Genomic DNA, 55,458 nt, shown 5'->3' with positions numbered 1-55,458 from the left:
TCCGGTTCTCTAGACCACCGGACGATGGGTCGGACGCCGGGGAGGAACGGTCGGGCGGGGCCGTCACCGCGGCGCGAGGATCGGAGAGTGACGACGACTGCACCCCTTCCCACGACTCCGACGGCCTCGACGAGGTACGGCGGGCTCATCATCGTGGTGCTGCCGAGCTTCCTGTTGGTGACCGCCGAGTTTCTGCCGAACGGGGTGCTCACCGAGGTGGCGCCGTCGCTCCGGATCACTCCGGGGCCGGCGGGACAGACGGTCACCGTCACCGCTCTCGCCGGACTTCTGTTCGCGCTGACCGTCGGCCTCCTGCTGCCCCGCCTCGATCGTCGCTCAATTCATCCGGGTGAAATTTCGCTCAAATAACATGTTTACATGAGCATTTTCATACGCTCTTCCTGCGGTCTTCGCTCTCCCGCCGCCCATGCGGTCGGACTCGTCGCGCTCTCCCTGGCCGCAGTGAGGTGGAAAAATGAGAATGTCTTCCGCTCGTCGTTGGGCCAAGCTTCTACGACCCGTGACCATCGCGGCGATCGCGTGCTGCGTCGTCGCGTCCTCCGTCTCGCCCGCGTCCGCGAGTTCGGCCGTAGACACGTCCGATCCCGCGGATGTCGCCGCTCTTGTGGCCAAGGCCGCACCCGACGAGGCGCGTCCGGTCGACACCGCCGCGACCGACGGAGCCTTCCAGACGTCCGTCGCCGGAGCAGACGCCTCTATCCCGGTCGACCCGAACAGCCCCATCGAGATCAGCACGAACGTCGGCGGGCGCGAACTTTCCGCCAGCATCTCGCTGCCAGATGGACTAAGTCTTGCTGCCGGCGCTGCCGCTGCCGACGGAACGGTGGTCTTCGCGAGCGAGAACGACGCGACCGTCGCCGTGCAGACTCTGGAATCAGGGGACACCCGCATCCAGACCGTGATTCCCCACGAGGGGGCGCGGCACGACGCGGAGTTCGGCATGGACGGCTTCCGAGCCATCATCGACTCGTCCGGCAACGCAGGCTTCATCGAGGACGGGCGCGCGGGGGCGTTCATCCCCGTCGACGCCCCGTGGGCGACCGATGCGAGAGGGGCAGCGGTGTCCACGTACTACGAGGTGCGTGGGGACAAGCTTGCCCAAGTCGTCGTTCCCGCCGCTTCGACGGCATATCCCATCGTCGCCGACCCTACCTGGGGATGGAGGAACGCCGCGTGGGGTGTCACTCTGAGCCGATCCGAGACCGCGAACATCAAGGACTACACCGGTGCTTCCGCATTCTGCGCCGCCCTCGTGAGGAATCAACGCCTGACTCTGGCCTGTGGCTTATGGTCGGGCTACCTGCAGGTTCAGGCTGCGACCGCGAACAACCTCCGCCCCAAAGGCTGCTTGCACATCGTGGTCGCCCCGCTCCCCGGCGCCATTTCACACACGTCCTGCTGAACCGTGCACGAGATCCTCGAGATCCTCAGAGTCCCTGTCGTCATAACCATGCTCTCGATCATCTCTGGGGTATGTACAGGGCTGGCCGCCGAGTCGGGAAGTTCGCGCGCACTGTGGTGCTCCGCAAGTGCCGTGTGCCTCACCGGACTCAGTCTCGCGTCCCTCGCCCCAGACGCGACTCTCGCCCCGTCAGGTGTCGTTCTGGGTTTCGCTGTGACCGCGATCTTCAGACGTCGCCGTCGGCGACGGCCGGTGCCGGGTGGAGACGGCGAAAGGTGACGTAGGGAGCATCCCGCACCAGGCGGGGTGCTCCCTGTCCCTGTTCCGCAGGTCGATGATCCACCACCTCAGCTGACCGGCGAAGCTCTCACGAATCGGGACGGGAATCTTCGCGGCTCCCTCCCCGATACGGATCGGCCCCATCACGCAGGCCTATCGCGCCTGCACGTCAGAGACCACGGTTCTGAACCGCGTGCGACAGGTCACCGCATCCCTTCTCTCGATTCGGCCGATTCGAACTCCGAACTGCTCGACGGCGACCTCGGCGACGCCGTCCGCAGAGTGCAGCGAAACAGGGCCGTCTCGTAGCGTCCGCCCGCTACTCCGGAGTTTCGCCGTCGCGATCACTCGTCCGCGAGGTCGCGACGATGGCCACCCCCACGGCGAGCACGGCCGCGTTCGACCAGAAGATCGCCACGAGCCCGAACGGCCCGGCGACGAGGCCCACGCTCACCGGGATCAGCACCTGCAGCACGCGGTTGGCGGTCAGGCGAAGGCCGAGGGCGGCGCCGTGCACCGCGGGAGGGGTGATCGCGGTGGTCCACGCCATGGTGAGGGGCTGGGGGAGGCCGAGGGCGATGCCGAGAGCGATCATCACAGGGATCGCGCCCCACTGGTTCGCGAAGGGCAGGGCGACGAGACTCGCGACGCCCATGAGCATCGCGACGACGAGCAGGGTGCGGCGGCCGAATCGCGCAACGATGCGGGCGAGGCCGAGCCGGCTCACGACCGAGACGATCGCGCGCAGGGCGAGCAGAAGGCCGACGGTGACCGGGGCGATGCCCTTCTCGACCGCCCACAGTGGCACGAAGGTGTAGAGCAGGTCGACCGTCACGAGCACGGCTCCGCTGACGGCGAGCGCCCGCCACAGCTCGGGGGCCTTCATCACCGCCGAGAGCGGCGCGCGCGGGGCCTTCGCGGCGGTGGTGCGGCGGTGCGTGTCGCCGTGGCGAAGGAAGAGGATCAGCGGTGTGGCGAGCACCGTGAAGGCGAGGCAGACGGCGAAGCCCGCGGTCGTGTCGGGCTGATCGCGTGCGGCCAGGGTCGCGGCGATGGTGACGGCCGGGGGACCGATCAGCTGACCGATGGATGCCGCCGCGCTGAGGGTGCCGAAGCCGCTGTCCATCGAGCCCCCGCGGCTCGCGTGCGCGACGAAGGTCTGCTGGCCGATCATCACGCAGAGGTGGCCCAGGCCGATCGTGAGGGTCGCGGCGAACAGCAGCAGCACGGTCGACGGCAGGGCGAGCACGACGATCGCGCCGGCCGAGGCGATGAGAAGGCCGGCGAAGGCGACGGTGCTCCCACCGAAGCGGTCGCAGATCTGGCCCGCGGGAAGCGCCGCGACGATCGTCGGAACGGCGAAGGATGCCGCGAGCGCGGCGAGCAGCAGCGGATCCCCGCCCAGCTCGAGCGCCCGGTAGCCGACCATCAGCCGCACGCCGACCCACGAGGCCTGCGACAGCGCTGCCTGGGTGCTGAGCGCCGCCCGCCAGGCGGGGCCGGTCACGGCCGGAGGGGGATCTCGTCGGTGCCGCCGAGCATGCGGGTGAGGCCATCGATGTCTTCGCGCACGGCGTGGTACCGCTCGGAGTCGAGGTGGTAGACCGCGAGCTGAAGCGCGTAGCAGATGGCCATCGGCACGAAGAGGGTGCGGTACTCGCTGTCGGCACTGCGCAGGGCCGCGATCAGGTGGTCGGGAGCGGGCCGGAACTGCGCGCCGGGCACGTCGGTGATGAGCAGGCTGCGTCCGCGTCGGCGCTGTGCTTCGGCGATGAGGGCGGGGAGCATGCGCGGGGTCTCGCGCAGCGCGAAGCCGATCAGCATGCTGGTGGAGTCGAACGGTACGAAGCGTTCGGCCAGGTCTTTCGCCTGGGGCGAGAGGGTGACCACGACCATCCCCAGGCGCCGGAAGCGTCGGGCGAGCAGCTCCTGCAGGGAGCGGGCGTCGCCGTTGGCGAAGATGTAGACGACGCCGGCGCCGGCGATGTCGCGGGCGGCGGCGTCGATCGCGGACTGGGGAACGAACTCCGACAGGCGTTCGAGGCCGGCTCGCTCGTCGGCGACGAAGGATGCCAGGTCGGCCCCGGACTCCTGCCGCATCGGCGCACCCGAGAGCGCGGGGTTCACCTCGTCGGCGCGCAGGTCGCGGCGCAGGTCGGGATACCCGCGGTAGCCCAGCTTCTGCGCGAGGCGCACCACGGTCGACTCGTGCGTGCCGGCCTGGGCAGCCACGTCGGCCGCCGTCGTCGATGACGTCGCAGCGCTCAGCAGCACCGTCATGACCTTCTGCTCCGTAGCGCTCAGGGCGGCGGTGTTGCGAGTCGCGACGGCGCGAAAGCTCATGTTCTCTCCTTCGAGGGCACGACGCCGATCGAGCGGGTCGGTTGTTGACAAGTTTGGACCATCCTGCAATCCTGTGCAAGTGCGCAAGTTGCGTGGAACGCCTTGCACACACATAGCACGGAAACCCGCAGAGAGGCGGATGACGATGGCGTCTGATGTGGTGGAAACCTCGTCCCCGACGAGGGCACGGCAGTACCTGGAGTGGTCTGTCGTGGCGATCGGTGCCGTCGCGGGCATCGCGGTCATGGTGTCGGGCTTCGGCTACGGCCTGACGAACGTGACCGGGGTCGGCGCGGGGTTCTTCCCGGTCGTCGCGGGCGCCACGATCGCGCTCGGCGCTGTCCTCTGGGCGCTCCAGCTGCTCGGCGCGGCTACGGCGCGGCGCCGCGAGGCGAGCCGGGCGGACACACGGCCCCCGTTCGAGGCCAACCGCGTCGACCCGCCCACCGACACGGCGATCGGCGTGCTCGTCGTCGACGGGATCGACGAGGAAGACGACGACATCGCCCTTCCCGACCGGCGCGGAGTGCTGCGCGTCGCCATCGTGGCGGGGGCGCTCGTGCTCTCCGCGATCCTGCTTCCGGCGCTCGGCTACCTCCTCACCATGACGCTGCTGCTCTTCAGCGTCATGACGCTCGTGAGCGCTCGCCGCTGGTGGGTCGCCCTTCTCATCGCCGTCGGTGTCGCCGTCATCAGCCGGTTCGTCTTCGCCGACCTGCTCGGCACCGCCCTCCCGCACTCGAGCATCACCGTGCTCCGCATGATCGGCCTCTGACATGGAATTCGGCGCTCTCTTCCAGGGACTCCTCACCGTCCTGACCCCCGAGAACCTTCTCTTCGCCCTTCTCGGCTGCGTGCTCGGCATGCTCGTCGGCGTGCTGCCCGGCTTCGGGCCCGCCGCAGCCGTCTCGCTGCTCATCCCGGTAACCTTCGGGCTCTCGCCCACCACGGCGATCATCATGCTCGCCGCCATCCTCTACGGCGCGGCCTTCGGCGGCACGATCACCGCCGTCCTGCTGCGGATCCCCGGCGAAGCCTCGTCGGTGGCGACGACCCTCGACGGGTACGAGCTCGCCAAGCGCGGGCGCGGCGGCCCGGCGCTCGTGATCGCGGCGGTGGGGTCGTTCATCGGCGGGCTGGTCGGAGTCGTCGGGTTCGTGCTCGTCGCCCCCTTCGCGCGGATCGCGCTGGAGTTCGGCGCCCCCGAGCTGTTCCTCGTGTCGTTCCTCGGGCTGCTGCTCATCACGAGCTTCGCGGGCAGCAACCCCGCCAAGGCGCTCATCAGCGCCGGCGTGGGCCTCGCGATCGCCACGGTGGGCCTCGACCCGGGAGTCGGCATCGTGCGCTTCGGATTCGACATGCCGCAGCTGTTCGACGGCATCGGCCTGGTCGCGATCGTGATGGGCGCCTTCGGGCTCAGCGAGATCCTCGCCCAGGCCCAGCGTGGACCCGGCGGCATCGCCAAGCCCCTCTCGATCGGACGGCTCTACCCCACCCGCGACGACTTCCGGCGCTCGTGGAAGCCCTTCTTCCGCGGCTCGATCATCGGCTTCTTCATGGGTCTGCTCCCCGGCTCTCCCGGGGCCGCGACCTCGCTGGCCTCGTACGCCGCCGAGAAGCGCTTCTCGAAGAAGCACCGCTCCGAGTTCGGCCGCGGCGCCATGGAGGGCGTCGCCGGACCCGAGTCCGCCAACAACGCCCTCGCGGTGTCGTCGATGATCCCGCTGTTCACCCTCGGCATCCCGACGTCGGCCACGGTCGCGATCATGGCGGGGGCGTTCACCGTCAACGGCCTCATCCCCGGGCCGCTGCTGTTCCGCGACAACCCCGAGGTCGCCTGGGCCATCATCGCCAGCTTCCTGGTGGGCAACGTCATCCTGCTCATCCTCAACGTGCCCCTCGTGCGCGTCTGGATCGCGGTCCTCCGCCTGCCGTTCGCCTACCTGATGGCCGCGATCCTCGCGTTCATGTTCCTCGGCACGTACTCGATCAACGGCAGCACGTTCGAGATCTTCGTCATGGTCGCCGCGGGCGTGATCGGGTACGTCTTCCACCTGCTGCGCGTGCCGCTGACGCCTCTCGTGCTCGCGATCATCCTCGGCCCGATGCTCGAGGAGAACTTCCAGCGCTCGCTCGCCCTGTCGCGCGGCGACTGGGGAGTGTTCATCAGCAGCCCGATCGCCACCGGCCTGCTCCTCGTCTGCGCCCTCGCCGTCGCGCTCGGAGCGAGCCGCCCCGCCCTCGCCGCCTTCGTGCGGTCGCGGTCGCGGTCGCGGTCCCGCGCGCGGATCGACGCCTAGTCCTGTCCCTGCTCACCCGTCATCCCCACCAGAAGGAGAAATCAGCATGCGAACCCGCTCCCTGACCCTCACCGCCGTCGCAGCCTTCGCTGCCGTGGCCCTCGTCGGATGCTCGTCCGCCGCCGGCACCACCTCGAACGGCAACGGCGCCGACGAGGCCTGGCCCGCCGCCGGAACCGACATCGAATGGATCGTCCCCTCGGCAGCCGGTGCCGGCAACGACATCCTGGCCCGCATCGTCGCTCCGGCCATGCAGGAATCCCTCGATGCCAACATCCAGGTCGTGAACCTCGAGGGCGGCAGCCAGGTCGTCGGTCTCAGCAAGCTCGCCACCTCGGCACCCGACGGAACGACGTTCGGCTACACGAACATCCCGTCGATCCTCGGTCGCTACCTCGACCCCTCGAAGAACGCCACGTTCGATCGCGAGAGCTTCCTGCCGGTCGGCTCGTTCGCCACCAACTCGGTCGTGATCGGCGTGGCCGCGAACAGCCCGTACAAGACCATCGACGACCTGTTCGCCGCCGTCGAAGACGACCCCGGCACGATCACCGCGGGAACGGACTCGCGCGCCGGCGACGACCACGTCAACCTGCGCATCCTCGAGAACGAACTCGACCTGGGGTTCAACATCGTCCACTACAACAGTGGCGCCGACAAGGTGGCCGCCGTCATGTCGGGCGAGGTGAACTTCGCCCTCGGCGGGGTCTCGAGCTTCTACGGCCCGTACAAGTCCGGCGACATCCGCCTTCTCGCGATCATCGAAGACGAGCAGAGCGAGCTCATGCCCGACGTGCCCACCCTGACCGGCGCGGGCTACGAGGTGGCGCCGATGAACAGCCGCTTCACCCTGTCGGTGCCGGCCGAGACGCCCGAGAACATCCGCTCCTCGCTGGAGGCCGCGCTCAAGGTCGCCGCGGAGGACCCCGCGGTCGTCGAGAAGCTCACCAACGCGGCCACCGTCGCCTCGTGGATGCCGGGTGCCGAGGTCGAGACGCTGTGGGAAGAGCGCGAAGCCACGATCTCTCCCATCATCGACGAGCTGCTGCAGGTCTCGAAATGACCTCGGCCGTCGCGACAGCCGTCGCCGAGCGCGCGCCCCTCAGCGCCTCGGAGCGCGAACGTCTCGCGCCCCTGGCGGCCTCGGCGGTCGTGGACTCCATGCAGCGCCTCGGGTCTCCGGATGCCGGGATCTCGCCGACGTGGGTGGGTGCGCGCCTGGTCGGCCCGGCGCCCACCGTGCCCACGGCGGCGGGCGACAACCAGATTGTGCACGCCGCGCTCGACGTCGTCCAGCCGGGCGAAGTCATCGTGCTCAACGGCTTCGGCGACACCACGCGGGCCCTGATCGGCGACCTCATCGCCGAGCGGGCGCGGAGCCTCGGGGTGGCGGGCTTCGTCGTCGACGGCTGCGTGCGCGACGTCGACGCGATCCGCGAGCTGGGCCTCCCCGTCTTCGCTCGCGGAGTGACGCCGGCCGGTCCGTACAAGAACGGCCCCGGGGTGATCGGAGGCGCCGTCGCCATCGGGGGAGTGGCCGTGCTCACGGGCGACGTCGTGGTCGCCGACGCCGACGGCGTCGTGTTCATCCCCCGCGCGCAGCTGGACACGATCGTCGACCTGGCGGAGCAGAAGCTCGAGAGCGAGGCCCGGAAGCGGGCGAGCATCCGGGCGTCGGTGGGCTGAATCCGCACCGGCATCCGCATGCCCGGTCATGACGAAGGGCCTCACGCGAACGGCATCACCGTCCGTGCGAGGCCCTTCCTCGTGAGTCAGCCCTGAAGGAACGGGCAGTCCGTGTAGCCGAGCTCGTCGTTGCGGTTCAGTGGGCCAGTCCCAGACCGATCGAGACCGGTGATGCTCACACCGATCGCGCGGCGGAAGAAGACCCCGCCACGGGCTCGCTGCTCCCCGCTTTCCCCCTGTCCGCACGCGCCCTCACCGGAGGGGCGAGCAGAATCACACTCGTCGTCGCGAGCAACAGCGCGGTCCACAGGCCATTTCCGGGGACTCCATCGGCGCTTCCCCAGTGCACCCAGAAGGCCCCAGGATCGAGAAGCGGACATGCCATCGCCATCGTCGCGACAGCCGCGAGGCCGACGGGAACGCGAGATACTCCGCGGAAGATGACGAGGGCGGTGACGAGGGCTGTCAGAACGACCCAGAGATCGAAGACGGGAGCGGATGTGTACGACGACATCGCTTCGGCGCAGGACGGGTTCATGTTCTCCCTGTCAGCGCCGGCGCACCCCGCCCAGTGCGTCGCCGACTGCCAGGTCAGCCACAGCGAACTTCCCACCAGGAGCACCGCACAGACGATGACCGTGAACCGACGAACCCGTGGACGAAGCTCCATGTTCAGGATGCTAGACGCTTCAAGCACGGGACTATCAGCCTTTCGATCGGGTGAATTGGTCAGCACGAGCGCAGCGCTCGGATGTTCGCGCCGACGTTGTTGATCTTGTACCAGACGCCGTAAGAACGGGTGTTCCTGTAGTCGACAGTGCCCCCGAAGCCCGGACCGACCTTCATGTACAAGCACGACCTCGGCGGGACGTAGACCGCGTCCCAGTCGTAGAAGCGACCATTGGAGTCCTTGGAGATGTCCGAGACGCGGTTGCCGGGCAGAGTAGCTGTGACCCCGCTGGTTGTGCCGACAACGTCGCTGTAAGTCGGGTGGAAGTTTGTCGCGATCCGCACGTCGTTGCCCGACATGTTGTAAACGGTTCCGCAGCCGATGCGGGTGCTGGCCGTGCACCGCGCGTCCGTCGCATTTGCCGGTGCCGCTCCGAGGACCCCCCACTGAGCAGGCGAGGGTGAGGGCGATCGCCGCCGCCATCACCCTGCCTCGCGAACGTGGTGCCACTTCGACCGTGCCTTCAGTAGTCGTCATTTCCGTCTCCTCTCAGGCGTCACGGTGGCGCCCGACACAAACGCAGGGGATGCAGGAAATCGAGAGCCGACGAGACCTTGACGACTGGGCCGCACGGAGTGTCACTCACCCGGTGGTGTCGAAGAGCGGACTGACTTCGGCGCGCGAGGAGGACCGTAGATTCCGGGGGAGCTGTGAGGCGGAGTGGATCCGGGGGATCGAAGACGCGTGGACCAAATGTTGTGGAAACATCTCGAGGCAGTTGTTTCAAGCACGGAGCGCGACAGGTCGCTCCCAGGAGAACGTGGCTAACGAAGCCGACCTCGCCGTCCGTACGTATCGACGACTCGAGACAGGCGCCGGAAGATCGACAATCGATTCGCTGCTCCGTGCAATGGTCGCGCTAAAGCTGGACCACCTCGATCTGGGGCCCGTTACGACCAACGTCACGGGTTCGCCAGCCTCTGCCCCGCCCTCTTCAGGATGTCCCACCTGCCCGCTTCACTCCCCGGGTCGGCTCCCGACGGCTCCGGAAACACACACCGGCGAGAGGTGAGGGATAGCTGACCACACCCGGGGGGCACGGAAGAACTCGGCTGGAGGAGGCGCCCGTATTGCCATAGCCCGAGCTGGAGGCATCCATGACGGTTGCGGCGAAAGCGCAATGCAGGGGAAGGACCGGTTGCGCGGGCCACTACCGGTTTTGACCTCCATCCGCGCTCGACTCCTCTACGTACCGATGGCAGCGGCATCGTGGCCGCCCCACTCGGAACAGTGGCCCCACTGGATAAATGCCAGCGAGGTCGCCTTCTCGGAGGTGATGAATCAACACGGAATGCCGTGGCATCCAGCGCCTCTTGTGAACGGACTCGGGCTCGGAGTAGGCGAGGCGAGCGCGTTTGCTAGCGTGAGTGAATCTGAGAGCAATGGGAGGATGCAAGTGGCAGGTTACGACCTGGAGAAAATGCTCGTAGTCGGGGTTGCGTCAAGTGCACTATTCGATCTGTCTGCAGCGGATGCTGTCTTCAAGAAAGACGGAGAGGACCGTTACCGCGAGTACCAAGAGGAACACATCGCGGAGCCACTTAAACCGGGTGTGGCGTTCGCCTTCATTCAACGCCTTCTCTCTCTGAATGATCTCTCTGAAGACGGCCATCCTTTAGTTGAGGTAATCGTCTTGTCGCGAAATGATCCTGAAACTGGTCTTCGGGTCATGAGATCGATCGCGCATCACGGACTCGGCATCTCGCGAGCCATATTCATGCAGGGGCGGTCGCCGTACGCGTATATGGGCGCACTGAACATGTCGCTCTTTCTATCTCAAAATGAACGGGACGTACGAGTTGCGCTGGAGATGGGTTTCGCCGCAGGCCAGGTCGTCGGCACCCCGGCAGCCGACTCCAATGGTTCCGACTTGCGCATCGCGTTCGACTTCGACGGTGTGCTGGCGGACGACTCGTCGGAACGAGTCATGCAGTCAGACGGGCTGCCAGCGTTCCATGCGCACGAGACCGAGCACCTGGAAGAACCGCTGCCGGAAGGCAGGCTTTCGGAGTTCCTGCGCGGAGTCAACCGCATCCAGGACATAGAAGAGAGGCGGTCCGCTGCCGAGGCGTCTTACAATCGGCGAGTGCACGTGGCGATCGTTACTGCTCGTAACGCCCCATCGCACGAGCGAGTGATCCGAACACTTCAGTCGTGGGGAGTCCGAGTTAACGATGCTTTTTTCCTCGGCGGTATCGAGAAAGCGAAGGTCTTGCGTGTGCTCAAGCCCCACATCTTCTTCGATGACCAGCTGAAGCATTTGCAAGAAGCTGCGGACGAGGTCCCGAGTGTGCACGTCCCGTTCGGGGTTATCAACGAGGCAAAAGATACTTGACCGCAGGAGAGGCTGAGGCTGAAGAAAACTAACCCTAGACGTGCTGCGGGACATCCGGAACTTCGTCACGCGCGAGTTCGTAGAGTGGCAGCAGCCTCGCTCGGGCATGACCGTCAAGCGCGACCGCCCCGTCGCACAGGAAAGGGCCCCGCGCGATTAAATCGCGCGGGGCCCCAGCCTCTAAGACTCAGCCCTGGAGGTAGGGGTAGTCCGTGTAGCCGCGCTCGTCGCCGCCGTAGACCGACGCCTGGTCGACCTCGTTCTCGTCGGCGCCCTGCTCCCAGCGCGTGACGAGGTCGGGGTTGGCGATCGCGGGGCGACCGACGGCAACCAGGTCGGCGATGCCGTCGTCGACGGCCGAGACGGCCTCGTCGCGCGTGGTGACGCTCGAGAAGCCCGAGTTCACGATGAACGTGCCGCCGAAGGTGCGGCGCAGGTCCTGGATCAGGTCACCGGCGGGGTCGGCGTGCAGCACGCTCAGGTAGGCGAGGCCGAGGGGAGCCAGACCGGCGAGCAATGCCTCGTAGGTGGCGCGGGTTTCGGCTTCGTCCTGCTCCCACACGTCCTGGATGTTGTGGGCGGGCGAGATGCGGATGCCGACGCGACCGGCGCCGATCTCGGCCACGACGGCCTCGGCGACCTCGATGACGAAGCGGGCGCGGGCCTCGGGCGACCCGCCGTACTCGTCGGTGCGCTGGTTGGAGGCGGGGGAGAGGAACTCGTGCAGCAGGTATCCGTTGGCGCCGTGCAGCTCAACGCCGTCGAAGCCGGCATCCACCGCCTTACGGGCGGCGGCGACGAATTCGTCACGCACCGTGGCGAGTTCGGAGGTCTCGAGCGCGTGCGGCTCGGCGTAGGCGACCTTGGTGCCGTCGGCCAGGCGCGTGTCGCCCTGGATCGCGATCGCCGAGGGGGCGACGATGCGGTCGGTGCCGGTGATGTCGGGGTGCGTGACGCGTCCGCCGTTCATCAGCTGCATGAAGACGGTGCCGCCCTCGGCGTGTACGGCCTCTGCCACCTTGGCCCAGCCGGCGGCCTGGGCGTCGGTGACGATGCCGGGCTGTCCGGGGTAGGCCCGCGACTCGTCGCTCGGGAAGACGCCCTCGGTGACGAGGAGGCCGATGCCCGCGCGCTGTGCGTAGTACTTCGCCACGATCGGGCCGGGAACGCCGTCGGCCGACGCGCGCAGGCGGGTCATCGGGGCGAGCGACACGCGGTTTCGAACATCGACATCGCCGACGGTGGTGGGGTGGAACAGGCTCACGGGAGTCCTTTCGTGAGGGGAGGAGGTCACGCTTGCTCAACGGGAGGAGGCGGAGACCTATTCCACCGGGGGCGCACGGAGGAGCGGGGTGGGTTGACCCGGACGCGCACGGACGTTCGCTTCGCGGCGGGCACTCCTCCGCGGGCATCGAGCCGGGGCGGGCTGCTCCGCGCGACGGCATCGCGGGCTACCGACACGAACCCGCGGAACATTCATGAGACGCGCATGAGAACGCGGGTTCACCCCTGGTATCCGGGGATTCGACGGACTAGCGTCGTCTCCCGTTCTCGGCATCAGACTCGTCGACGACAGTCGGCACCACGCAGAAGACGAAGGGCGACGTGATCGTGACATTCGAAGCGACCATCCCCGCGTGGCCGGCGGTGCTCCAGTGATGGCGCGCGCCCCCTGGAACAGGCCGGGCGAATCCCCGCAGACGCGTCGTCTGCGCATCGCGCTGTTCTGGAGTGCGGTCGTGCTCGTCGTGGCGTTCGTCGGAATCCTCGTGTACTTCGTCGTGGGGTCGGCCCGCATCGCCGGCCTGTGAGCTCGGCGCTTCGGTGAGGCGAGGCCCGCGGCCGTTCTGTGCCGTCGGGCCCGCCTCGCCGTTGTGGCTGCGTACGATGGGCCTCCCTGCACACGCTCCGGAGGACTGCGCGATGACCGAGAACCCCCTCGCCCACCGCCTCGACTACGCCCTCGACGCGCTCGACGACGGCGCGTTGAGCGCCTCGCCCATGGAGCTCTTCGAGCGCTGGCTCGCCGACGCGGCCGATCTGCCTGAGCCGAACGCGATGGTGGTCTCGACGGTGGATGCCGAGGCCCGACCGACCTCGCGTACCGTGCTGCTGCGTGGCATCGACGACGACGGCGCGCTGTGGTTCTTCACCAACCGCCTGTCGCGCAAGGGCCGCGCGCTCCACGAGAACCCTTCGGTGTCGATCGTGTTCCCCTGGTACGCGTTGCAGCGCCAGGTCATCGTGCTCGGTACGGCGACGCCGCTGCCGCCCGAGCGTGACGACGCGTACTTCGCCTCGCGGCCCCGCGCTTCGCAACTGTCGGCCTGGGCGAGCCACCAGTCGGAGCAGGTGGCATCCCGAACCGCCCTCGAGGAGCAGATGGCCCGGATCGGCGCCCGATTCGCCGACGACGAGTCTGTGCCGCGCCCCCCGCACTGGGGTGGATACCGGGTCGAGCCGCGCGAGATCGAGTTCTGGCAGGGTCGTCCCTCGCGACTGCACGACCGCATCGTGTTCTCACGCGACGACCCGGCGGGGGAGTGGGCGGCGTACCGGCGGCAGCCGTGACGACGCCTTCATGAGCTGAGCGCGGGTCAGCCCTGAGCGCGAACATGCCCGGACACACGGCGCCCTTCCTGCTCGCCTGACCGTCACCGCCGATCACGTTCGTACTCGGGACACCGCGCGGCGCCGATGTCCATGGGCGGTCCCGGGGTCGCGTCGAATGCGACACTGACGAGACATGCACGAGCGAGGGGGCGCAATGGCGAAGAAAGACGCGAAGAAGCCCGCGATCGACGAGAAGGCGTTCGTCGACGCGTCGTCGGAGGCGCGGTCGCGCTACGGCCGGTTCAATCTCGCGATCGTCGGGACCTCCGGAGTGGGCAAGTCGTCGCTCGTCAACGCCGTGTTCGGGCGCGATTGGGCGAAGGTCGGACGAGGGCTCCCGGTCACGCGCGGGGTGCAGTTCTACAGCGACGACTCCCTCGGCATCTGGGACGTCGAGGGCTTCGAGATCGGATCGCCCATTCCGCCCGATCAGCAACTCCGAAACCACCTCGACGCGATCGCGGCGCACTCCGGCGACCACCAGATCTCGGTCGTCTGGTACTGCGTGAAGGCCAACGACGATCGCCTCACGCCCGCCGATATCGCCATGATCCGTGAACTCGACGCCCGTGGACTTCCCGTCATCCTGGTGCTCACCAAGGTCGATTGGATCAAGAACCCGATCACGGGGCATCAGAGCGTGGCCAAAGACGTGGAGGCCTTCGTCGACTGGCTGAACGACCCGACGGATGCCGCGACCGGCGAGCGCCTACGTGTGCCGTATCGGCGCGTCATCCTCACCTCTACGCGCGACCGGCACGGGAAGGGGAAGGGGCACGGCCTCGGTGACCTTGTCACCGAGACGCTCGCCCTCGCTCCCGAGCGTGACAAGGACGCCTTTCGCATCGCACAGCGCCTCAACCTCCCGTGGAAGCGCGAGATGGCTCGCCCCATTATCGCGGCGGCGGCCGCGGCAGCCGCGGGAGCGGCGACCGTTCCGCTTCCTGTCTCGGATGCTTTCACTCTTGCGCCGATCCAGCTCACGATGATGGGGCGGATCGCCGCGGTCTACGACCTCGAGGTCAAGACGATGCTCTCGGCCGGGGCCCTCGCCCAGTTCGGCGTGCAGGTGGCGGGTCGGGCTCTGGCGACGAGCTTCCTGAAGCTGATCCCCGGCGCCGGCGTCGTGGTGAACGCGGCGGTGGCGGGCGCCCTCACGGCGGCGACCGGGGAGAGCTGGCTGAGGATCTGCGAACTGCTGCACACGGGCAAGATCGACGTCCGCAAGCTCGACCAGGAGTGGGCCAAGTACGCGCCGAACTTCATGGACGTCGCTCGGAAGCTGATCGAGCGGCGGGTGCTGAAGAAGTAGCGCAGTCCGCGTCGGCGGCGCCGCGGGCGGCCCGGTGGTGGCCGCGCGGGTGACGTGTTGGGCGGAGGGCGAGGGGCGAGCGGAGGGCGGATGCCGTTGAGGCGTCCTCCCGTGGTCCCGTGCCCTCCGCTGGTCACGGTTTCCGCGGGCGGCCCGGTGGTGGCCGCGCGGGTGACGTGTTGGGCGGAGGGCGAGGGACGAGCGGAGGGCGGATGCCGCTGAGGCGCCCTCCCGCGGTCCCATGCCCTCCGCTGGTCACGGTTTCCGCGGTGCGGCCCGGCGGTGGCCGCGCGGGCGACGTGTCGGGCGGAGGGGCAGGGATGAGCGGAGGGTGGATGCCGCTGAGGCGCCCTCCCGTGGTCCCGTGCCCTCCGCTGGTCACGGTTTCCGCGGGCGGCCCGGTGGTGGCCGCGCGGGTGACGTGTTGGGCGGAGGGCGAGGGGCGAGCGGAGGGCGGATGCCGTTGAGGCGTCCTCCCGTGGTCCCGTGCCCTCCGCTGGTCACGGCTCCCCGCGCCGCAACCGGTGAAGCCTCACGACCCCTACGGCCCCGCCGCGTGAAACGCTGGGAGGCACCATGACCGACGAAACCCCCGCTGACCGCCTCCGCGCCGCCCTCGAACACTCCGATGCGTCCGCGCGACTGCAGGCCGCGCTCGCCGCGGGAACGCGGCCCGACGACAGCTACGTCGCCGAGCTGGTGGCGCGGTGCGCTGTCGAGCCCGACTTCTTCGTGCGCGACATGCTGACCTGGGCGCTCACGCGGCACGACCCGGCCCGCACCGTGCCGGCGCTGCTTCCCGAAGTGGCATCCGAGGTCCCCCAGGCGCGCAGCCAGGCGCTGCACACCCTGTCGAAGATCGGCGACCCCGCGGCGTTCACGGCGATCACCCCGGCGGTGCTGCGCGATCGGCACCCCGAGGTGGCGCGGGCGGCGTGGCGAACGGCATCCGGGCTCGTTCCCGACGGCGAGCACGAGAGCCTCGCCGACGAACTGTCGACCCAGTTCGGGCGCGGCGACCACGACACACAGCGCAGCCTCAGCCGCGCGTTCGCCGCCATCGGATTCCGGGCCGAGGCGGCCGTCGAGCGCGCGGCCGCGTCGCCCTACGACGTCGTGAGCGCCCACGCGCGGGCCACGGCGATCGTCATGGACGACCCCGACACCGAGTTCGCCGAGGCCGTCGTCGAAGCGCGGCGGGTGGTCGCGCAGCGGGCGCTCCCCGCGCAGGGGTGACGCCTCCAGGACTTACCGCCGCGCCGCCTTTGTCGACGGCGCGGTGAGCGAAGGGATCAGCACGGGCGTGCTGTCGCGGTACGCGCGGTAGTCGGCGCGCTCGCCCCAGCGCTCGTCGGCGCGCTTCTCGAGCAACGGGATGCCGCTGACCCGGGTGAGCAGAAGGATGACGAAGAGCGGCGAGAGGACCGCGATCCACTGCCACCCCTGCAGCACCGGCACCGCGACGAGGAAGACGCCGACCCACACGAGGATCTCGCCGAAGTAGTTGGGGTGGCGCGAACGCGACCACAGACCCGTGCGGATGAACTCGCCCTTGTTCGCCGGGTCGGCGCGGAACGCCTGCTTCTGCAGGTCGGCGACCACCTCGAGCACCATTCCGAGCAGCCAGACCACGATGCCCGCCGCGGCGAAACCGTCGAGGGGCGCCCGGTCGGTGGCATCCGCGCTCATCGCGATCCACGCGGCCGAGGCGGTGAGAGCGACCCACAGGCCCTGGATGCACCACACCTGGAAGAAGCGCAGCGGCTTCGTCTTGATCTCGTCGAACCGTCCGTCGGAGCCCGAGCGGTGCACGCGCGCGAAGAGGAATGACCCCAGGCGCGCGGCCCACAGCACCACCATGGCGGCGAGGATCCACCCGCGGGCATCCTGCGCGGGCGCGAGGAACGCCAGTGCGACCGACACCGAGATGAACGTCAGGCTGCCGGTGAGGTCGAAGAACCGCTCGGTGCGGCGGAGCGCCGAGGGCACGAAGACGAGGAACTGGATGACGAAGGCGGCGGCGACCGCGAGCGCGAACACCGGGATGCCACCGACCTGCGCGCCGCGATGGCTGCCGGCGACGGCGACCCCGGCGCCGATGGCGAGGGCCACGACGACGGCGACGATGGCCGTGCGGTTCTGCGTGTCGGCGGACCCGCTGGTGGTGGGGGGAACGGGTGCGGTCATGATGCGGCTCCTCGGTACAGGGTGTCGATCGTGTCGGCGGCGCGATGCAGCACCTCGCGGCGCTTGATCTTGAGCGTGGGGGTGACGAGCTCGCGGTCGTCGAGGTCGGCGAGCACGAGGGTGAACCGGCGCACCTGCTCGCTGCGCGCGACGAGGGCGTTGGCGGCGTCGACGGTGGACTGCAGGTGCGCGCACAGGAGCGGCTCGTCGATCGCGCGCAGCTCTCCCGGTGAGCCGGGCTCGAGCACCTCGCCGTTCGCAGCGGCCCACGCGGCGGACTGCTCGGGGTCGAGGATGAGCAGGGCCGAGAGGTAGGGCTTGCCCTCACCGACCATCACGGCGTGCTGCACGAGCGGACTCGCCTCGACGGCGCCCTCCCAGCGGGCGGGGACCACGGTCTTGCCGTTCGAGGTGACGATGACGTCTTTCAGGCGGCCTTCGAGGATCAGGCGCCCTCCGTCGTCGATGCGGCCCAGGTCTCCCGTGCGGAAGAAGCCGTCGACGAAGGCCTCGGCGTCGTGGCGGGGGTCGCGGTACCCGGCGAACACGCCCACCCCGCGAGCCAGCACCTCGCCCTCGGCACTGATGCGCACCGTCGAGCCGGGCAGCGGAAGCCCGACCGTGCCCGAGACGATGCGGCCGGGCAGGTTGCCGGTCAGCGGCGCGGTGGTCTCGGTGAGCCCGTAGCCCTCGATGACCGGAACCCCGATCCCGCGGAAGAACAGCGACAGGATGCCGTCGAGGGTCGCCCCGCCCGACAGGATGTAGCCGACTCGTCCGCCCATCACCGCGCGCAGCCGCGAGTAGAAGAGCGCGTCGAAGACGGCGGCGCGCACGCGGAGGCCGAGGGGAACGCGGCGGCGATGGCCGGCATCCTGCTTCTCGGCGAAGCGTCCGCGGGCGACGGCCGTCGACACGGCGCGCGCCCAGACCCGGTCCAGACCCTTCGCGGCCGCCTTGTCGGCGGCGGCGGCCTGGATCTTCTGCAGCACGCGCGGCACCACGACGAGGAACGTCGGGCGCAGCACCGCCAGGGCGGGCACGACCTTCGCCGGGTCGGAGAGGTGAGCGATGCGCATGCCGCTGGCGATGCAGATCAACTGCAGGCCGCGGGCGAGTACGTGCGCGAGCGGAAGGAAGATGATCGTGTTGCCCGTCGGGGTGACCACCTCGCGGTAGGCCGCGGCGATGTTGAGCACCTGCCCGAGGAAGTTCGCGTGCGTGAGCACGGCGCCTTTCGGCTCGCCCGTCGTGCCCGAGGTGTAGACGATCGTCGCGGGGTCGTCGTGCCCCGCGAGCGTGCGCCGGCTCTCGAGCTCGGCGTCGGAGACGTGCGCACCGAGCACTAGGAGGTCGTCGAGGGAGGGGATGCCATCGACTCCCCGCATCGCCCAGGTGCCGAGCGCGTCGGTCTCCGCCTGCGCGAGCGCCGCGTGCAGCAGGTCGGCGTGCGCGCGCGACCCGGCGACGGCCAGGCGCACGCCGGCATCGCGCACGATCGCATCGACTTGCGAGGCCGACGAGGAGTCGTAGACCGGAACGACGACGCCGCCGGCGAACCAGGTCGCGAGATCGGCGACGGCCCACTCGTAGCGTGTCGGAGCCATGATGGCGACCGTGTCGCCCGCGGCGAGGCCGGCGCCCATCATTCCCTTGGCGAGAGTGCGCACGTCGTCGAGGAACGCGGCGGTCGTCACCGGGCGCCACGACGAGGCGTCGTCGGTGGGCACCTCGAACGCGACGTGCTCCGGGGCTTCGGCCGCTCGAAGCGCGAGCAGGTCGGTCACGTTGGCGAACGCGTCCAGGCTCGCCAGCGCAGGCGTGGTCGTCTCGAGCATGTGTCCTCCGGTGCGAGTGCGCGGCCATAGGAGCGACAGGCCGCCGATCAGTGTTCGGAGGAGTGCGCGAATCGGATGGGTACTGCGTGCGAGGGAGGGGAGGAAGGGAGGGGCCCCCCGTCAAGCCCCGACCTTTTCAGGCATCTCCTCAACGCGGAGGAGTACCGTCTCATCCGGTCTGCGCGACTGCACGTGCTCAGGTCGACTCCTCTGGCGTCGTCGACGAGCACGGGGTCGCGCCCGAACACGAGACGGAGGCGATGACCATCAGCACGATGACCGCCTCCGCGCCGACCGTGCAGCGCTCCGCGGCCGAGGCCGCCCCCGGCCCCCTCTCGCACGTGCGCAACCTGCCGTCGCTCACGGGGCTGCGCTGGGCGACCGCGATGCTGATCTTCGGCCACCACATCATGGCGGTCGAGTACTTCGGCGGGAACGCCGGGGTCGTGTGGGGCGTGCTGTTCGAGGCCGGCAAGACCGGGGTGACGCTGTTCTTCATCCTCTCGGGCTTCGTGCTGGCGTGGGGCTACAAGCCGCAGCAGTCGGCGCGGTCGTTCTGGTGGCACCGTTTCGCCCGCGTCTATCCCCTGCACCTCGTCGGCGTCGGGCTCGCGCTGGTCGCCGCGGCGACACTGGTGCCCGAGATCCGCGCCGACGGCGCGGCGCCCGTCGTCGCCAACGTCCTCCTCGTCAACGGCTGGGTGCCCGACTGGTGGCAGGCGGGCAACCCCGCGAGCTGGTCGCTGGTGTGCGAGGCGTTCTTCTACCTGAGCTTCCCGTTCCTGATCCGCCCCCTCGTGCGCGCGTCGAACCGCACCCTGGTGGTGGTGGTCGTGGCATCCCTTGTTCTCGTGGCCCTCATGCCCCAGATCGCCGCGGTGTCGCCGGTGCCCCTGTCGGCCGCATCGACACCGCTGCTGCGCATGCCCGAGTTCGTCATCGGCGTGAGTCTGGCGCTGCTGATGAAGAACAGTGACTGGCGTCCGGTGCGCCTCGCGCTCGCGGTGCCGCTCGCCCTCGCCGGATACGCGCTGTCCGAGGCCCCGACCCTTCCCGGCACCGACGTGCACCCCGGCCTCGCCGCGACGGTGGGCTTCTTCGCCCTGCTCGTCGCCTCGCTCGCGGACGCCGACGCCCGGTCGAACTCGACGTTCCTGGCCCGGCCGCTCTGGCAGGAGCTCGGCCGTGTCTCGTTCGCGTTCTACCTGGTGCACCTGCTCGTGATCGCGTCGGTGTCGTCGGCCTGGCCCGACGGGCATCCGCAGCTGCCGTGGCGGCGCGCGGTCCTGCTCGCGCTCGCCGCGTTCGGCATCGCCCTGGCGATCGCCTGGGTGCTGCACAAAGCGGTCGAGGTCCCCGCGCAGCGGTGGCTGCTGCGCCGCGATCGGGCACGCGCGACGGCTCGCTCGACCGCGACGCTGGCGACGACCGACGCCCGCCGGTAGCATCGCCGGATGTTCTCGGCCGTCGGCGGTGCCCACCTGCTCATCCTGTTGCTCACCTGGGGCCTCGGTCTCGTGGTGGTCGGCGCAGCGCTGTACGTGGTGGTGCGCCTCGCCGTGCTCGCCGCGCTGAAGGCGCACACGCGGTGGATCGACGGCGGGAAGCCCTAGCCGCGTCACCGGAACGGGCGCGGCGTCCGGAACAGGCCGGTCCGAGCCGCCGCCGCGTCCGGCCCATTCGCCGTTCAGCAACGCCTCGGTACACTTCCCTGTGCCCGAAACGCCCCCGAACCCCGATCTCGACGCCCCTCACGACGTGCCGCGCGACGTGCCGCGCGACGTGGCGACCGACTCGGCCCTCGATGCCGGGGCCGCGGCATCCATCGATCCGACCGAGCTCGAGATCGCGCTGCGCGTCATCGACGCCGCCGCATCGCTCGACCCCGAAGACCCCGCATACATCGCCCTGCGCCGCCAGACCGGAAAGCTCTACAAAGACGTCAAGCGCCAGTCGCGCCGTGAGAAGCGGCAGCGCATCGCCGACGCCGACCGCGCGGTCGTGGCCGCCACCGCGACGGGGGCCGCCGACCGCATCGACGACGAGACCCGCGGCATTCCGCTGGCGACCCGCGCGACCACACCGTTCGCGGGCGAGCTGATCAAGGCGCGCGCCTGTTACATCTGCAAAGAGGACTACACCCTCGTCGACGCGTTCTACCACCAGCTCTGCCCCGACTGCGCGGCCATGAGCCATGCCAAGCGCGACGCCCGCACCGACCTCACCGGAAAGCGCGCGCTGCTCACCGGCGGTCGCGCCAAGATCGGCATGTACATCGCGCTGCGCCTGCTGCGCGACGGCGCGCACACCACCATCACCACGCGCTTCCCGCGCGATGCGGTGCGGCGCTTTTCGTCGCTGCCCGACAGCGCCGACTGGATCCACCGGCTCAAGGTCGTCGGCATCGACCTGCGCGACCCCGCCCAGGTGATCGGACTCGCCGAGTCCGTGGCATCCGCGGGCCCGCTCGACATCCTCATCAACAACGCCGCGCAAACCGTGCGGCGCTCGCCGGGGGCATACAAACCCCTGGTGGATGCCGAATTGGCACCGCTTCCCGACGGCCCGCTGCCCGAGTTGCTCACCTTCGGCCACACCAACGACGCCCACCCGCTCGCGCTCGCGCAGTCGGTGTCGTCGCATCCGATCCTCGCGGCCGCCGCCCGCACCGCCGACGAGCTCACCGCCGAGGCGATGGCTGCGGGCTCCTCGTCGCTCGACCGTCTGGCCGCGGGCACCGCGATCGACGCGGGCGGCCTCGTGCCCGACGAGGACCGCATCAACAGCTGGACGCAGCACGTCGACCAGGTCGAGCCGCTCGAGATGCTCGAGGTGCAGCTGGCCAACATGACCGCGCCGTTCCTGCTCGTCAGCCGCCTGCGCCCGGCCATGGCCGCCTCGACCGCCGAGCGCAAGTACATCGTCAACGTCTCGGCGATGGAGGGCGTGTTCGGCCGCGGATACAAGGGCCCCGGCCACCCGCACACCAACATGGCCAAGGCCGCGCTGAACATGCTCACCCGCACGAGCGCGCGCGAGATGTTCGAGAGCGACCGCATCCTCATGACGGCTGTCGACACCGGCTGGATCACCGACGAGCGCCCGCACTTCACCAAGGTGCGACTCGCCGAGGAGGGCTTCCACGCCCCGCTCGACCTCGTCGACGGCGCCGCCCGCGTGTACGACCCGATCGTGCGCGGCGAGGCCGGCGAAGACCTCTTCGGCATCTTCTTGAAGGACTACCGCAAGAGCTCGTGGTGAGGTCGGCCGCGGGTCGCGTGCCGCGCGGTTGAGTGTCCGTGACACGCCGCGCTGGCGGGTCGCGCGCCGCGCGCCCGGGTGTTGAGTGTCCGGAACACGCCGTGCGGCCGGGGGGCTTTGCGGCGTGTCTTGGACGCTGAATGGTGGTTGGACCGCCCGCGGGGGTGTGACGCTGTCGCGTCGCGCGCGTTGTTGGTGCGCCGCGCTGCCGCGCCGTGCCCCGGTGTTGAGTGTCCAGGACACGCCGTGCGAGCGGGGTGCTTTGCGGCGCGCCTTGGACACTCAACGGCGGTTGGACCGCGCGCGGGGTGTGGCGGTCGGCGGCGGTGCGTTGGTGAGCCGTCACGTCGGTGCGGTTCGCCGCGGCGCCGCGCTGGGCGTCGCTCGGTCGCTGCCGCGTCCCGCCCAGTGTTGAGTGTCCGGAACACGCCGTGCGGGTGGCGGGCTTTGCGGCGTGTCTTGGACACTGAACGGCGGTCGGACCGCCCGCGGGCGCTCAGGCGGGCAGGAAGAACTCGCGGGCGAGGGGGGCGATCTCGAGCCCGGATGCCGTTGCGGCGGTGACCCAGCGGAGTTCGGCGATCTCGGCATCCGGGATCGGCTGCTGGTCGCCGATGTCGACGCGGAACACCTCGGCCACGACCTCGAAGCCCGGCTCGTTCGCGGCGCTCGCGGTGAAGGATCCGAGCGGCTCGAGCGTGTCGGGCGAGACGCGCACGCCGATCTCTTCAGCCAGCTCGCGGGCGAGCGTCTCGGCTGGCGTCTCACCGGGGTCGGGCTTGCCGCCGGGCTGCATGAACGCGGTCGTGCCGGCCTTGCGCACGACCAGCAAGCGGCCTTCGGCGTCGGTGATGACCGCGGCCGAGACGTGGATACGGCGCGGGGGAGTGGCATCCGGGATCACTCCGGCACGGTAGCACTCACCCGGGCGCGGGAAGGATCGTCGAGTGTCCAGGACATGCCGCTGCGCGTGGGGTGGGTGCGGAGTGTCTTGGACACTCGACGGCGTGTGGGCGAGGTGCGAGGGAGCCGCTCGCGCCGATTCGCTCACGACCCACGCCGCCGCAGCCCCACCCGCGCGCCCCCGCAGCCGCGCCTCCGCAGCCCCGCCACTGCGCCGCCACGGCCGCGGCCCCGCTCCTGCCCCCGTCCCCGTCACGCCGCGCTGCGGCGGATCCCGTTCACGATCGGCCGCGTCGACGCCAGGGCGGCGGCGACCAGGGCAAACCCGGCGGCGAACGTGAGCACGATCGTCAGCACCGCGAGCGGGGCGACGAGCAGGCTGATCCCGACGACGGGCGCGGCGAGCATCAGGCCGAGGGCCGCGCCTCCGACGGCGGCCCAGCGCAGCGGCACCATCACCGTCAGGCGGCGGGCGCGGCGGAGTTCGGCATCGGGGATGCCGAGGCGGTCGAGCCCCACGATCAGCTCGCGCTCCTCGAGCACCGACGCCGCCTGGGTGACGCCGACCGCGCAGGCGAGCAGCACGAAGGCGATGCCGAGGGTGACGAGCACCCCGGTGCGGATGTCGGCCATGAGGGGCCCGGCCTCGGACGCGACGTCGGCGATCGCCAGACCGGAGCCCGCGACGACGGCGATGAACGACACGAGGGCCATGCCCGACACCCGGCGCCACGCGGGGCCGGCGTGCGCGGCGAGCTCGCGGCCCGCGACGAGCTGGGCGGCGGTGCGGGCGCGGCGGGCCATCGCGCGCCCGCGGGCGGCGATGATCGGGGCGCCGATGAGGTTGAGCAGACCCAGCGCTCCCGCGAACAGGGCGAGCAGCACGGCGACGCTCACGGCGGGACCGACCAGCTCGCCCACGACGCTGAAGTTCGACACCAGCGCCACGACGCCCGCGATCAGGATGCCGCCGGTCACGAACGCCGCAGTCTTCTTCGGCGGGGCCTCGCTGCGGGTGCGCACCCCCAACGGGGTCACGGTCACGCGGCGCAGGCTCGCCGCCGCGCTCACCGCGCCGATCAGCACGACCGCGGCGAGCACGGCGGCGCCGAGCAGCGGGTCGACGGCGACGGCGGCGATGCCCACGGGCCCGCCGAAGAACGGCAGCAGACCCACCAGCGGCAGAAGCGCACCGTAGAGGACGACACCGGCGACGGCTCCGGCCGCGGCGATGACCGTCGCCTCGAGCACCGTCAGCGACCACAGCTCACGTCCGCTCGCGCCGAGCAGTCGCAGGGTCGCGAGGCGGTCGTTGCGCCGGCGGCTGGTCAGGCGCGCGGCCGCGGCTCCCAGCGTGACGAGGGGGACGGCCAGCAGCACCAGGGCGAGCACGGCCAGGATGCCGTAGAAGCCGCCCTCGTCCGCCGTGCGCGGGTCGACGAGGAACATGCGGGCGCCCCCGGCGACCACCAGCAGCAACGCGGTGGTGACGGCAAACGCCACGACGGGCAGGGCGATCGCCGCGCGACCCTGCCGGGCGGGACGCGACAGCAGGCGGGTGAGGGGGACGACGGCGCTCATCGGTCGAGACCCGTCGAGAGCGATGCGGCACCCGGAAGCGTCGCGGTGGCGGAACCGGCGCCCGACGCCGTGGCATCCGCCGCCGAGTCCGCGACGATGCGCCCGTCGCGTACCTGCACGATCCGCGAGCAGCGGCGGGCCACGTCGGCGTCGTGCGTGACCATCACGAGCGTGCGCCCCTGCCCGGTCGTCGCGTGCAGCAGCGCGGTCAGCACCTCGGCCGAGGTCGTCGAGTCGAGGGCGCCGGTGGGCTCGTCGGCGAAGACCACCGGGGCACCCGTGACCTGGGCGCGGGCGATCGCCACGCGCTGCGCTTGGCCGCCCGAGAGCTGGCCGATGCGGCGGTCCTCCATTCCGGCGAGTCCCAGGGCGGCGAGCCAGCCGGCGGCGTGGCGTTCGGCATCCGGTCGGCGCACGCCCTTCAACAGCAGCGGCAGGGCGGCGTTCTCGACGGCGGTGAGCTCGGGAAGCAGCAGGTGCTGCTGGAAGACGAAGCCCAGCGACTCGCGGCGCACGCGGGCGCGCTCGCCCTCGCCGAGTCCGACGAGTTCGCGGGCTTCGACGCCGGGGGCGCTGAGTACGACGGAGCCGGAGTCGGGGGCGATCACGGCCGCGAGGCAGTGCAGCAGCGTCGTCTTGCCCGAGCCCGAAGCGCCCATGACGGCGACGGACTCGCCGCCGCGGATGGTCAGCGACACGTCGTCGAGGGCGCGCAGCTCTCCGTAGCGCTTGACGAGGCCGGTGGCGGTGAGGACGGGGGAGGAAGTCATGCCTCCATTCCAGCGAGAGGGGGCGGGTGGGTCGTCCGTCGGGGGAGGTATCCGGGTCGGCCGCGAGGACGATTCCCGGGCTCGGTCGCCTCATAGCGCTCGAAGACCGCGCCGAGACGAGGCTCCCGTCGGCGTCGACCGTCAACGCAACCCAGGGCCCCGGGCGTCTCGACGTCGAGCGGCCCCGAGGTCCGCACAGGTGCCGAGGAATAGACTGGATGCCATCGACTCCGCCTCTCCGGGACTCTCCGTGACCACTCCTTCCTCCGTGCGCTCGTTCGACCTGCGCCACGTGCAACTCGCGCGCGCCCTTTTCGCGGCGCTCGCCGCCGTCATGGTGACGTTCTCCCCGGATCACTCGGCGCCCCTCGGGCTCGGCGTGTTCAGCGGATTCGCGCTCGCCACGGGCCTCGTCTTCGCCCTGTCGGCCTGGCTCGTCTTCCCCCGCGCCGAGCGCGCGACTCCCGTACTGCTCGCGGTCGTCTCGATCCTCGCGGGCCTGGCGAGCAGCGTTCCCGCGTGGCGCACCACGGGCTTCTTCTTCGGCGTCATCATCGCGTGGGCTCTGCTCACCGGGCTCATCGAACTGCTGGGGGCACGGCGCGATCGCCGCGCCGGCCGCACCGACGGTGTGCGCGACGGGGTGCTCATCGGCATCCTGAGCCTGGTTCTCGGCGCCGCACTGCTGCTGCCGTTCCAGCAGTACACGCTCGACTACAGCATCGCCGGGGCGGGCTCGTTCACCCTCACCGGAATCACCATCGCCGTGGGACTCTTCGGCGGATACGCGGCGGTCGTCGCCGTGTTCCTGGCCATCGCGGGCTTCTCACCCCGCCGCCCCGAGGCCGCTCCGGCCCTACCTTCGGAAGAGGCCGCGTCATGACCGACAAGCCCACCCGCCGCGACCTGATGAAGCCCGTTCAGCTTCTGGGCCTCGCCTTCGTCGCCGCTCTGTTTGCAGGCTTCGTCACGCTCATGTCGATGGGGTTCTTCCAGACCCGGCCCGCCGAAGAGATCCAGCGCGCCCTCGTCGTGGCGGCGGTGGCCGCGGGAGCGACGTTCATCGTCACGCTCGTAAGCGTGGCGCTGATGCTGCTCATGGTCGACCCCTCGAAGGTCACCGCGACCATCGACCGTCCGCTGCTGCTGCCGACGGATGATCAGGATGCCGCTCCCACCGGCGCGGCGGCGGCCCCTGCGGCACCGAACCCGGCGGCGACCACCGACCCCACGGACGCGAAGCGACCGACCCGGAGCGCCGCAGACGGACCCGACGGCGACACCGCCGCCCCGAAGGCCTGACGTCTACCGCATCGCGCCCGCGCGGTGACGGGCGGAGGGCCTGGGACGAGTGGAGGACTCAGCGCCGAAATCGGTACTCCCTCGGCCACATCTCCTCCGCCGAGCACCGATCCCGGCCGGATTCCGCCCCCGGAGCGCGCCAGCCGTGCGTCGGCTTCTGCCCCGCACCGACCTCGGCGCGTACCGACCGTGACGCTGGGCGCGTGCCGCCCCCGCGCTCAGGCCCGACGCGGGTCGATCATCGTCATGCCCGCCGGTGACGCGGAGTCCATGCCCGGCAGCAGCGTCGCGGCTTCGCCGAGGCCGATGACGCGCTCGATGAGGTCGTGCGGGCGCAGGGCGCCGCTCTCGATGAGCGAGAGCATCTCAGGGTAGTCGACCGCGGCCATGCCGTGGCTGCCGAGCAGGTCGAGTTCCCACGCGATCACGCGGGCCATCGGCATCGACGTCATGCCGTCGGCCGTGGGCAGCAGGCCGATCTGCACGTGGCGTCCGCGGCGCCGCAGGCTCAGCACCGCGTCACGGGCCGTCTGCGCGCTGCCGACCGCGTCGACCGAGACGTGGCTTCCTCCGCCGGTGAGCTCGTGCACCGCCGCGGCGATGTCGGAGCCGTCGGCGACGAGGGCGTGCTCCGCGCCGAGGCGCCGCGCCGCGTCGAGGGCGGCGGGAGTGCGGTCGACGGCGATCACGCGCGCGCCGAGGGCGACGCCGATCATCACCGCGCTGAGTCCCACCCCGCCCGCGCCGACCACGGTGATCCACTCCCCGGCCGTCACGCGCGCGCGGCCGGTGAGGGCGCGGTACGCCGTGGCGAAGCGGCAGCCGAGGGCCGCGGCCGCCTCGAAGGAGACGTCGTCGGGGATGCGCACGACGTTGGTGTCGGCCGCGCGCAGCACCACCCGCTCCGCGAACGATCCCCACTGCGTGAAGCCGGGCTGCTGCTGGTCGGGGCACACCTGCGCGTGGCCGCCGAGGCACCACTCGCACGCGCCGCAGCCCATCACGAACGGCACGGTCACGCGGTCGCCGACGCTCCAGCGCTGGACGCCATCGCCCACCTCGACGATCAGACCGGCCAGCTCATGACCGGGAACGTGCGGCAGCGACACGTCGTCGTGGCCGACCCAGGCGTGCCAGTCGCTCTTGCACAGGCCGGTCGCGTGCACCTCGACCACGACGCCGCCCGCCGGGGCGGTCGGGGCCTCGACCTCGCGCACCTCGAGCGGCTCGGCCAGGGCATCCATGATCATCGCGCGCATGGCATCCATTGTCCCAGGGCGCGCGGGGCGCGACCGGTGCCGCGGGGCGGGGGTGATCGCGGGGGCTCAAGCATCGACCGCACCCGGATGCCGCGAGACACCGTGCGGGCGTGATCGACGCTCAGCAACAGACGCGCCCGCGCAGCGCGAAAAGCAACGGAGCGCCCGCGCCGCTCGATCGCGAGACGCGCCCGCGGAGCGCCCGCGACGCCTTAGAGCGCGTCGACCACCTTCGACGCCAGCCCCGCGTACGCGGCGGGCGTGAGCGCGAGCAGGCGCTCCTTCGCGGCGTCTCCGATGTCGAGGCCGCGCACGAACTCCGCCAACTCGGCGCCGCCCACGCGGCGACCGCGCGTGAGGTCTTTGAGCAGGGCGTAGGGGTCGGTGATGCGCGAGCGACCCGCGGCGATCTCGGCGCGCACCACGGTCTGGATGGCCTCGGCGAGTACCTCCCAGTTCACGTCGAGGTCGGCCAGCAGCACCTTCTCGGCGAGCGAGATCTCGGTGAGCCCGCGCTGCAGGTTGTCGAGCGCGAGCAGTGAGTGGCCGAAGGCGACCCCGATGTTGCGCTGGGTGGTCGAGTCGGTGAGGTCGCGCTGCAGGCGGCTGGTGACGAGGGTGGATGCCAGGGTGCCGAACAGTCCGCCGGCGATCTCGAGGTTCGCCTCGGCGTTCTCGAAGCGGATCGGGTTGATCTTGTGCGGCATGGTCGACGACCCCGTGGCGCCGGCAACCGGGATCTGCGTGAAGTAGCCGAGCGAGATGTAGGTCCAGATGTCGGTGGCGAGGTTGTGCAGGATGCCCCCCGCGTGCCGCGCGCGGTCGTACAGCTCGACCTGCCAGTCGTGCGATTCGATCTGCGTCGTGACCGGGTTGAAGCCCAGGCCGAGCGACTCGATGAACGTGCGCGTGAGCTCGGGCCAGTCGACGTCGGGCTCGGCGGCGACGTGCGCCGACCACGTGCCGGTGGCGCCCGAGAACTTGGCGAGGTACTCCCCGGCGTCGAGCTGGCGGATGACGCGCTCGAGGCGCCACGCGAAGACGCCGATCTCTTTGCCCATGGTGGTGGGCGTGGCGGGCTGGCCGTGGGTGCGCGAGAGCATGGCCGCGTCGCGGTGCTCGACGGCGAGCTCGGCGAGGGCGGCGGTGACCGAGCGGAGCTTCGGCAGCCACACGCGCTCGACCGCGCGCTGCACGGTGAGGGCGTAGGCGGTGGAGTTGATGTCCTCGCTGGTGCACGCGAAGTGCGTCAGCTCGGCGAGCGCCGTCAGCCCGAGGGTGTCGAGCCGGTCGCGCACGAGGTACTCGACGGCCTTCACGTCGTGGCGGGTGACGGCTTCTTTCTCTTTGAGCCAGGCGATCTCGTCGGCGCCGAACTCCTCGTACAGGGCCCGCAGACGCGTGCGGTCGGCGTCGGACACGGGCGAGGTGCCGAACAGCGAACGGTCGGTCAGGGCGAGCAGCCATTCGACCTCGACCTCGACGCGGGCGCGGTTCAGGCCCGCCTCCGACAGGTAGTCGCCGAGTTCTGCGACGGTGGCGAAGTAGCGGCCGTCGAGGGGGCTGAGGGGCTGCGGAGGCAGAGAGGACACGGGTCTCCCGGGGATCGCGCGAACGGGTCAGCCCGCGGTACGGATGGCGGGCTCGAGCTGTCGGAACAGGGCTCGGCTTGCGCGTTCGATCATACCGAGCACCTCGTCGAACATCGGGGCCCCGGCGTAGTACGGGTCGGGCACGTCGAGGGTGTCGGCATCGGGGAGGAACGACTGCAGCAGCGCGATCTTGTCGGCCGCGTCGTCGTCGTGCGCCCAGCCGCGCAGCACGCGCTCGTGGCTGCGGTCGAGCGCCACGACCAGGTCGTTGTGCTCGAAGTCGGCGTACTGGAACTGCCGCGCGCGGTGCGAGGAGCCGTCGTAGCCGTGGCGGTCGAGGACCGCGAGGGTGCGGTGGTCGGCGCGCTCGCCCACGTGCCAGTCACCGGTACCGGCCGAGCTCGAGGCCACGCGTGACGAGAGCCCCGAGATTTCCGCGAGACGGCGGAACACCACGTCGGCCATGGGGGAGCGGCAGATGTTGCCGCTGCACACGAACACGACGCGGAAGGGCGCGTCGGCACTCGCGGTCATCCCCCCATCATGGCGGGGAAGCGCTTTTCGCGCATCAGCGGCGTGAGCGCTCTTCTTTGCGCGGGCGCAGCAGCCCACCGAGGATGGCGTTGATGATGCCGATGAGCAGGGCCGCGACGGCGGTGAGCCAGAACTCGCCGGTGCGCAGGCCCCAGTCCCAGTTCTCGGTGATGACGGCCGTCAGCCACAGCAGGAATCCGTTGATGACGAGCGAAATGAGTCCGAGCGTGAGGATGTAGAGCGGGATCGCGACGAACTTCACCACCGTGCCGATGAGGGTGTTCACGAGCGCGAAGATGAGCCCGACCACCAGCACGGTGAGGGCGACCTGCAGGGCCTCGCCCGGCGCGAACGGAATGAGCCGCACCTGTAGGGCGGGCAGCAGGGTGACGATCCAGATGGCGAAGGCGTTGACGGCCACGCGAACGACGAAGCGCATGCCTCCACCTTGGCACGGACGGGGCGCTGCGCCCGGGACCGATCCCGCTCCGCGGGCTGTGGAGAAGCCGTCGAAAGAGGGGACTGACGCGCGCGGGGGCCTCGCGGTTAGGCTCGCGGGGTGAGTGACGAGCCGGTTCTGCCCCGTATCCGCCCCGAGATCGCCGCGCTGCCGGCGTACCGCCAGGGGCGTCAGGCCAGCCCCGACGCGTTCAAGCTGTCGAGCAACGAGAACCCGTTCGACCCGCTCCCCGGGGTGCTCGAGGCGATCCAGGGAGCGACGGGCATCAACCGGTATCCGGATGCCACGGCCGCCCGCCTGCGCGAACGTCTCGCCGCACGCCACGGCGTCTCGCCCGACGACGTGCACGTCGGCGCCGGCAGCGTGTCGCTGCTCGCGCAGCTGCTGCTGGCGACCTCGGGTCCCGGCGACGAGGTCGTGTACGCGTGGCGCTCGTTCGAGGCCTACCCGTCTCTGGTCGCCGTCGCCGGGGCGACGAGCGTGCCGGTGCCGCTCACCGCGGACTTCCGTCACGACCTGCCCGCGATGGCCGCCGCGGTCACCGATCGCACGCGCCTGATCATCGTGTGCAGCCCGAACAACCCGACGGGCCCCACCGTCACCCACGACGAGTTCGCCGTCTTCGTCGACTCCGTGCCGGCCGACGTGCTCATCGTGCTCGACGAGGCCTACGCCGAGTTCGTCACCGACCCCGCGTCGGTCGAGGGCGACCGCGTGCGCGCGATCATCGCCCGCCCCAACATCGTGGTGCTGCGCACCTTCAGCAAGGCCTACGGTCTGGCGGGCCTGCGCGTCGGATACGCCATCGGCCACACGCGCGTGCTCGACGCCGCGCGCAGCACGGCCATTCCCCTGTCGGTGACGGCCGCCGCCGAAGAGGCCGCGCTCGCGAGCCTGCGCGCCGAGTCGGAACTGCTCGAGCGCGTCACCGTCATCGCCCAGCGCCGCGACGGTCTCGTCGCGCGTCTGCGCGAGGCGGGCTGGCCGGTGCCCGACGCCCAGGGCAATTTCGTCTGGCTCCCCGCGGGGGAGCGGGCGGTCGAGGTCGCCGCGGCGTTCGAAGAGGCGGGCTTGGTCGTGCGTCCCTTCGCGGGCGACGGCGTGCGCATCTCGATCGGTGAAGAGGAGTCCCTCGACCGGATCGTCGAGGCGGCGGCCTCCGTCGCTCCGCGCTGACCGGGTGCGGCGTTTGTCGGTATCGAACCCCGAATCGCGGCATCCGTTGTGCACCTCATGCGGTCCTCGGCATAAGGCGAGCATTAGCGTGGGAGCATGACCCCGCTCGATGACCCCGTTCTCGTGCGCGTTCTCGCCGCCGACGGTTCGCTGGCCCCCACGCCCGCGGCCGAGCGCTATCTGCCGCTCATCGACGCGCTGACCGACGCCGAACTCGAGACGTTCTACCGCGACATGGTCTCGATCCGCGCCTTCGACGTGCAGGCGACCAACCTGCAGCGTCAAGGGCAGCTCGCCCTGTGGCCCCCCTCGTTCGGTCAAGAGGCCGCGCAGGTCGGCTCCGCCCGCGCCGCGCGGGCCCAGGACCACCTGTTCCCCTCGTACCGCGAGCACGTGGTCACCCGCATCCGCGGCGTCGACCCGCTCGACATCATCCGCCTCATGCGCGGACTCACCCACGGCGGGTGGGACCCGACCGACCCGAAGAACGGCAACACGCACATCTACACGCTCGTGCTCGGCGCGCAGACGCTGCACGCCACGGGCCTGGCGATGGGCCTGGTCTTCGACGGCAAGAGCGGCACCGGCGACCCCGAGCGCGACGAGGCCGTCATCGTCTACTACGGCGACGGTGCCTCCAGTCAGGGCGACGTGCACGAGGCGATGGTCTTTGCCGCGAGCTTCCAGACCCCCGAGGTCTTCTTCCTGCAGAACAACCAGTGGGCCATCTCGGTGCCCGTCGCCACCCAGTCGCGCTCGCCGCTGTACAAGCGCGGCGAGGGGTACGGCATCCCGAGCCTGCAGGTCGACGGCAACGACGTGCTCGCCAGCTACGCCGTGTCGAAGCTCGCCCTCGACGAGGCCCGGGCCGGTGGCGGACCCCGCGCGATCGAGGCGATGACCTACCGCATGGGCGCGCACACCACGAGCGACGACCCCACCAAGTACCGCACCTCCGACGAGGAACAGTCGTGGGGCCGGCGCGACCCGATCGTCCGCATGCGCGCTTTCCTCGAGGGCCGCGGCGCCTCGCAGCAGTTCTTCGACGACGCGGATGCCGAGGGCCGGGCGCTCGCCGACGACGTGCGCACCCGCACGAACGAGCTCGGCGGCCTGCCCCGGGTGCACATGTTCGAGAGCGTCTACTCCGAGGCGCACGCGCTCATCGAGTCGGAGCAGCGCTGGCTCGACGACTACGAGACGTCGATGGACGGGGGCGCGAAGTGACCGAGAACCTGCCGATCAGCCGGGCCCTGAACGCGGGCCTGCGCCGCGCGCTCGAAACCGACGACCGCGTACTGCTCATGGGCGAGGACATCGGGCCGCTCGGCGGCGTCTTCCGCGTCACCGAGGGGCTGCAGAAGGACTTCGGACCGCGCCGCGTCATCGACTCGCCCCTGGCCGAGTCGGGCATCGTCGGAACCGCGATCGGCCTCGCGATGGGCGGGTTCAAGCCCGTGCTCGAGATCCAGTTCGACGGCTTCGTCTTCCCCGCGTTCGACCAGATCACCTCGCAGTTGGCGAAGATCACGAACCGCCACGAGGGCGGCGTGCGCATGCCCGTCGTCATCCGCATCCCCTACGGCGGACACATCGGCGCGGTCGAGCACCACCAGGAGAGCCCCGAGGCGTACTTCACGCACACCCCGGGCCTGCGGGTCGTCAGCCCCTCGAACGCCAACGACGCGTACTGGATGATGCAGCAGGCCATCGCCTCGCCCGACCCCGTCATCTTCCTCGAGCCCAAGGCGAAGTACTGGCAGAAGGGCGAGGTCGACATCGAGGCCCCCGCGCTACCGCTCCACGCCAGCCGCATCGTGCGCCGCGGCACCGACGTCACCCTCGTCGGTCACGGCGCGATGGTCACGACCCTGCTGCAGGCCGCTGCGCTCGCCGAGAGCGAGGGCACGAGCTGCGAGGTCATCGACCTGCGTTCGCTCTCGCCGGTCGACTACGGCCCGTTGCTCGACTCGGTGCGCCGCACCGGACGCATGGTCTACGCGCAGGAGGCACCGGGTTTCACCTCGCTCGGTTCCGAGATCGCGGCCACCGTCATGGAGCGGGCGTTCTTCGCCCTCGAGGCCCCCGTGCTGCGGGTGTCGGGCTTCGACGTGCCGTTCCCTCCCGCGAAGCTCGAGGGCACGTACCTGCCCGACGCCGACCGCATCCTCGAGGCCGTCGACCGGTCTCTCGCCTACTGACCCGCTGCCCTCCCGCCCGCCGGAGCATTCCGTTGCGGCGTCGCCGGTGACAAGCTGGCTCCCGAGCAAAGGACACACCGTGACCGAGCAGACCTTCGTTCTCCCCGACGTCGGAGAAGGCCTCACCGAGGCCGAGATCGTGCAGTGGCGCGTCGCCCCCGGCGACACCGTCGAGGTCAACGACGTGATCGTCGAGATCGAGACCGCCAAGTCGCTCGTCGAACTGCCCTCGCCCTTCTCGGGCACGGTCGGAGAACTCCTCGCCGTCGAGGGCGCCACCGTCGAGGTGGGCGTTCCGATCATCACCATCGGCTCCGCGGATGCCGCGCCCCCGGCCCCCGCGGCCCCCACCACGGTGCCCGAGCCCGACGACGCCGGCGGTGCCGTGCTGGTGGGTTACGGCACGGGCGGAGCGGTGTCGTCGCGGCGTCGCGCGCCCGCGGAGCGTCCGGTCAAGGCATCGGTCGGTGTGGTCGCCAAGCCCCCGATCCGCAAGCTCGCGCGCGACCTCGGCGTCGACCTGTCGGCCGTCACGCCCAGCGGTCCCGCGGGTGAGGTGACCCGCGACGACGTCGTGAAGCACGCCGACCAGGCCAGCGTCTTCCGCAACATCGAGACGCCGGCGTGGGGCGAAGTGCGCGAAGAGACGATCCCCGTGCCCGCCCCCGCTGCCCCGGCGCCGGTCGCCGACGCCCGCGAGGAGTCGATCCCGGTGCGCGGAGTGCGCAAGGCCACGGCCAACGCGATGACCTCGAGCGCCTACTCCGCCCCGCACGTCTCGGTATGGGTCGACGTCGACGCCTCGCGCACCATGGAGTTCGTCAAGCGGCTCAAGGCCTCGGCCGACTTCGCCGACGTGAAGATCTCGCCGCTGCTGATCATGGCGCGCGCCGTGATCTGGGCCCTGCGCCGCACCCCGATGATCAACGCCGCCTGGGTCGACACCGAGGACGGCGCGCAGATCAGCGTGCGTCACTACGTCAACCTCGGCATCGCCGCCGCCACCCCGCGCGGCCTGCTCGTGCCGAACATCAAAGACGCGCAGGCGATGAACACGCGCGAGCTGGCCAAGGCGCTCGAGAACCTCACCCTCACCGCGCGCGAGGGCAAGACGAGCCCGGCCGACCAGACCGGCGGAACCTTCACGATCACGAACATCGGCGTCTTCGGGGTGGATGCCGGTACCCCGATCATCAACCCGGGTGAGGCCGGCATCATCGCCCTGGGCGCGATCCGCCAGAAGCCGTGGGTCGTCGACGGCGAGGTGCGCCCCCGCTGGGTGACCACCGTGTCGGGGTCGTTCGATCACCGCGTGGTCGACGGCGACGGGATCTCGCGGTTCATCGCCGACGTGGCATCCGTGCTCGAGGAGCCGGCGCTGCTGCTGGACTGAGCGGGGAGCGGTTCAGGTCGACGGGGTCACTCCGGGAGTGACGCCCGCTCCGGTGCCGGTGTACTCCGCTTCGGGATCAGCAGCGCCAGGACCAGCGCGATGACGGCCGCGCCGATGCCGAGCAGGAACGACACCTGGAAGGCGTCGGCCGTCGGCACACGGGTGTCCCCCTCACCGGTCGACAGCGTCGCGAGCACCACGCCGACGATCGCGGCGGAGGTGCTCGTGCCGAGGGAGCGGGCCAGGGCGTTGAGGCCGTTCGAGGCGCCCGTATCGCTCGGCGGGACCGCGCGCATGATGAGCATCGGCATCGCGGCGTAGCCGAAGCCGATCCCGAAGCCGATGAGGATGTTGGCGACGACGAAGTGCCAGACCTCGCTCGAGAACGTGAGGCTGAAACCGTAGGCCACGATGAGCGAGATCGCTCCGGCGACCAGCAGCACGCGCGGGCCGATCGTGCGCGCGAGGGCGCCGGAGATCGGCGAGAGCACCATCATCACGAGCCCCGAGGGCATGACGACCAGGCTCGCCGCGAGAAGCGACAGGCCGAGACCCACGCCGGTCGCGATCGGCAGCTCGAGCATCTGCGGGTAGGCGACGTTCGAGGTGAACAGGGCGAAGCCCATCGCGACCGAGGCGAGGTTCGTGAGCAGGACTGGGCGGCGGGCGGCGACGCGCAGGTCGAGCAGCGCGGAGTCGATGCGCAGCTCGTACCAGCCCCACAGCAGCAGCACCGCGACACCGCCGATCGCGAGGGCGAGGGTGACGGGCGAGGTCCAGCCCCACGTGTTCCCTCGCGACACGGCGACGAGCACGCCGATCAGGCCGACCGCGAGACCCGCGGCGCCCAGGTAGTCGAAGCGTCCGGCGGTGCGGAGCACGCTCACCGGCACGATCCAGAGCGTCAGCACGAAGACGACGGCGCCGAGGCCGCCGGCGATCCAGAACAACCAGTGCCAGTCGGTGTTCTCGGCCACCAGGGCGCTGATCGGCAGTCCGAGGGCGCCACCCACGCCGAGCGTGGCGCTCATGAGCGCGATCGCGCTGTCGACGCGGTTCTCGTGCAGCACGTCACGCAGGATCGAGATGCCCAGCGGCACCACGCCCACGACGGCCCCCTGCAGGGCGCGCCCGATGATCATGCCGATGATGCCGGTCGACAGGGCGGCGATCACCGAGCCCAGCATCATCACCGCCAGCAGCACGAGCACGATGCGCCGCTTGCCGTACATGTCGCCGAGGCGGCCGGCGATCGGGGTGGTGACGGCCGCGGCGAGCAGCGTCGAGGTCACGACCCAGGCGGTGTCGTCGCGCGACGCATCCAGCAGCTGGGGCAGCTGCGACTGGATGGGCACCACCAGGGTGAACATGAACGACGAGCACAGGCCCGCGAGGGCGAGGACGGCCACGACGACGCCCTGTCGTGGCATCCGGGACAGATTTCTTCGCGCGTTCTCATCCCGTGACATCACTCTCGAGGCTATCCGTCGGTCGTGGCACCCCGGGCCGCGCGATCATCGCCGAGCACTCGGCATCCGCCCAATCCGTTACCCCGCATGACACCCCGTGACCACGCGTAACGCCTCGACTTCGGCATCCCCGGCGCGCGTGATGACGTGGACCCATGACTTCACGCCGCACTGCACGCCTGGCCACGATCCTCGGCGCCTCCACCGCAGCCCTGCTCTTCGCCCTCACCGGGTGCGCCGGGGGTGCGGCATCCGGCGACGACTCCTCGCGCATCGTCCTCGGCGCCGATGACGGCACCGAAGCGCACTGGACGGTGCTGAAGCAGAAGCTCGCCGAAGAGGGCATCGACCTCGAGGTGCGCACGATCAACGACGGCGTGCAGCTCAACCAGGGCGTGCAAGACGGCGAGCTCGACGTGAACCTCTTCCAGCACCTCATCTACCTCTCGCAGTTCAACGTCGAGAACAACGGCACCCTCGTGCCGGTGGGGGCCACCGCGGTCTACCCGCTCGCGTTGTACTCCGAGCAGTACACCGATGTGAAGGACCTGCCCGAGGGCGCCAAGGTCGCGATCCCCAACAACCCCACCAACCTCGCCCGCGGTCTGCTCAACCTGCAGACGGCGGGGCTCCTCACCCTGAAGGACGGCGGCAGCGCCCTCTCGACGCCGGCCGACATCGTCACGACCAAGGTCGAGCTGCTGCCCGTCGACACGAACCAGACCGTCACGGCGCTCAAGGACGGCAGTGCGCAGGCCGCGATCGTGAACAACACGCAGGCGCAGAAGGGCGGGCTCGGCGACGAGCTCATCATCTTCAAGGAAGACCTGAACAACCCGCAGCTCGCGCCGTACATCAACGCCTTCGTCACGCGCGACGACAAGAAGGACGACCCCCGCTGGGAGAAGCTGGTCGCGGCGTACCACAGCACCGAGGTCGAGGCGGCGGTCACCGAGCTCAACCAGGGCAACCTGCAGTTCAAGGCGGACTGGACCGCCGCCCAGCTGCAGGACGAACTGACCACCCTCGAGGACGCACTCAAGGCCCAGAACGGATGACCGCGGTCATCGAGCTGCGGGGCGTCTCGAAGAGCTTCCGCACCGATCGCCGCTCCACCACCACGGCCGTCGACGACGTGTCGCTGCGCGTGGAGGAGGGGTCGATCGTCGGGGTGATCGGGTACTCCGGCGCCGGCAAGTCCACCCTCGTGCGACTGCTGAACGGACTCGAGCAGCCGACGTCGGGCACCGTGGAGGTGCTCGGCGTCGACGTGGGGGCGGCATCCGAGGCGAAGCTGCGCGACCTCCGGCGCCGCGTGGGCATGATCTTCCAGCAGTTCAACCTGTTCACCTCGCGCACCGTCGCGGCCAACGTCGCCTATCCGCTCAAGGTGGCCGGGTGGAAGAGAGCCGACCGCGACAAGCGGGTCGCCGAGCTGCTCGACTTCGTCGGAATCGGCGACAAGGCGAAGCAGTACCCCCGGCGCCTGTCGGGCGGGCAGAAGCAGCGCGTCGGCATCGCCCGGGCGATCGCCACCGACCCGCGCATCCTCCTCGCCGACGAGGCCACCAGCGCCCTCGACCCGCAGACCACGGCCGAGGTGCTCGACCTGCTGCGCGAGATCAACCGGCGCCTCGGCATCACGATCGTCGTCATCACCCACCAGATCTCGATCGTGCACGAGCTGTGCGACCAGGTGATCGTCATGGACGGCGGTCGCGTCGTCGACAGCGGCGACACGTACCGCGTGTTCGCGCACCCGCGCGCCGAGTTGACGAAGCGGTTCGTCGCCGCGGTGACGCAGGGCGTGCCCTCGGGTGAGGCACTGGCCGCGCTCGCCGCGGGTGGGGGAGACCTGGTCAGCGTCGAGGTGAACGAGTTCTCGAGCGAAGACGTCTCGAACGTGTTCCACCGCCACGACGCCCGTCACTCGGTCGTCTACGGCGGGGTGACCGACGTGCTCGGCCGGCAGCTGGGCACGCTCACCTACCGTGTGCACAGCGACGATCTCGACGCCGTGGTGGCGGAGCTGCGCGCGCACACCGACGTCGTCCTGCCCGCGCGGGAGGTGCGCTCGTGAAATGGGAGACCCTTACCCCGGTTCTGCTGCAGTCGATCGGCGAGACGGTCTACATGGTCGCCGTGTCGCTGCTCATCGCGGGCATCGCGGGGCTGGTCATCGGCGCACTGCTGTACGCCACGCGTCCGGGCAACCTGTTCGCCAACCGCGTGGTCTTCGCGATCGCGAACCTCGTGATCAATCTGATCCGCCCCATTCCGTTCATCATCTTCCTCACCGCGGTGGCCCCGGTCACGCGTGCGGTGACGGGAACGACCCTGGGGACGGATGCCGCGATCGTGCCCATCACGATCATGGCGACGGTCGTGATCGCCCGCGTGGTGGAGCAGAACCTCGTCGCCGTCGACCCCGGCACCGTGGAGGCTGCCCGCGCGGTCGGCGCCCGGCGGATCGGGGTGCTGTTCGGCGTCGTGATCCCCGAGGCGCTCGCGCCGCTGATCCTCGGGTACACGTTCATGTTCATCGCGGTCGTCGACATGTCGGCGATGGCGGGCTACATCGGCGGCGGCGGGCTCGGAAACTTCGCCATCATCTACGGCTACCAGCAGTTCAACGCGCAGGCGACCTGGGTGACGGTCGCGATCATCGTCGTGATCGTGCAGGCGGGGCAGCTGATCGGCAACGCGCTCGCGCAGAGGATCCTGCGGCGCTGACTCCTCCTCGGGCGCCGGCGGCCGTCGCAACGCGCAGCCGCGCGTCGAGCTCCTCGAGTGTCCAAGACACGCCGGTGGTGGGCCCCTGCGCACGGCGTGTCTTGGACACTCGACGGAGGGCGACGACCCCGGGACGACGGGTCATGACGGCGATCCCGCCTACCCTCGGAGGATGAGCCTCCCCCGCACCCTCGCCCGCTGGCTGCTCGGTGCCGCGCTCGTGTTCACCGGCACCGCGCACCTCTCGTTCGCGCGCGACGAGTTCGTCGCTCAGGTTCCGTCGTGGCTTCCGCTCCCGATCGACGTCACGGTGGTGGCATCCGGGGTCGTCGAAATCGCGCTCGGACTCGCTCTCCTCGTCCTCCGCCGTCGGCGCGTGGCAGTCGGCTGGATCGTCGCGGCCTTCTTCGTCGCGATCTTCCCCGGCAATATCGAGCAGTTCGTCCGGGGCACCGACGCGTTCGGCCTCGACACCGACCTGGCGCGCGGCATCCGTCTGCTCTTCCAGCCTCTGCTGGTGATCTGGGCCCTGTGGTCGACCGGAGCGTGGAAGGCCTGGCGAACGGGGCGACGAGCCCGCGGGCTCTGAGTCGCGGTCGGGCGCGCTGGCCTCCGCGTTGCTCGACGCGCCGCGTGGTCGCGGCATCCCCCACCCTGTTGAGCGTCCAAGACACGCCGCTTCGGCCTTGTGAGTGCGGCGTGTTCTGGACAGTCAACGTGAGGTGGGCGCGGCGCGGTGACGCGGCGGTGCGGAGGCGTTGAGCGTCCAAGACACGCCGCTTCGGCCTTGCGCGTGCGGCGTGTTCTGGACACTCAACGTGAGGTGGGCGCGGCGCGGCGCGAGCGGCGCGGAGGCGTTGAGTGTCCAAGACACGCCGTGCCGGACCGGGCGACCGCGGCGTGTCCTGGACACTCAACGCCGAGGGGCGCGGCGTCAGCCTCGCGCGCCCTCGGCCTTCAGCACCTCGGCCAGCACGTCAAGGCCGCGGTGGGCGTCGGCATCGCCGATGACGGCGGGGGGAACGACGTGCACGCGGTTCTCGGCGAAGAAGCCGAGCACGCCCTTCTCGAGCATCGCGGCCTTGATCGCGCCGATGCGCGCGGCGGCGAGCGGCTCGCGGGTGGCCCGGTCGGCGACGAGCTCGACGGCCCAGAACACTCCGAGACCACGGACCTCGCCGACCAGCGGCGACTCCTCGGCCAGGGTGCGCAGGCGCGGGCCGATGACCTCGTCGCCGATGCGCCGCGCGTTCTCGATCACGCCCTCGTCGGCCATGGCCTGCTGGGCCGCGACGATGGACGCTGCCGCCAGCGGGTGTCCGGAGTACGTCAGCCCGCCGGGGAAGACGCGGTCCTCGAAGGTCTGGGCCACGGCATCCGAGATGACGACGCCGCCCACCGGCACGTAGCCGGAGTTCACGCCCTTGGCGAAGGTGATCAGGTCGGGTCGCACGTCGAAGGTGTCGAAGGCGAACCACTCGCCCGCCCGTGCGAAGCCGGCCATGACCTCGTCGAGGATGAGCAGGATGCCGTAGCGATCGGCGATCTCGCGGACCCCGGCGAGGTAGCCGGGCGGGGGAACCAGGATGCCGGCGGTGCCGGGGATCGTCTCGAACAGGAACGCCGCGATGGTGTCGGGCCCCTCGGCCTGGACCGTGCGCTCGAGGTGGCGCAGTGCCCGCTCGCACTCCTGCTCGGGCGTCTCGGCCCAGAACTCGGAGCGGTAGAGGTAGGGACCGAAGACGTGCACGTGGCCGCGGGAGTACTCGTTCGGCATCCGTCGCCAGTCGCCGGTGGCGACGATGGCCGCCCCGGTGTTGCCGTGGTACGAGCGGTAGTGCGACACGATCTTGTCGCGGCCGGTGGTCAGCCGCGCCATGCGGATGGCGTTCTCGTTGGCGTCGGCACCGCCGTTGGTGAAGAACACCTTCGAGAAACCCTCGGGGGCACGCTCGAGCACGAGCTCGGCGGCGTGCGCGCGCATCTCGTTCGCGTGCGCGGGGGCGACGGTGGTCAGCTGCGCCGCCTGCTCCTGGATCGCCGCGACGACGCGGGGGTGCTGATGGCCGATGTTGACGTTGACCAGCATGCTCGAGAAGTCGAGGTAGCTCCGGCCGTCGGCATCCCACACCTCGACGCCCGAGCCTCCGGCGAGGGGGAGCGGAGCGAGGGTGCGCTGAGCGGACCACGAATGGAAGACGCTCGAGCGGTCGCGCTCGCTGATCTCGGCGTTTCGGGTCGTCGTGAGGGGAGTGGCCATGCCCCCAGTGTGCGACGCCGGGGGCACGCGTCGGCAGCGCCGTTTTGTCGGTAATGTCGGGGAACGATCGACAGTTTGGCCCCCCATGCCCGCCACCCTTCGCGTCCTCCTCGACGACGGCTCGTTCCCCGTGCGCTCCCTGACGGGGCTCGACGACGACGCGCTCGATCTGCCTCTGTCGTGGGTGCACAGCTCCGACCTGCTCGACCCCACCCCGTGGCTCGAGTCGGGGAACCTGCTGCTGACCAACGGCGCCCAGTTCTCGGATGATCCGGATGCCGAGACGGTGGCCGCGTACTGTCGCCGCCTGCGCGCGCACGGGGTCGTGGGGGTCGGTTTCGCGACCGACGTCATCCACGCGCGCGTTCCCGATGCCGTCGTGCGTGCCGGAGAGGCGGCGGGGCTTCCGATCGTGGAGATCGCCGGGCGGGCGCCCTTCATCGGCATCATCCGCTTCGTCGCCGACATCCTCGCCGCCGAGCGTGCGGCCCGCTTCTCGTGGCTGCTCGACGCGCAGCGCGCCGTTGCACGGGCGGCGGTGCGCGACGACGGTCTGCGCGAGATCCTGCACACGCTGTCGCGCCTGCTCGGTGCATGGGTCGACCTGTACGACGCGGTCGGCGGGCGTCTGGTGCTCCCCGGGCTGCGGTCGGCCCCCGACGACGTCGAGGGCGAGGTCGGGCGCGAAGTGCGGCGATTGCTCGAACGGCGCACGGCGGCGAGCCTCGTCATCCCGTCGGCGAACGGTGCGCTGCTGCAGACGATCGGGCAGAGCTCCCGCCTGCGCGGGGTGCTCGCCGTCGGCGGTCCGGAGCCCCTCGATCCGGCCGGTCGCGACCTGGTGGCCACGGTCGTCGCCCTGGCGAGCATCGCGCTCGAGCAGCAGCGGAACCTGCAGACCTCGATGAGGGGGGTGCGCGCGGGCGTGGTCGACATGCTCGTCGCGGGGCAGGAAGACACGGCGCGCCGCGTCGCCGCGTCGTCGCTCGGGGGCCTTCCCGCGGCTCCCCACCTGGTCGGGGTGGTCCGCGGCGCGGCCGCGGTCCCCGGGCTGCTCGACGAGCTCGATCTGGTCTCGAGCGACCCGCAGCGACTGTTCTCGGCCGAGCGCGGCGACGACGTGATCGTGCTGCTCGCCGAGGGGGCGGGCGACGCGCTCGCGGCGCTGGCCGAGCGGCGCGGCCTCGCGGTCGGCACCGCGCGACACGGCGCGGGCGACGCGCTCGCGTCGACCCTGCGCCACGCGGAACAAGCCGCGCGCGACGCCGCCCCCGGACACCTGCGGGCGTACGCGGAGCTCGCCGGTCGGGGGCTGGTCGAGGCGCTCCGCGAGCGAGGGGGCTCCGTGCTCGCGCGCACCGTGCTGCAACCGCTGGAGGCGCTGCCGGTCGAGGAGCGCGAGCGGCTGCGGGCGTCGGCGCGGGCGTGGCTGGAGGCCAATGGCGCCTGGGATCCCGCGGCGCGGGGGCTCGGCATCCACCGTCACACGCTGCGCGCGCGCATGGCCCACCTCGAGCAGCTCCTCCAGCTCGACCTGTCGTCGTTCGCGGCGCGGGCCGAGCTGTGGGCCGCTCTGGAGTTCGCCGACCCCGAGTGAGACCCGCGTGAGGTGCCGGATCTCGTCGCCCCCACCGAGTGTGAAGCGACGAAAATCGGCACCTCGGGGGGAGAGGCCGGCGGCGTCAGGTGTTCTGCGGGAAGCCCAGGTCGATGCCGCCGTGGGTGGCGGGGTCGAGCCAGCGGCTGGTGACGGCCTTCTCGCGCGTGAAGAAGTCGAAGCCGTGCACGCCGTAGGCCTTGGCGTCGCCGAAGAGCGACTTCTTCCAGCCGCCGAACGAGTGGTAGGCCACGGGCACGGGGATGGGCACGTTGATGCCGATCATGCCCACCTGCACCTCGCTCTGGAAGCGACGGGCCGCTCCTCCGTCGTTGGTGAAGATGGCCGTGCCGTTGCCGAACTCGCCGCTGTTGATGAGCGCGAGCCCCTCGTCATAGGTCTGCACGCGCACGACCGACAGCACGGGGCCGAAGATCTCCTCGGTGTAGGCGCGTGAGCTGGTGGGCACGGCGTCGAGCAGCGTCGGACCGAAGAAGAAGCCGTCCTCGTGGCCGTCGACCACGTAGCCGCGGCCGTCGACGACGACCCTCGCCCCGTCCGCCTCGGCGATGTCGACGTACGACGACACCTTGTCGCGGTGGGCCTCACTGATGAGGGGGCCCATGTCGGGCTCGTCGGCGGCGGCGCCGTTTCCGATGCGGAGCTTCGCGATGCGCTCGGTGACCTTGGCGATCAGCGCGTCGGCGACGGGCTCGACGGCCAGCACGACCGAGATGGCCATGCAGCGTTCTCCGGCCGCCCCGAACCCGGCATTCACGGCCTGGTCGGCGACGAGGTCGAGATCGGCGTCGGGAAGCACGAGCATGTGGTTCTTCGCGCCGCCCAGGGCCTGCACGCGCTTGCCGTTGCGCGAGGCGGTCTCGTAGATGTACTGCGCGATGGGGGTCGACCCCACGAACGAGATGGACTGCACCTCGGGTGCGTTCAGCAGTCCGTCGACGGCGACCTTGTCGCCCTGCAGCACGGTGAAGGCGCCCTCGGGCAGTCCCGCCTCTCTCCACAGCTGTGCGAGCCAGAGGGATGCCGAGGGGTCCTTCTCGCTGGGCTTGACGATCACGGCGTTCCCGGCGGCGAGGGCGATCGGGAAGAACCACATCGGCACCATCGCCGGGAAGTTGAAGGGGCTGATGACGCCCACCACCCCGAGCGGCTGCTTCAGCGAGTACACGTCGATGCCGTTCGAGGCGTTCTCGGAGTACGCCCCCTTGAGCAGGTGGGGGAAGCCGGTGGCCAGTTCCACGACCTCCTGGCCGCGGAGGATCTCGCCCATGGCATCGGAGTGCACCTTGCCGTGCTCGGCGGTGATGATCTCGGCCAGCTCGCCCTTGCGGGCGTTGAGCAGCTCGCGGAAGGCGAACAGCACGCTCTGACGCTTGGCGATCGAGAACGCGCTCCACGCGACGAATCCGCGTCCGGCCGAGGCGACGGCGGCGGCGACGTCGGCCTCGTCGGCGAGGGCGACGTGGGCCCGCACCGCGCCGGTGGCCGGGTTGTAGACGGGGGCGGTGCGTCCGCCGGCGGATGCGGCGGCGGCGCCGTCGATCCAGTGCGTGATGACGGGGAGATCGGTGTCGGTCATGCCCCCAGTAAAGGCCGCGCACGCGTCTCGCGCCGCTGACAAAGCGGCGAGCTCGTGGCCGACTGCGGGACAGATCGGCACGGGATGTCTGAGGGTCGCTCCCTGGGAGAGTCGTATGCGACGCGGACTGAGTTTGAGAACGATTATCACGAGCGATACGGTGTCGGTATGACCCGTCGCATCCTCGCCCCCGTCGCCCTCGGGGCCGTCTCCGTTCTCGCGCTCGCCGGTTGCGCCGGCGGTTCCCCCGCGGCCTCCTCGGCTGATTCAGTCGGAAAGGTCAGCGTCGTGGCATCCACCGACGTGTACGGCTCGATCGCCGAGGCGATCGGCGGCGACTTCGTCGACGTGACCTCGATCATCACCTCGCCCACGCAGGACCCGCACGAGTACGAGGCGAGCGCGCAAGACCAGCTGACGCTGAAGAACGCCGGCCTCGTCATCGAGAACGGTGCGGGCTACGACGCCTTCATGGAGGGGCTCGTGCAGGCCAGCGGCTCGACCGCCCCGGTCATCACGGCCGTCGAGTACAACCACGACTACCCGGGGGCGGCGTCGCACGACGAGGCCCACGCCGACGAGGCGAGCCCGGCTCCGAGCGAGAGCGCCGACGACCACGACCACGCCGACGACGACGGCCACGACCACATCGAGGGCTTCAACGAGCACGTCTGGTACGACCCGCACACGGTCGAAGACCTCACCGCGGCGATCGCCACCGAGCTCGGCCAGCTCGCGCCCGACCACGCCGCCGCCTTCACGGCCAACGCGGAAGCGTTCACGAAGGAGATCGCCGGTCTCGAGGACTCCCTCGGCCAGATCGAGGCGACGGATGCCGGAGCGAAGATCTTCGTGACCGAGCCGGTCCCGCTGTACCTGACGACCGCCGCGGGCCTGACCAACGCCACCCCGAACGAGTTCAGCGAGTCGGTCGAAGAGGGCCAGGACGTGCCGCCCGCGACCCTGCTGGAGTCGCTGCAGCTGCTGGATTCGGGGCAGATCTCGGTCATGATCGTGAACCCGCAGACCGGCGGCGCCGAGGTCACGCAGGTCGAGGACGAGGCCAAGGCCAAGAACATCCCGGTGGTCGAGTTCACCGAAACGCTCCCCGAGGGACAGACTTACCTCTCGTGGATGCAGAGCAACATCACGGCCCTGTCCGACGCGCTGGCGGCGTGAACGCCGCCGCACCGCTGCGCATCCGCGGAGCCGCCCTCGAGCGGGGCGGCCGCGAGCTGTGGTCCGGGCTCGACCTCGAGGTCGAGCCCGGCGAGCTCGTCGCGGTGCTCGGACCCAGCGGTTCGGGCAAGACCACGCTGCTGCGCGCCATCCTCGGCCTCGAGCGCCTGAGCGCCGGGACCGTCGAGGCGCTCGGGACGCCGGTGCGCCGCGCCGGCAACCGCCGCATCGGGTACATCCCCCAGCAGCGCCCGCTGCCGCGGGAGACGCCGCTGCGCGGTCGCGACATCATCGGCCTCGGCGTCGACGGCCACCGCCTGGGCCTGCCGCTGTCGCGCAAGAAGGACCGCGCCCGCATCGACGGGCTGCTCGAGGCCGTCGGGGCCTCGGAGTTCGGCGATCGTCCGGTGGGATTGCTCTCGGGCGGTGAGCAGCAGCGGCTGCGCGTGGGCCAGGCCCTCGCCGACGACCCCGCACTGCTGCTGTGCGACGAGCCGCTGACCAGCCTCGACCTCGCGAACCAGCAGGCGGTCGTGCGTCTCATCGACCGGCATCGCCGCGAGCGCGACGCCGCCGTGCTGCTGGTCACCCACGACATCAACCCCGTGCTCTCGCGCGTCGACCGCATCCTCTACATCGCCCACGGACGCTTCACCCTGGGCACCCCCGACGAGGTGCTCACGACCGAGGCCCTCACCGCCCTCTACGGGGCTCCGGTGTACGTGGTGCGCGCGGGTGATCAGCTCATCGTCGTCGGAGCCCCGGATGCCGACGAGGCCCACCACCACCACGACGAGGACGACGCATGAACTGGTCCGACGTCGGCACCGCCCTCTTCGGCGGGGTGAGCCAGTACGGCGCCATCCTCGAGCTGGTGCAGAACTCCGTCTACGCCGGGGCCGTCCTCGGCCTCGTGGGCGGGCTCATCGGCGTGTTCGTGATGCAGCGCGACATGGCCTTCGCCGTGCACGGCATCAGCGAACTGTCGTTCGCGGGCGCCGCGGTGGCGCTGCTCATCGGCGTCGACGTGGTGACCGGCTCGATCGTCGGCTCGCTCATCGCGGCGGCGCTGATCGGCCTGCTCGGCGCCCGCGCCCGCGACCGCAACTCGATCATCGGCGTGCTCATGCCGTTCGGTCTGGGTGTCGGCATCCTGTGCCTGTCGCTGTACAACGGCCGCAGTTCCACGCGGTTCAGCCTGCTCACCGGCCAGATCGTGTCGGTGCAGAGCGCGCAGCTCGGCTGGCTGGTGGTCATCGGGCTGTTCGTGCTGCTCGCGCTGCTGTTCATCTGGCGCCCCCTGCGCTTCGATTCGCTCGACCCGCAGTCCGCCGCCGCGCGGGGCGTGCCCACCACGGCGGTGTCGCTGGCGTTCATGCTGCTGCTGGGCCTGATCGTCGCGGTCGCGGTGCACATCATCGGTGCGCTGCTCGTGATGGCACTGCTGGTGACGCCGGCGGCGGCGGCGATGCGGGTGGCGTCGGGTCCGCTGTCGGTGCCCGTGCTGGCCGCGCTGTTCGGCTTCGCCTCGGCGGTGGGCGGCGTGCTGCTCGCGGTCGCGGGCACGCTGCCCGTCAGCCCGTACATCACGACGATCTCGTTCCTGATCTACCTGGTCTGCCGCGTCATCGGCGCGCGACGCGATCGCACCACCCGCGCCCTGTAACGCGCCCAGCCGATTCACCGATCCCCTCGATAGACTCGCCGCCATGGTCCAGCGCAATACGTGGCAGCGCGAACGCGTGCGCGAAGCCCTGTCCGGCGCGGGCGGCTTCGTCAGCGCGCAGGCGCTGCACGCCACACTGCGCGACGAGAACACCGGCATCGGCCTGGCCACGGTGTACCGCACGCCCGCGGGCCTCGCCGCCAAGGGCGACGCCGACTCCCTGCAGAGCCCCGAGGGCGAGAACCTCTTCCGCGCCTGCGAGACCCGCGGTCACCATCACCACCTGATCTGCCGCTCGTGCGGCGTCACGGTCGAGATCGCCGCCACCGACGTCGAGGAGTGGGCGCAGCGCACCGCCGCGCAGCACGGCTTTACCGAGGCCGAGCACGTGGTCGACATCTTCGGCATCTGCACCGCCTGCGCCCAGGCGCGGGCTCGCGAGCGTGGCGACGACTAGTCGCACCGCCGCGTCCACGCCCGCGCGCACCGGCGCGTCGCGGACGCTGGTCGCGCTCGGACTCGGTGTCGTCGTGGTTTCGGCGCTGTTCCTCGTCGACGCGTTCGCGCCCACGTTCTTCTCGCAGCCGCTCCCCACCCGCGCGCAGGACGGGCTGACCCTCGCCCTCAGCGTGCTCATCGAGTCGCTGCCGTTCGTGATCCTCGGCGTCGTGCTGTCGATCATCGTGCAGGTGTGGGTGCCGCCGGGGGCGATCGAGCGATGGATGCCGCGCGCGCCCTGGGCGCGCCGAGCCGTGCTGTCGCTGCTGGGCATGTTCATCCCGGTCTGCGAGTGCGGCAACGTGCCGTTCGCCCGCGGGCTCCTCATGCGCGGCTTCGGGGTCTCCGACACCCTGACCTTCCTCGTCGCCGCGCCCATCGTGAACCCCATCGTCATCATCAGCACCCACGCGGCCTTCGGCTTCAGCGACGGCATCCTGGTGGCGCGCCTGATCGGCGGGTTCCTGGTCGCCAATCTGCTCGGCTGGCTGTACAGCCGGCATCCCGATCCCGACAAGCTGCTCACCGAGCGGTTCCTCGAAACCTGCGAGATCGTCGTGCAGGAGCGCGGCGGCCGCGGGCGCCGGACGCTCGCCCAGCTCGTCGTCGAGCTGCGGTCGGTCATGCCGGCGCTGATCATCGGGTCTCTGATCGCGGGCGCGGTGCAGGTGCTCATTCCGCGCAGCGCGCTGCTGGCGATCGGGTCCGACCCGGCCCTGTCGATCGCCGCGATGATGCTGCTGGCCATCGTGGTCTCGCTCTGCTCGAACGTCGACGCGTTCTTCGCCCTGTCGTTCGCCTCGACGTTCACGCCCGGATCGCTCGTGGCCTTCCTCGTGGTCGGCCCGATCATCGATCTCAAGATGATGGCGCTGCTGCGCACCACGTTCAGCACCCGCGTGCTGGTGGGGATGACCGTCGTGGTCGTGCTGTTCGCCTTCGCCCTCGGAACGGTGGTGAACCTCCTTGTCTAGAACGAGTGCCCTCGCCACGCGCTGGCTCGGGGTGGGCCTGACGGCCTGCCTGTCGATCACCACGATCACCCTGTGGGTCACGGGCCGCATGTCGCTGTACGTCAACCCCGATTCGGCGTGGTTCGCGGTCGGGATGTCGGTCGTCGCGCTGATCGGGGCGGTCGCCTCGTTCGCCCTGCCCCTCGGCGCGGAAGCCGACCACGGGCACGATCACGAGCACGGGCACGCACCCGCGGCGGCCTCGGCTCGCCGCGAGGCCTTCGCGCACGCCGACCACGAGCACTCCGATCCGACCGACGCCCACGACCGGGCCGCGCACGACCATCTCGCCGCGCGTCCGCGGCTCACCCCCGGGGGTGTCGCGGCCTTCGCCGGGGGCGTGCTCGCCTCGGGCGCCGTCATCGCGGTGCTGCTGACCCCGGCCGCCTCGCTCTCGACCGAGCTCGCCGTGTCGCGCGACGTGGGGGCTCCGCCGCTGTTCGCCGGATCCGACGTGATCACCCTGGCGGCCTCCGGCGACACCTCGACGTTCGGCGTCGGCGATTGGTCGGCGGTCTTCGCCCACGCGACCAACCCCGAGACCTTCGACGGCAAGCCGGTCACCCTCACCGGGTTCATCACCCCCGGCGGCGACGGCGCGAGCTTCGATCTCACGCGCTTGGTCATCACGCACTGCGTCATCGACGCGCAGACCGCGCGCCTGCCCATCGCCGCGACCGGCGATGCGCCCTCGACCGGGCAGTGGGTCACGGTCACGGGAACGGTGCGCTCCAGCGGCGACGGCAAGCTCGAGGTGCACGCCGAGCAGGTCGCCTCGATCGACGAGCCGACGGACCCGTATGAGTACTGATTCGCGCCGCGGCGGCGACTCCCGTCGTACCCGCGCCCGCCGCCGGCGCGGGCGCGGCTTCCTCGTCGCGTTCGCCGCCGTGCTGGGGGCGCTGGCGCTGGTGGGCGGCGTGGGCGGCGTCGTCGCCGTGGCGCAGGGCCCGCGTGTCACCGACGTGCAGGTCGACCCGACCGCCGCCGTCGCGGCATCCGGATCCCGGGTCATCCTCACCACGACGCAGTCCCTCGAGACCGTCGACCCCTCGCAGGTGCAGGTCGAGCCGGCGACGCCGTTCACGGTCGACACCGCCGGACGGAGCGTCGGGGTGCGCTTCACGCTGCCGCTGCGCGACGACACCGACTACCGCATCACCGTCAACGGCGTCAGCGGCCTCGGCGCGGGGCCGGCGTCGACCCTCACCGAGACGTTCCGCACACCGCCGCTGCAGGCCTATCTCATGCAGCGCGGCACCCCCGAGGGCGACACGATCTTCCGCACCGACCTGCAGGGCGAGGCGGGGCTGCCGGTCTTCGTCAACGCGCACATCGAGGACTTCCGCGCGACGGCGAACCACCTGGTCATCTCGGTGCGCGACGGCGACACGGCCCGCGTCATCGTGACCGACTCCGACGGGGGCAATCCGCGCGACATCGCCCTGCCCGGACCCGGCTTCGTGTCGAACCTGCAGTCGGCCGATCGCGGGGAGCGCATCGGCTTCACCTTCTCGGATGCCGATCTGGGCGCCGCCGGCGGACGCGAGAGCCGCCTGTTCACGGCGTCGGCGGCCGACGACGCCGCCCCCACCGAGGTCGGCCTGAACGGCGGCGACGTGCGCATCGCCGATTGGCGGTTCGTGCCCGACACCGACAGCATGCTCGTGCTCACCTTCGATTCGCGCCTGCTGCTCACCGACGCGCAGGGCGGCAACGCCGCCCCGCTGGGCAGCGCGGTGTCGATCGACGGCATCGCCCGCGGGTCGTCGGTGGCGATCGTCGAGAGGGTCGAGGGCATCCGCGAGATCAACCTGACCGACGGATCCGAGCAGCCGCTCGTGCAACCGGTCGACCCCCCGGGCTTGACGGGGCGGGCGACCCCCGTGCCGGGCGCCGGGGCGGGGACCATCCGCTCGTTCGCCGACATCAGCGCCGACGGGGTGTCGCGCTCGACGACCGTGGCGCACGTCGACACCGACGGTGCCGTGCGATCGCTGCTCGAGGTGCCGGGCTCCGACACGGTGCTGCAGACCTGCGTCTCGCCGAGCGGTCGGTACGCGGCCGTGCTCGTGGCGCCCCGTGCCGTCGACAACCCGTTCGACCGCTACCAACTGCCGCTGCCCGAGAAGCTGCAGACGCACCTCGTCGAGGTCGACACGGGCCAGGAGCTCGTCGCGCTGCAGGGCTTCGACCTGTCGTGGTGCCAGGTGCCCCCGCAGTGAGCCGCCCCGCGACGCGGGACGACCTCTCGGCCCTGCCGGTCGAGGTCGCGCCGCGTCTGCTCGGCGCGCGGCTCGAGACCGTCGTCGGCGGGGAGCGCGTCGTGCTGCGCGTCACGGAGGTCGAGGCGTACCACGGTCGCGGAACCGGCGAGCAGCCCGACCCGGGCTCGCACGCCCGCATGGGACCGACCGCGCGCAACGCCACGATGTGGGGCGAGCCGGGGCACCTCTACGTGTACCTGAGTCACGGCATCCATTCGTGCGTCAACGTCGTCTGCGCACCCGACGGGGTGGCCGGCGGTGTGCTGCTGCGCGGCGGCGAGGTCGTCGAGGGGGCCGACGTGGCGGAACGGCGCCGACTCGAACGACGCGGGGCGGTGCGCTCCGCCCGCGACCTCGCGCGCGGACCCGGGCGACTCGGCGATGCGGTCGGGCTGCGGCATCCCGTGCACGACGGCATCGACGCGATCACCGGGGTCGAGAAGGCGGGCGCGCGGGCGCGGCTGCTGCTGGCCGAGACGCCGGTGCGCGACGTCGCGACGGGGCCGCGCGTGGGGGTGGCGGGGGTCGCGGGAACCGCGGCGTTCCCGTGGCGGTTCTGGATCGAGGGGGATGCCACGGTGTCGGCGTTCCGGTGGGGGCGGGGCGCGGCCGAGGCGGCGGGGGGCTGAGGCCGGTCCCGTCGACCGGTTCGGGGGTCCGGATCCGGGCCGTGCTAGACTGACTCCTTGTCTGCGCGCACTCCAGCACGCAGTTCGCTCCCCGACTTTCGACCGCGGCCTCGTGTTGCGCTCGAGCGGGGTGCAGACAAGGGATCTTGGGTGGCACCGTCCGGTGTCACGGTACAGAAGGAGACATCACCATGGCAGCAGTGTGCCAGGTGACTGGAGCGGTTCCCGGCTTCGGTCACAACATCTCGCACTCGCACCGCCGGACGAAGCGCCGCTTCGACCCGAACGTGCAGAAGAAGACCTACTTCGTTCCGTCGCTGGGTCGCAACATCAAGCTCAACGTTTCGGCGAAGGGCATCAAGGTCATCGACGCACGCGGCATCGAGTCCGTCGTTCGTGACCTGCAGGCGAAGGGCGTGAAGCTGTAATGGCGAAGAAGGCTCAGGACGTACGTCCCATCATCAAGCTGCGTTCGACGGCCGGCACGGGGTACACCTACGTGACGCGCAAGAACCGCCGCAACAACCCCGACCGCATCGTGCTCAAGAAGTACGACCCCGTGGTCCGCAAGCACGTCGACTTCCGAGAGGAGCGCTAAGCACATGGCCAAGAAGAGCAAGATCGCGCGCAACGAGCAGCGCAAGGTCGTCGTCGAGCGCTGGGCGACGAAGCGCGCCGAGCTGAAGAAGACCCTGGTCGACCCGACCGCCACCGACGAGGCCCGCGAGGCCGCCCGCGTGGGGCTGCAAAAGCTCCCCCGCAACGCCTCGCCCGCCCGCGTGCGCAGCCGCGACGTCATCGACGGCCGCCCCCGTGGCGTGCTGACGAAGTTCGGCGTCTCGCGCGTCCGCTTCCGCGACATGGCCCACCGTGGCGAGCTGCCCGGTGTGACCAAGTCGTCCTGGTAAGCACCAGACACACACGCCGAGGGCGGGGGTTCCGAAAGGGATCCCCGCCCTTCGGCGTTCTCAGGCGTCCGCGCGCAGGTGCGCGATCGCCTGGGCCCGGGTGCTGACGCCGAGCTTGACGTAGATGGATCGCACCTGGCTCTTGACCGTGTTCACCGAGACGCTCCGCTCCCGGGCGATCTCCGCCAGGCTCAAGTCGGTGACGAGCAGCGTGGCCAGGGCGTGTTCCGTGGGGGTGAGACCGGTCAGGTCGCGGGTGGTCGGTGCGGCGTGGGGGCGTGCGGCGAGCTGGCGGAGCGCGTCGCGGATCGATGCCGCCGTGCCGGCGAGTTCGGGATGATCCTCGGCCGCCGCCTCGACGAGATCGGCGCATTCGGTGGCGGGGAGCATGATGAAGGGCGTCCGTGAGCTCCCGGTGCGCGAGATCAGCATCAGCGCGGATGCCATGCTCTGGCGGGCGCGTCGCTCCTGACCGATCCGCCGGAAGGCGATCGCGCGCAGCAGCAGCATCCGCGGCAGGCTACGCAGGCAGTGGTCGTCCTCCGAGGCGGCGCACGCGTCGGTCTCGAGGAGCGCCTCGCGCTCGCGGCCCAGCAGCAGCAGGGCGACGGCGCGCTGCGTCGCGAAGCACGTACCGTGCCCCTCCGGGCTGAGCGCCGAGGCCACCGCCGCGAGTCCGTCGGCGGGCTGGTCGTGCGCCAGGAACAGGTCGGAGCGCATGCACATCAGCAGATGGCGGACCGCGCGTTGGCTGCTGTGCCGCCGGCTGCCGTGCAGCAACTGCCAGCTCGCCGCGATCCCGTCGGCGAACTCCCGCCGGATGACGCGGCACATCACCTCGGCGGCGCGCGAGGCGTAGTCGAGATAGGGGTCGTCGGGGGCGAGGGCGGCGAGCTCCCCGCTGATCGCGGACAGCCTGTCGTGTTCCATGCGCGCCGCCGAGACCAGACAGTCGGCGAGCAGGACCAGGAAGGAGACCTCGCGGGCATTCCACCCGGCCTCGACGAAGAGGTCGGTGGCCGCGCGGATCGTGGGCGCCGCGCGCTCGTTCTCTCCGTTCAGGGCGAGGCCGAAGCTGCTCACCGCGAGAGCGCGATAGCGCAGGGCGTCGGTGTCGGCGAAGAGCTGTGCTTCCTCCCCGAAGCGGACACCCGACTGGGGGGACCCGACCGCGCAGAGGTACTCGCCCACGCTGGAGAGCAGCTCCGACCGGGCGCCCGGTGACAGCCCGGCGGGGCGGTTCAGATGCGTGCCGTCGAAGTAGCGCGCGATCAGCGCGATGCCGTCGCCCAGGGCGTCGCGGCGTGCGCGAGCGACGAGGAGGGCGGAGAGGATCCGCGCACCGTCGTCGGTCCATCGTCGCGGGGGGTCGAAGGCCTCGGTCTCGGCGAGCAGGGCGAGGTGGCGGGGTTCGGGCACACCGGAGCCGGGAAGCAGCCGAGTCGCGGTGAGGAGCGCGGCCGCTCGAAGCGTGTCGTGCGGCTCGACGTTCAGTGGGTGCGCTCGCCGGATCACCTCGCCGGGATCAGCCATCGGCGGTCCGACCGCAGGCGGGGCGCGCGTTCGCCGAGCGCGTCAGCGCCTCGACGGCTTCGTGCCGGCCGCGTACCCCCAACTTGGCGTAGATCGATCGCACCTGGCTCTTCACCGTGTTCACCGAGACCCCGCGTTCGTCGGCGATACCGGCGATGCTGAGCGACGTGGTCAGTCGGTGCGTCAGGTCGCGCTCCGTGGGGGTCAGCTGTCGGAGCGGGCGTGGGCGGGGCCCCGGGCCGTCGGGGGTGGCGACGATCGCCAGAGCGTCGAACACGCACGGCATCGCGTCGCGGAACTCCGGACGCTCGAGCATGACGGCAGCGATGAGATCGCGGGTCTCGTCGTGGGGAAGCATGACGAAGGGGGTCCCCGAGGTGCCCGTGCGCAGTAGCAGAACCATCGCCGCCTCCGTGCTGGCGGCTGCGCGTTCCCCCTCGCCGAGCCGCCGATGCGCCAGCGCCCTGCGCAGCAGAAGCGGGGTGAGCGTGCGAAGGCAGTGGTCGGCCCCGGTCGCCACGCAGGCGTCGGTCTCGGCGAGGAGCTCCCGCTCGCGGCCCAGGCGGAGCAGGCTCGCCGCGCGCTGCATCGAGAAACAGATGCCGTGCCCGTCCGGATCGTCGTAGGG

The 55,458-nt window shown here is 70.7% G+C and carries 56 protein-coding genes (2 of these 56 cut by a window edge); 37 read left to right on the top strand and 19 right to left on the bottom strand.

Features of this window, described 5'->3' with window-relative positions:
• The 3 genes from IFU19_RS02335 to IFU19_RS02325 all read left to right on the top strand — a co-directional run.
• Positions 1-13, top strand: partial view of a dihydrofolate reductase family protein gene (locus IFU19_RS02335; protein WP_192012822.1) — the final stretch only. Its footprint begins 551 nt before the window's first position; only the last 13 of its 564 coding nucleotides appear in the window; its start codon lies beyond the left edge, outside the window; the stop codon is at positions 11-13.
• A gap of 74 nt (positions 14-87) precedes the next feature.
• Entirely contained in the window at positions 88-369 is a 282-nt protein-coding gene (locus IFU19_RS02330; protein ID WP_249405304.1) for a hypothetical protein, read from the top strand.
• Between the two features lie 151 nt (positions 370-520).
• Entirely contained in the window at positions 521-1,423 is a 903-nt protein-coding gene (locus tag IFU19_RS02325; protein ID WP_192012821.1) for a hypothetical protein, read from the top strand.
• 598 nt (positions 1,424-2,021) lie between these two features.
• On the opposite strand, the gene IFU19_RS02320 is transcribed toward IFU19_RS02325, so the two are convergent.
• On the bottom strand, positions 2,022-3,209 hold the full coding sequence (locus IFU19_RS02320; RefSeq protein ID WP_192012820.1) for an MFS transporter: 1,188 nt from the start codon (positions 3,207-3,209) through the stop codon (positions 2,022-2,024).
• Entirely contained in the window at positions 3,206-4,045 is an 840-nt protein-coding gene (locus tag IFU19_RS02315) for a MurR/RpiR family transcriptional regulator (protein WP_055832427.1), read from the bottom strand. The genes IFU19_RS02320 and IFU19_RS02315 overlap by 4 nt, the downstream gene beginning before the upstream one ends.
• 160 nt (positions 4,046-4,205) lie before the next feature.
• Between IFU19_RS02315 and IFU19_RS02310 the strand changes: the two genes are divergently transcribed.
• From IFU19_RS02310 to IFU19_RS02295, 4 genes are read left to right on the top strand one after another with little or no spacing between them, the layout of a single operon-like run.
• Positions 4,206-4,820 carry a tripartite tricarboxylate transporter TctB family protein gene (locus IFU19_RS02310; RefSeq protein ID WP_192012819.1) on the top strand — a complete coding sequence of 205 codons (615 nt, stop codon included), beginning with the start codon at positions 4,206-4,208 and terminating at the stop codon, positions 4,818-4,820.
• A gap of 1 nt (position 4,821) precedes the next feature.
• Complete coding sequence (locus IFU19_RS02305) at positions 4,822-6,345, top strand: tripartite tricarboxylate transporter permease (RefSeq protein WP_192012818.1); 1,524 nt, start codon at positions 4,822-4,824, stop codon at positions 6,343-6,345.
• A 46-nt stretch (positions 6,346-6,391) separates the two neighbouring features.
• Positions 6,392-7,408, top strand: a complete 1,017-nt coding sequence (locus tag IFU19_RS02300; protein ID WP_192012817.1) for a tripartite tricarboxylate transporter substrate binding protein — start codon at positions 6,392-6,394, stop codon at positions 7,406-7,408.
• A complete protein-coding gene (locus tag IFU19_RS02295; RefSeq protein ID WP_192012816.1) occupies positions 7,405-8,031 on the top strand; it encodes a methyltransferase in 627 nt (208 codons plus the stop codon). The genes IFU19_RS02300 and IFU19_RS02295 overlap by 4 nt, the downstream gene beginning before the upstream one ends.
• Before the next feature lie 175 nt (positions 8,032-8,206).
• Here the strand turns inward: IFU19_RS02295 and IFU19_RS02290 are convergent, their stop codons facing one another.
• The gene (locus IFU19_RS02290) at positions 8,207-8,728 is read right to left on the bottom strand and encodes a hypothetical protein (protein ID WP_192012815.1); all 522 of its coding nucleotides are present in this window, start codon (positions 8,726-8,728) and stop codon (positions 8,207-8,209) included.
• Positions 8,729-8,760: 32 nt separating this feature from the next.
• Positions 8,761-9,060 (bottom strand): hypothetical protein, encoded by a 300-nt coding sequence (locus tag IFU19_RS02285; RefSeq protein ID WP_192012814.1) that lies wholly within the window; start codon positions 9,058-9,060, stop codon positions 8,761-8,763.
• A 1,097-nt stretch (positions 9,061-10,157) separates the two neighbouring features.
• On the opposite strand from IFU19_RS02285, the gene IFU19_RS02280 reads away from it, so the two are divergent.
• A complete protein-coding gene (locus IFU19_RS02280; protein ID WP_342343363.1) occupies positions 10,158-11,096 on the top strand; it encodes a 5'-nucleotidase in 939 nt (312 codons plus the stop codon).
• A gap of 187 nt (positions 11,097-11,283) precedes the next feature.
• Here the strand turns inward: IFU19_RS02280 and IFU19_RS02275 are convergent, their stop codons facing one another.
• Entirely contained in the window at positions 11,284-12,360 is a 1,077-nt protein-coding gene (locus tag IFU19_RS02275; RefSeq protein WP_192012812.1) for an alkene reductase, read from the bottom strand.
• 394 nt (positions 12,361-12,754) lie between these two features.
• On the opposite strand from IFU19_RS02275, the gene IFU19_RS02270 reads away from it, so the two are divergent.
• The 4 genes from IFU19_RS02270 to IFU19_RS02255 all read left to right on the top strand — a co-directional run bounded on the left by IFU19_RS02270 (position 12,755) and on the right by IFU19_RS02255 (position 16,257).
• Positions 12,755-12,907, top strand: a complete 153-nt coding sequence (locus IFU19_RS02270) for a PLDc N-terminal domain-containing protein (protein WP_156784863.1) — start codon at positions 12,755-12,757, stop codon at positions 12,905-12,907.
• Between the two features lie 112 nt (positions 12,908-13,019).
• Positions 13,020-13,667: a pyridoxamine 5'-phosphate oxidase gene (pdxH, locus tag IFU19_RS02265; protein WP_192012811.1), complete on the top strand. Its 648-nt coding sequence runs from the start codon at positions 13,020-13,022 to the stop codon at positions 13,665-13,667.
• Between the two features lie 196 nt (positions 13,668-13,863).
• Entirely contained in the window at positions 13,864-15,021 is a 1,158-nt protein-coding gene (locus IFU19_RS02260; protein ID WP_055832444.1) for a GTPase family protein, read from the top strand.
• Between the two features lie 576 nt (positions 15,022-15,597).
• The gene (locus IFU19_RS02255) at positions 15,598-16,257 is read left to right on the top strand and encodes a HEAT repeat domain-containing protein (protein ID WP_192012810.1); all 660 of its coding nucleotides are present in this window, start codon (positions 15,598-15,600) and stop codon (positions 16,255-16,257) included.
• A 12-nt stretch (positions 16,258-16,269) separates the two neighbouring features.
• Here the strand turns inward: IFU19_RS02255 and IFU19_RS02250 are convergent, their stop codons facing one another.
• Both IFU19_RS02250 and IFU19_RS02245 read right to left on the bottom strand, forming a co-directional pair.
• Positions 16,270-17,208 (bottom strand): DUF1295 domain-containing protein, encoded by a 939-nt coding sequence (locus tag IFU19_RS02250; protein WP_192012809.1) that lies wholly within the window; start codon positions 17,206-17,208, stop codon positions 16,270-16,272.
• On the bottom strand, positions 17,205-19,046 hold the full coding sequence (locus IFU19_RS02245) for an AMP-dependent synthetase/ligase (RefSeq protein WP_192012808.1): 1,842 nt from the start codon (positions 19,044-19,046) through the stop codon (positions 17,205-17,207). Before IFU19_RS02245 ends, IFU19_RS02250 begins: the two co-directional genes overlap by 4 nt.
• 260 nt (positions 19,047-19,306) lie before the next feature.
• Here IFU19_RS02245 and IFU19_RS02240 point away from each other — a divergent pair, with 260 nt between their 5' ends.
• From IFU19_RS02240 to IFU19_RS02230, 3 genes are all read left to right on the top strand, one after another.
• Entirely contained in the window at positions 19,307-20,491 is a 1,185-nt protein-coding gene (locus tag IFU19_RS02240; protein WP_191916040.1) for an acyltransferase family protein, read from the top strand.
• Positions 20,492-20,500: 9 nt separating this feature from the next.
• Complete coding sequence (locus tag IFU19_RS02235) at positions 20,501-20,659, top strand: hypothetical protein (protein ID WP_156458665.1); 159 nt, start codon at positions 20,501-20,503, stop codon at positions 20,657-20,659.
• A 157-nt stretch (positions 20,660-20,816) separates the two neighbouring features.
• Positions 20,817-22,307, top strand: coding sequence for an SDR family NAD(P)-dependent oxidoreductase (locus tag IFU19_RS02230; RefSeq protein ID WP_374754285.1), 1,491 nt, complete (start codon positions 20,817-20,819; stop codon positions 22,305-22,307).
• Between the two features lie 496 nt (positions 22,308-22,803).
• Here the strand turns inward: IFU19_RS02230 and IFU19_RS02225 are convergent, their stop codons facing one another.
• The 3 genes from IFU19_RS02225 to IFU19_RS02215 form a co-directional block, all read right to left on the bottom strand.
• A complete protein-coding gene (locus IFU19_RS02225; protein ID WP_055832454.1) occupies positions 22,804-23,211 on the bottom strand; it encodes an NUDIX hydrolase in 408 nt (135 codons plus the stop codon).
• Positions 23,212-23,462: 251 nt separating this feature from the next.
• The gene (locus IFU19_RS02220) at positions 23,463-24,791 is read right to left on the bottom strand and encodes an FtsX-like permease family protein (RefSeq protein ID WP_192012807.1); all 1,329 of its coding nucleotides are present in this window, start codon (positions 24,789-24,791) and stop codon (positions 23,463-23,465) included.
• Entirely contained in the window at positions 24,788-25,561 is a 774-nt protein-coding gene (locus IFU19_RS02215; RefSeq protein ID WP_192012806.1) for an ABC transporter ATP-binding protein, read from the bottom strand. The genes IFU19_RS02220 and IFU19_RS02215 overlap by 4 nt, the downstream gene beginning before the upstream one ends.
• A 250-nt stretch (positions 25,562-25,811) precedes the next feature.
• Between IFU19_RS02215 and IFU19_RS02210 the strand changes: the two genes are divergently transcribed.
• A complete protein-coding gene (locus tag IFU19_RS02210) occupies positions 25,812-26,444 on the top strand; it encodes an acyl-CoA synthetase (protein ID WP_192012805.1) in 633 nt (210 codons plus the stop codon).
• Positions 26,441-26,863 (top strand): amino acid transporter, encoded by a 423-nt coding sequence (locus IFU19_RS02205; protein WP_249405303.1) that lies wholly within the window; start codon positions 26,441-26,443, stop codon positions 26,861-26,863. Before IFU19_RS02210 ends, IFU19_RS02205 begins: the two co-directional genes overlap by 4 nt.
• A 218-nt stretch (positions 26,864-27,081) precedes the next feature.
• On the opposite strand, the gene IFU19_RS02200 is transcribed toward IFU19_RS02205, so the two are convergent.
• From IFU19_RS02200 to IFU19_RS02185, 4 genes are all read right to left on the bottom strand, one after another.
• The gene (locus IFU19_RS02200; RefSeq protein WP_192012804.1) at positions 27,082-28,122 is read right to left on the bottom strand and encodes a zinc-dependent alcohol dehydrogenase family protein; all 1,041 of its coding nucleotides are present in this window, start codon (positions 28,120-28,122) and stop codon (positions 27,082-27,084) included.
• A gap of 212 nt (positions 28,123-28,334) precedes the next feature.
• On the bottom strand, positions 28,335-29,714 hold the full coding sequence (gene purB, locus IFU19_RS02195; protein ID WP_070408966.1) for an adenylosuccinate lyase: 1,380 nt from the start codon (positions 29,712-29,714) through the stop codon (positions 28,335-28,337).
• 27 nt (positions 29,715-29,741) lie between these two features.
• Positions 29,742-30,248 carry a low molecular weight protein-tyrosine-phosphatase gene (locus tag IFU19_RS02190; RefSeq protein WP_055935022.1) on the bottom strand — a complete coding sequence of 169 codons (507 nt, stop codon included), beginning with the start codon at positions 30,246-30,248 and terminating at the stop codon, positions 29,742-29,744.
• Positions 30,249-30,282: 34 nt separating this feature from the next.
• Positions 30,283-30,687: a phage holin family protein gene (locus tag IFU19_RS02185; RefSeq protein ID WP_055832467.1), complete on the bottom strand. Its 405-nt coding sequence runs from the start codon at positions 30,685-30,687 to the stop codon at positions 30,283-30,285.
• 120 nt (positions 30,688-30,807) lie between these two features.
• Here IFU19_RS02185 and IFU19_RS02180 point away from each other — a divergent pair, with 120 nt between their 5' ends.
• The 4 genes from IFU19_RS02180 (at position 30,808) to IFU19_RS02165 (ending at position 35,478) form a co-directional block, all read left to right on the top strand.
• Complete coding sequence (locus IFU19_RS02180) at positions 30,808-31,884, top strand: histidinol-phosphate transaminase (protein ID WP_055832469.1); 1,077 nt, start codon at positions 30,808-30,810, stop codon at positions 31,882-31,884.
• Positions 31,885-31,980: 96 nt separating this feature from the next.
• On the top strand, positions 31,981-33,111 hold the full coding sequence (locus tag IFU19_RS02175) for a thiamine pyrophosphate-dependent enzyme (RefSeq protein ID WP_192012803.1): 1,131 nt from the start codon (positions 31,981-31,983) through the stop codon (positions 33,109-33,111).
• Complete coding sequence (locus IFU19_RS02170; protein ID WP_342343362.1) at positions 33,108-34,085, top strand: alpha-ketoacid dehydrogenase subunit beta; 978 nt, start codon at positions 33,108-33,110, stop codon at positions 34,083-34,085. The genes IFU19_RS02175 and IFU19_RS02170 overlap by 4 nt, the downstream gene beginning before the upstream one ends.
• Positions 34,086-34,164: 79 nt before the next feature.
• The gene (locus tag IFU19_RS02165) at positions 34,165-35,478 is read left to right on the top strand and encodes a 2-oxo acid dehydrogenase subunit E2 (protein WP_191916046.1); all 1,314 of its coding nucleotides are present in this window, start codon (positions 34,165-34,167) and stop codon (positions 35,476-35,478) included.
• 26 nt (positions 35,479-35,504) lie between these two features.
• On the opposite strand, the gene IFU19_RS02160 is transcribed toward IFU19_RS02165, so the two are convergent.
• Positions 35,505-36,908 (bottom strand): MFS transporter, encoded by a 1,404-nt coding sequence (locus IFU19_RS02160; protein ID WP_192012802.1) that lies wholly within the window; start codon positions 36,906-36,908, stop codon positions 35,505-35,507.
• Positions 36,909-37,102: 194 nt separating this feature from the next.
• Between IFU19_RS02160 and IFU19_RS02155 the strand changes: the two genes are divergently transcribed.
• From IFU19_RS02155 to IFU19_RS02140, 4 genes are all read left to right on the top strand, one after another.
• Positions 37,103-38,005 carry a MetQ/NlpA family ABC transporter substrate-binding protein gene (locus tag IFU19_RS02155; protein WP_192012801.1) on the top strand — a complete coding sequence of 301 codons (903 nt, stop codon included), beginning with the start codon at positions 37,103-37,105 and terminating at the stop codon, positions 38,003-38,005.
• A complete protein-coding gene (locus tag IFU19_RS02150) occupies positions 38,002-39,027 on the top strand; it encodes a methionine ABC transporter ATP-binding protein (protein WP_192012800.1) in 1,026 nt (341 codons plus the stop codon). The genes IFU19_RS02155 and IFU19_RS02150 overlap by 4 nt, the downstream gene beginning before the upstream one ends.
• A 53-nt stretch (positions 39,028-39,080) precedes the next feature.
• Entirely contained in the window at positions 39,081-39,680 is a 600-nt protein-coding gene (locus tag IFU19_RS02145; protein WP_207301769.1) for a methionine ABC transporter permease, read from the top strand.
• A gap of 172 nt (positions 39,681-39,852) precedes the next feature.
• Complete coding sequence (locus IFU19_RS02140; RefSeq protein WP_192012799.1) at positions 39,853-40,269, top strand: DoxX family protein; 417 nt, start codon at positions 39,853-39,855, stop codon at positions 40,267-40,269.
• Positions 40,270-40,614: 345 nt separating this feature from the next.
• On the opposite strand, the gene IFU19_RS02135 is transcribed toward IFU19_RS02140, so the two are convergent.
• The gene (locus IFU19_RS02135) at positions 40,615-41,940 is read right to left on the bottom strand and encodes an aspartate aminotransferase family protein (protein ID WP_192012798.1); all 1,326 of its coding nucleotides are present in this window, start codon (positions 41,938-41,940) and stop codon (positions 40,615-40,617) included.
• A gap of 85 nt (positions 41,941-42,025) precedes the next feature.
• On the opposite strand from IFU19_RS02135, the gene IFU19_RS02130 reads away from it, so the two are divergent.
• Entirely contained in the window at positions 42,026-43,537 is a 1,512-nt protein-coding gene (locus tag IFU19_RS02130) for a PucR family transcriptional regulator (RefSeq protein WP_192012797.1), read from the top strand.
• Positions 43,538-43,622: 85 nt separating this feature from the next.
• On the opposite strand, the gene IFU19_RS02125 is transcribed toward IFU19_RS02130, so the two are convergent.
• Positions 43,623-45,137, bottom strand: coding sequence for a CoA-acylating methylmalonate-semialdehyde dehydrogenase (locus IFU19_RS02125; protein WP_192012796.1), 1,515 nt, complete (start codon positions 45,135-45,137; stop codon positions 43,623-43,625).
• 168 nt (positions 45,138-45,305) lie between these two features.
• Here IFU19_RS02125 and IFU19_RS02120 point away from each other — a divergent pair, with 168 nt between their 5' ends.
• The 11 genes from IFU19_RS02120 (at position 45,306) to rpsN (ending at position 53,297) form a co-directional block, all read left to right on the top strand.
• Entirely contained in the window at positions 45,306-46,316 is a 1,011-nt protein-coding gene (locus IFU19_RS02120) for a metal ABC transporter solute-binding protein, Zn/Mn family (RefSeq protein ID WP_192012795.1), read from the top strand.
• Positions 46,313-47,125: an ATP-binding cassette domain-containing protein gene (locus IFU19_RS02115; protein WP_192012794.1), complete on the top strand. Its 813-nt coding sequence runs from the start codon at positions 46,313-46,315 to the stop codon at positions 47,123-47,125. The genes IFU19_RS02120 and IFU19_RS02115 overlap by 4 nt, the downstream gene beginning before the upstream one ends.
• A complete protein-coding gene (locus IFU19_RS02110; protein WP_192012793.1) occupies positions 47,122-47,982 on the top strand; it encodes a metal ABC transporter permease in 861 nt (286 codons plus the stop codon). The genes IFU19_RS02115 and IFU19_RS02110 overlap by 4 nt, the downstream gene beginning before the upstream one ends.
• Before the next feature lie 43 nt (positions 47,983-48,025).
• On the top strand, positions 48,026-48,439 hold the full coding sequence (locus IFU19_RS02105) for a Fur family transcriptional regulator (protein WP_192012792.1): 414 nt from the start codon (positions 48,026-48,028) through the stop codon (positions 48,437-48,439).
• On the top strand, positions 48,426-49,454 hold the full coding sequence (locus tag IFU19_RS02100; protein WP_055832498.1) for a permease: 1,029 nt from the start codon (positions 48,426-48,428) through the stop codon (positions 49,452-49,454). The genes IFU19_RS02105 and IFU19_RS02100 overlap by 14 nt, the downstream gene beginning before the upstream one ends.
• The gene (locus IFU19_RS02095; RefSeq protein ID WP_192012791.1) at positions 49,447-50,304 is read left to right on the top strand and encodes a TIGR03943 family putative permease subunit; all 858 of its coding nucleotides are present in this window, start codon (positions 49,447-49,449) and stop codon (positions 50,302-50,304) included. Before IFU19_RS02100 ends, IFU19_RS02095 begins: the two co-directional genes overlap by 8 nt.
• Positions 50,294-51,718, top strand: coding sequence for a hypothetical protein (locus tag IFU19_RS02090; protein ID WP_192012790.1), 1,425 nt, complete (start codon positions 50,294-50,296; stop codon positions 51,716-51,718). Before IFU19_RS02095 ends, IFU19_RS02090 begins: the two co-directional genes overlap by 11 nt.
• Positions 51,715-52,389, top strand: a complete 675-nt coding sequence (locus tag IFU19_RS02085; RefSeq protein WP_192012789.1) for a DNA-3-methyladenine glycosylase — start codon at positions 51,715-51,717, stop codon at positions 52,387-52,389. The genes IFU19_RS02090 and IFU19_RS02085 overlap by 4 nt, the downstream gene beginning before the upstream one ends.
• A gap of 191 nt (positions 52,390-52,580) precedes the next feature.
• Positions 52,581-52,817, top strand: a complete 237-nt coding sequence (rpmB, locus tag IFU19_RS02080; RefSeq protein WP_055832508.1) for a 50S ribosomal protein L28 — start codon at positions 52,581-52,583, stop codon at positions 52,815-52,817.
• Positions 52,817-52,987 (top strand): 50S ribosomal protein L33, encoded by a 171-nt coding sequence (gene rpmG, locus IFU19_RS02075; protein ID WP_013584775.1) that lies wholly within the window; start codon positions 52,817-52,819, stop codon positions 52,985-52,987. Before rpmB ends, rpmG begins: the two co-directional genes overlap by 1 nt.
• Positions 52,988-52,991: 4 nt before the next feature.
• Entirely contained in the window at positions 52,992-53,297 is a 306-nt protein-coding gene (gene rpsN / locus IFU19_RS02070; RefSeq protein ID WP_055832510.1) for a 30S ribosomal protein S14, read from the top strand.
• Positions 53,298-53,357: 60 nt separating this feature from the next.
• Here rpsN and IFU19_RS16535 read toward each other — a convergent pair whose 3' ends face one another.
• Complete coding sequence (locus IFU19_RS16535; RefSeq protein ID WP_192012788.1) at positions 53,358-54,830, bottom strand: helix-turn-helix transcriptional regulator; 1,473 nt, start codon at positions 54,828-54,830, stop codon at positions 53,358-53,360.
• A protein-coding gene (locus tag IFU19_RS02060) for a helix-turn-helix transcriptional regulator (RefSeq protein WP_191916064.1) crosses the window boundary here: on the bottom strand, positions 54,823-55,458 show its 3' end. Its footprint extends 849 nt past the window's final position; only the last 636 of its 1,485 coding nucleotides appear in the window; its start codon lies beyond the right edge, outside the window; the stop codon is at positions 54,823-54,825. The genes IFU19_RS16535 and IFU19_RS02060 overlap by 8 nt, the downstream gene beginning before the upstream one ends.

The organism is Microbacterium sp. CFBP 8794 (assembly GCF_014841235.1).
Taxonomy (GTDB): Bacteria; Actinomycetota; Actinomycetes; order Actinomycetales; family Microbacteriaceae; genus Microbacterium.
Note: the sequence above shows the minus strand (reverse complement) of the source record. Positions and strands in the feature narration are given on the sequence as shown.

Excerpts from the sequence above, each read along its gene's own strand:
- IFU19_RS02315 (WP_055832427.1), bottom strand. The coding sequence starts at position 4,045 with ATGAGCTTTCGCGCCGTCGCGACTCGCAACACCGCCGCCCTGAGCGCT.
- IFU19_RS02305 (WP_192012818.1), top strand. The coding sequence starts at position 4,822 with ATGGAATTCGGCGCTCTCTTCCAGGGACTCCTCACCGTCCTGACCCCC.
- IFU19_RS02300 (WP_192012817.1), top strand. The coding sequence starts at position 6,392 with ATGCGAACCCGCTCCCTGACCCTCACCGCCGTCGCAGCCTTCGCTGCC.
- IFU19_RS02295 (WP_192012816.1), top strand. The coding sequence starts at position 7,405 with ATGACCTCGGCCGTCGCGACAGCCGTCGCCGAGCGCGCGCCCCTCAGC.
- IFU19_RS02285 (WP_192012814.1), bottom strand. The coding sequence starts at position 9,060 with ATGTCGGGCAACGACGTGCGGATCGCGACAAACTTCCACCCGACTTAC.
- IFU19_RS02270 (WP_156784863.1), top strand. The coding sequence starts at position 12,755 with ATGGCGCGCGCCCCCTGGAACAGGCCGGGCGAATCCCCGCAGACGCGT.
- pdxH (WP_192012811.1), top strand. The coding sequence starts at position 13,020 with ATGACCGAGAACCCCCTCGCCCACCGCCTCGACTACGCCCTCGACGCG.
- IFU19_RS02260 (WP_055832444.1), top strand. The coding sequence starts at position 13,864 with ATGGCGAAGAAAGACGCGAAGAAGCCCGCGATCGACGAGAAGGCGTTC.
- IFU19_RS02255 (WP_192012810.1), top strand. The coding sequence starts at position 15,598 with ATGACCGACGAAACCCCCGCTGACCGCCTCCGCGCCGCCCTCGAACAC.
- IFU19_RS02250 (WP_192012809.1), bottom strand. The coding sequence starts at position 17,208 with ATGACCGCACCCGTTCCCCCCACCACCAGCGGGTCCGCCGACACGCAG.
- IFU19_RS02245 (WP_192012808.1), bottom strand. The coding sequence starts at position 19,046 with ATGCTCGAGACGACCACGCCTGCGCTGGCGAGCCTGGACGCGTTCGCC.
- IFU19_RS02240 (WP_191916040.1), top strand. The coding sequence starts at position 19,307 with ATGACCATCAGCACGATGACCGCCTCCGCGCCGACCGTGCAGCGCTCC.
- IFU19_RS02235 (WP_156458665.1), top strand. The coding sequence starts at position 20,501 with ATGTTCTCGGCCGTCGGCGGTGCCCACCTGCTCATCCTGTTGCTCACC.
- IFU19_RS02220 (WP_192012807.1), bottom strand. The coding sequence starts at position 24,791 with ATGAGCGCCGTCGTCCCCCTCACCCGCCTGCTGTCGCGTCCCGCCCGG.
- IFU19_RS02215 (WP_192012806.1), bottom strand. The coding sequence starts at position 25,561 with ATGACTTCCTCCCCCGTCCTCACCGCCACCGGCCTCGTCAAGCGCTAC.
- IFU19_RS02205 (WP_249405303.1), top strand. The coding sequence starts at position 26,441 with ATGACCGACAAGCCCACCCGCCGCGACCTGATGAAGCCCGTTCAGCTT.
- IFU19_RS02200 (WP_192012804.1), bottom strand. The coding sequence starts at position 28,122 with ATGCGCGCGATGATCATGGATGCCCTGGCCGAGCCGCTCGAGGTGCGC.
- IFU19_RS02190 (WP_055935022.1), bottom strand. The coding sequence starts at position 30,248 with ATGACCGCGAGTGCCGACGCGCCCTTCCGCGTCGTGTTCGTGTGCAGC.
- IFU19_RS02185 (WP_055832467.1), bottom strand. The coding sequence starts at position 30,687 with ATGCGCTTCGTCGTTCGCGTGGCCGTCAACGCCTTCGCCATCTGGATC.
- IFU19_RS02175 (WP_192012803.1), top strand. The coding sequence starts at position 31,981 with ATGACCCCGCTCGATGACCCCGTTCTCGTGCGCGTTCTCGCCGCCGAC.
- IFU19_RS02160 (WP_192012802.1), bottom strand. The coding sequence starts at position 36,908 with ATGCCACGACAGGGCGTCGTCGTGGCCGTCCTCGCCCTCGCGGGCCTG.
- IFU19_RS02155 (WP_192012801.1), top strand. The coding sequence starts at position 37,103 with ATGACTTCACGCCGCACTGCACGCCTGGCCACGATCCTCGGCGCCTCC.
- IFU19_RS02150 (WP_192012800.1), top strand. The coding sequence starts at position 38,002 with ATGACCGCGGTCATCGAGCTGCGGGGCGTCTCGAAGAGCTTCCGCACC.
- IFU19_RS02145 (WP_207301769.1), top strand. The coding sequence starts at position 39,081 with ATGGTCGCCGTGTCGCTGCTCATCGCGGGCATCGCGGGGCTGGTCATC.
- IFU19_RS02140 (WP_192012799.1), top strand. The coding sequence starts at position 39,853 with ATGAGCCTCCCCCGCACCCTCGCCCGCTGGCTGCTCGGTGCCGCGCTC.
- IFU19_RS02135 (WP_192012798.1), bottom strand. The coding sequence starts at position 41,940 with ATGGCCACTCCCCTCACGACGACCCGAAACGCCGAGATCAGCGAGCGC.
- IFU19_RS02130 (WP_192012797.1), top strand. The coding sequence starts at position 42,026 with ATGCCCGCCACCCTTCGCGTCCTCCTCGACGACGGCTCGTTCCCCGTG.
- IFU19_RS02125 (WP_192012796.1), bottom strand. The coding sequence starts at position 45,137 with ATGACCGACACCGATCTCCCCGTCATCACGCACTGGATCGACGGCGCC.
- IFU19_RS02120 (WP_192012795.1), top strand. The coding sequence starts at position 45,306 with ATGACCCGTCGCATCCTCGCCCCCGTCGCCCTCGGGGCCGTCTCCGTT.
- IFU19_RS02110 (WP_192012793.1), top strand. The coding sequence starts at position 47,122 with ATGAACTGGTCCGACGTCGGCACCGCCCTCTTCGGCGGGGTGAGCCAG.
- IFU19_RS02105 (WP_192012792.1), top strand. The coding sequence starts at position 48,026 with ATGGTCCAGCGCAATACGTGGCAGCGCGAACGCGTGCGCGAAGCCCTG.
- IFU19_RS02090 (WP_192012790.1), top strand. The coding sequence starts at position 50,294 with ATGAGTACTGATTCGCGCCGCGGCGGCGACTCCCGTCGTACCCGCGCC.
- rpmB (WP_055832508.1), top strand. The coding sequence starts at position 52,581 with ATGGCAGCAGTGTGCCAGGTGACTGGAGCGGTTCCCGGCTTCGGTCAC.
- rpmG (WP_013584775.1), top strand. The coding sequence starts at position 52,817 with ATGGCGAAGAAGGCTCAGGACGTACGTCCCATCATCAAGCTGCGTTCG.
- rpsN (WP_055832510.1), top strand. The coding sequence starts at position 52,992 with ATGGCCAAGAAGAGCAAGATCGCGCGCAACGAGCAGCGCAAGGTCGTC.
- IFU19_RS16535 (WP_192012788.1), bottom strand. The coding sequence starts at position 54,830 with ATGGCTGATCCCGGCGAGGTGATCCGGCGAGCGCACCCACTGAACGTC.